Consider the following 56138-nt stretch of genomic DNA (forward strand, 5'->3'; position numbering starts at 1 on the left):
AGACGCGGTCGCGCCCGTAGACGGGCAGGGCGGCGAGTTCCACCAGCACCTTGTGCTCGGTGCCCTCGACCGGCCAAAAGATGCCGCGGCCCGAGAACGTGTCGCGCCGCTGCATGAGCCCGGCGATCTCGCCGTCCTCGTCGAAGCCGAAGGCCTCCGCCACCTCCGTGAAGGCCACGCCTATCACGTCGGCCGCAGCCGGCCCGACAACGGCGGCGAACTCGTGTGAGAGATGCGAGAAGCGTCCGTCCGCATCGATCCGCCAGACAAAGCGCGCAGGCTCGGCCAAAGGCGAAGCCGGAGCCTCGCGAACCTCTTCGGTTTCGGGCGCGGTGCGGGAACGATCTGGCTCGTCGAGCGCGACGGGGTGTTCCAGGGCCTTGGTCGCGTCAGGCTCGGGCGCCTCAGGCTCTGACTCTGGAGCCGAGGTGCCTGTTGCAGCCTCTCCTGACGCGGGTTCTCCTGCCGGGACGCTCGCCTGTTCGCCGCCGCGGCTGCGCCAGCGATCGAGAAGCGCGCCGATCGGGCTGGCTGCCGCGTCGGCATCCACCGGTCCCGCTCGAGAGGCCGCGGGCTCGTTCATCGCGCGTTCCGGCACGCGCACGAGCGCGAGCGTGCTCGCGACCGGCCAGATGTTCGCGCCCCCGCCGAACGCCGCATCTTCGGCGGGGAAGATGCTGCCCGGCAGCGCCGCCAACTGCCCGTCATCGTCCGCGAGATCGTCGGTGCGTGCGAGAATGCCCTCGGCAGAGACGATTGCCACGCGATCCGCGCACCCCGATTCGGCAAGGAGGCGGCCGGCGAGGGCCGCCTCGCTCTCGCGTGCCGCCCCCGGAAGCGGTGCCGCCATGAGCGCCAGCGTCGTGCCGTCCGCCGCGACGATGTTCATGAGGTGGGCCGTAACCCAGACCTGCAGGCCCTCCGCACCGCCCTTGACGCGCAGCATGGCCTCGCCGTCCTCCTCGAGGATCGGCCGAACGCCAGCGATCTGGCGAGTGACGAGCGCGGGGAGGTTGCGGTCCTCCGCCGCGTCGCTCCAGCCGAAGAGCGCGGCGGCGGCGGTGTTGGCGAAGAGAATATGGTCGAGATCGCGATCGAAGACGAGGACCGCGCGCCCTGCCTCGTTGGCGATGCGCACTTCCTCCAGAGCCATGATGTCGGGCGTCGTCGCGTTCACCGCCATATCCTGCCGTTGACGGCCGCGCCGCCGATTGGTTCACGTTTCGTTAATAAGGCGCGGGCGTGAACAAATCCAGAATTGCGAGCATTGTCACAATCTCAAAGGCAGGAAAGGGTTAATTTGCGTGAAGACTTTTGAACGAAACGAGCGCTCGACCGGCAACCGAGCCGGGCGGCTACCGTTTGACCTTCATGACTTCACACCGTCCAGGGAGATAGACCATGGCAGTCGACACAGGGAACACCGGTGACAAGAAGCCGGAAGACGCGATGAAGGACGCAGCGCAACGCAGCCAGGAGGCGTTCCGCGACGCGATGGACCCGGAGAAGATCGCACAGGCGCAGGCCTCGATGGGCTTCGATCCGCAGCGCATGCAGGAGACGCTTCGCACCATGACGGAGCGTTCGATGGCGCAGTCGCGCGAGGCCTACGGGCGGATGAAGTCGGCCACCGACGAGGCGGCGCGCACGCTCGAATCGACGATGGAGAATGTTCACAACGGCTCGCTGACCTTATCACGCAAGGCGATCGAGGCGATGCGCACCAATGCTGAGATGGGATTCTCGCATCTGGAGAAGCTGGCCTCGGCCGGCTCGGTCGCTGAGTTCGTCGAACTTCAGACCGGTTATCTGCGCCGCCAGATGGAGACGGTCGCCGATCAGGCGCGTGAGATGCAGGCGCTCTCGCGCGATGTAGCGCAGGACATGGCCCGCCCGACGCGCGAGGCGGCCGAGCGGATGAAGCCGGGCCGCGCCTGACCCTTGGCCGTTCGTGCCCGGACGCATGCGATGCCTTGCGTTCGGGCCGGAATTTCTCTATTGCCACCCTCGCGCTCTGCTGCGACGGAGTGCCATGTGCGGTTGTAGCTCAGCTGGTTAGAGCGTCGGATTGTGGCTCCGAAGGTCGGTGGTTCGAACCCACTCAACCGTACCACATTTTTTAACAGCCATTTCAGTGTCCTTTCGGAGTGACCGCTCACCAGCGGCTGGGTTTTCATGTCGCGCCGCTCCTCCGGGTTGGAGAGGACGTCGATCTGCGGCAGTGGATCCTTGCGGATCGTCTCGATCGCCTCGACGGGGTCATGGAAGGCGGACGCATCGTAGAGGAGGCGGCCCGGAATACTGCAACGTCGCTCCTAGAAGTTCGTCACCTTCTGGTGGGCGACTGAACCGGATACGAGGGCAAGATGAAGCGCGCTCTTTTGCGTTCGCAGCATCATCTCTCCTCCGAAATAGACGAGTGCAACAGGATTCTCAGGAGCGAGCCCGTGATGATAGTAGCGGATGCACTCGCCCTCGCAGCCGACCACCACCCAGAGGCGTCCCGTGCCGGGCCCGCAATACTCCGGTGATCCGACGGAGCCGTGCAGCGCCTCGTAGGCGTCGAAGGTTTCGGTCCTTTCAGTGGTCCTTAGTTCGCGCGGCTGCGGGTATTCGAAAGGTCCGAGGCGTGGGCTTTCGGCCGATGCCGTCTGAGAGGCCGGCGGGACCGTGAGCACTGCGGCGGACGAGCCGACAGGTTAGGCTGGGCTTGGAGGATCGGGCGATCGCCACTCTCCTTCAGGGACGCGAGGCCGCATTCTAGGCCGCGCGCTGCATCGAAGGAAGCGTGCTTATTCGACGCCATGAGAAGAGTCGGACTTCGTGTGGCGCCGCCCCTTGGGGCCGTCTTCTTCTAGCCCGCACAGATGACGCGTCGGTGACGCCTTCAAACGGTGGCCTGCACCCGATCCACTCGGCCTCTCTTTGGCCCATCCTGCGCCGAAGCTCACATGCCGGTGATCGGCAGGGCCTCGGTCGGGATGGGAGATCAGCCGTGAAGCGACTTCCCATCCCTGTGTTCCTTGCCTCGTCCGCGTTCCCGCCGCTTTGCGTGCAGGCATCGGCTCGCGACGTGGCCTGCGGCCGGGAGGGCGGCCAAAGGGCCGGAAACGATTTCGCCCAACGGTTGAAGTCGAAGAGCCCGTTTAAGGGATGAGCAGCTATTTTCTGCTTGGCTCTCGCAACGGAAGACGAGCGAAGCTGCAGCTCGGTCTCGCACGGGCGGCGATGGGAAGGTGAAAAGCATGAAACCGATTGCCATTCTCGGTGCCGGGCTCGCCGGCCTGACGGCCGCACGCGAACTGCGCGCCAAAGGGCTGCCCGTGGTCGTCCTGGAAGCGGGCGGTGTGATCGGCGGCCTCGCCGCTTCGTTCAAGGACCCGGAAGGCTTCTCCTACGATTTCGGCGCGCATTTCATCAGCAACCGTCTGGCCGGGGCGCTGGGCGCGGCAGCCGAGTGTCGCACGGTGCGCCATTACGGCGAGGCCGTGATGGTGGGCGGCCGTTTTCGCAACTATCCGCTGGGTCTCGCGCTGGAGCCGCGCTTCGCGATAAGCGCGATGAAGGGACTGTCCCTTCGCTCCGGCAAGGCTGCCTCGGCCGCCGAGCTCTTCCGCAACCGCTTCGGCGCAACGCTCGCCGACGAGGTGGCGATCCCGATCGCCGAAGCGTGGTCGGGGGCACCAGCTGCCGAACTCGCGCCCTCCGTCGGCGACAAGTTCGGCTCGGGCATCGCCAGATCGCTCTATCTCAACATCGCCTCGCGCGTCACGCATCGCGCGGTCTGCAACGGTTACTCCCACGAAATGGCGGAGAATGCAGGGGTCTATCACGTCTACCCCGAAGGCGGTCTTTCGAAGCTCCTTGAGCCGACCGTGGCGGCCGTCAGCTCCGCGATCCGCCTCTCCTCGCCGGTCGAGAAGATCATGGTGCGCAAAGGGCGCGTCGCTGCCGTGCGCGTGCGTGGCGAGGAAATGCCGGTCTCGGCCGTGGTGAGCACGGCGCCGGTCAACGTTCTGCCGCGCCTTGTTGAAGGCACGGACGCGCTTGCTCACATGGCGGCCTTCCGCTACCGCCCGATGACCTTCGTCAATCTGCGCTTCGCGGCGAGGAACATCCTGCCTGATACGCTGCTCTGGGTGCCGGATCGCTCGCAGCGCTTCTTCCGCATCGCCGAGGCACCGATCTCGATGCCGTGGCTGGCGCCCGAGGGGAAGACGCTCCTGACCTACGATCTCGGTTGCGAGATGGGTGACGAGATCTGGACGATGTCCGACGCCGATCTCGCCGAACTCTGCCTGGAAGGCACGTGCCGCATCTTCGGCAACGACCTGCGTCGCCATTTCATCGGCCACGGGGGCACCTTGCGCACGCCGAACGCCTATCCGGTCTATCTCTCGCGCTACGAAGAGGATCGCCAGCGCTTCGCACGCTCGACGGGCGTCGATGGCCTCTACAGCATCGGCCGGCACGGCGAGTTCGCCCATATCCTGATGGAGGACATCCATTGGCGCACGCTCAAGCGCATGCGCGAGGTGGAAGCCTATGTGCGCGGCGTGCCGGAAGACGAGAACGACGGCGTGAACATCGCGGGACTCGCCACGCAGGTGGCGGAGATGATGTCGCCGCGCTCGGCGGTCTCGCACTAGCTGCTGTCGCCAAAGAGATCCGTCTGGGAGGCCGGGGTCGCCACCCGCGCGCGGCGCGGGCGCGTCGGCTGAGCAGGCGGGGGCGCGGGTCTCGAGCCGTCTAGCACGGCCGTGGCGGCGCGCCTTTCGCGCCCGGCGAACTCGATCTCGTACAATGCGCCGGGCAGGAAGCCTTCTGCACGTGTGACGGGCGCGCCGGCTTCGTCGCGCACGATCGCATAGCCGCGCTCCAGCACACGCTCGGGATCGAGGCTTTCGGCCATGCGCCAGGCGGCGACGAGCCGTTCACGACGGGCGGTCGCCGCTCTCTCCGCCGCCAAGATCAATCGCGCTTCGAGATAGGCGAGGTGCCGGCGTGCTTCGCGGCTGCGGCCCGCGAGCCCTTGCGGCTGGAGGGCGGCGGACGCGCGAAGGAACGCCGAGCGGCGCCGCGCGACCATAGCGCCCAACGCATGGCCGGCCTTTAACGCGCCGCGCTCCAGCCGGGCGCGGCGGTCGGCGACGAGGGCGTCGAGCCTGGAGAGCTGTAATCCGGAGCCGGCCCGATCGAGCCGCGCGGCGCGTTCGCCCTGGATGGCGCGCAGGTTCCGGTCGAGCGCACTCGTCGCCTCGTCCAGGCGGCGCCGTGGGAGCGCAAGCAGAGTGTCGGGCGAGGGCAGGGCGCGCGCGAGGCCGTCGGCGGCCCGCCTTGCGTGATGGATGCCCCGGCTCATCGCGCCGCCATGGCGCGCATGGACGGCGGAGAGCGCGGCAAGAAGATCGGCGCGCACCGGCACCACCATCTCCGCCGCGCCGGTGGGCGTGGGCGCGCGGAGATCCGCCGCGTGATCGATCAGAGTCCAGTCCGTCTCATGGCCGACGGCCGATACGAGCGGGATCGCCGAGCCCGCAGCCGCACGGACCACGGCCTCGTCGTTAAAGCCCCAGAGATCCTCCAGACTGCCGCCGCCGCGCGCGACGATCAGGACGTCAGGGCGCGGGATCGGGCCGCCCGGCTCGATCGCGTTGAAGCCTTCGATCGCGGCGGCGACCTCCGCGCCGCTCGTCTCTCCCTGGACGCGCACGGGCCAGACGATGACGTGGACGGGAAAGCGGTCGGCGATGCGATGGCGGATGTCCCGGATGACGGCGCCGGTCGGCGAGGTGACGACGCCGACGACGCGGGGCAGATAGGGCAGACGACGCTTGCGGGCGGGGTCGAAGAGGCCTTCGGCCTCGAGCTTCAGCCGCCGCTCGTTGAGAAGCGCCATCAGCGCACCTGTGCCTGCCGGCTTCAGATCCTCGATGACGATCTGGTATTTCGAGGAGCCGGGATAGGTCGTCAGCTTGCCGGTGGCCACGACCTCCAGCCCCTCTTCGGGCTTAAAGGCGAGTTTGGAGAAGGACGTGCGCCAGATCACGGCTTCCAGTCGGGCCCGCTCGTCCTTCAGCGCGAAATAGGCGTGACCGGAGGAGTGCGGTCCGCGATAGCCGGAAATCTCGCCGCGCACGCGCACATGGCCGAAGGCGTCCTCGACCGTGCGCTTCAGCGCACCGGAGATTTCCGAGACGGAGTATTCGCCCGCGTTGCTGGCGGGTTCGGAGAGACTGTCGGGCGCTCGGCTCATGGCCTCATGTGGCGAAGCACGGGGTGCGCGGTCAAGGGCGCAGTCCGCTCATGCGGCTGAGGACGTGCGCAGACGCTGCGGGCGGATGATGCGGGTCTCGGGCACATCAGACTCTTCGAGCGGGCCTTCGTGCTGCACCAGATTCTGCAGGCTCTCCCGGATATGTTCGATCAGGGCCGTGACCACCGGCCGCTCGGCGTTGCGCGCGCGCATGAAGCCGATCTCCGCGTCGCGCAGCCTGGGAAAGCCATCGGCCTCGCCGAGGACGCGCATGCCGGGCCGCAGCGCGCATTCCGGAAGGACGCTGACGGCCAGACCCGACAGGACGGCGGAGGTCACGATGGTCGCCGACCAGCTCGAGAACAGGATGCGATAGTCGCGGCCCATGTCCTCCAGCGCCTCGACGCACTGGCGTCGCCAGACGCAGTCCTGCCGGCCGATGGCGAGCGGCAGGACGGCTTCCTCATGCACGCTGTGCGTCGCCGACGTGACGAAGTGCAGAGGCTCGGAGCGCACCACCTCCGAATGCGCGCTGGCCGTGTGGCAAACCAGTGCGACATCCAGATGGCCCTTGTCGATCTGCTCGACGAGGCTCGACGTCGTCTCGCAGGCGATCTGAAGTTCGACGCGTGGATTGGTTCGCACAAAGCGCGCCATGATCTCGGGGAGGAAGCGCTCGGCATAGTCGTCGGGCAGGCCGATGCGCACATGGCCCTCGATCGAATCCTCATCGAAGGCGGTCAGCGCCTCGCGCGAGAGGCTGAGCATCCGACGCGCGTAGGACAGAAGCCGTGTCCCATCCTCCGTCAGCCGCACGGCGCGCCCGCCGCGCACGAAGAGTTCGACACCGAGCCGCTCCTCGAGCCGGCGGACCTGCATGGAAACCGCCGATTGCGTCTTGAACACCTCGTCGGCTGCGCGGGTGAAGCTTCCCGTGTCCACCACGGCGACGAAGGTGCGGAGCTGGTCGAGATCGAGAGGGGCGGCCACCGCAATTATCCATTCTCAATGCTGATGGCAAAGATTACGAACATTCGTTTGATTGATCAAGAAGACGGACGTACTTCTGCTCGTGCAGCAGCGAGGACCCACCTTCGCCGACGCGCCCGCGGACCGCGGTGCGCGAACCCAGGCGGCTGCCCGAAGGATGGAGAGACGACGATGACACTGACATTACCGACCACGCCTAACATCTGCGAAGCGCCCGTTGGGCGGCTCAGCCGCTACGCCATGGCGATCGGCGCCTTCGTGCGTGCGATGCGCAACCGGCGCGCGGCCCTGCACATCGCCGACCTGCCGGACAGCCTGCTGGCCGATCTCGGCCTGAAGCGCGATGACGTGCACGAAGCGCTCGCGACTTCCTGGCGCGAAGATCCGACCTATCGCCTGGCCGACTGCGCGAGGCGCCGAGCCCCGCATGCGTGAGGCCAAGGCAGGACGACCAGGAAAAACCAGAACCGCCGCCGACCTGACGTCAGCGGCGGTTTTTTCATGCCCGCGTGATCGGCGTCGGGATCATATGGAGAAGCTCTCTTCCGTGCTTTCCTCGGTGCGACGCGTGGCGAGGATCTTGTCGACACGGCGCCCGTCGAGGTCGACCACCTCGAATTGCCAGTCGGCGTAGTCGATCGTTTCGCCGACCTCCGGTATGTGCCCGAAGCGCTCGAGGATGAAGCCGGCGAAGGTCTCGTAATCACGCTCCCTGGGGAAGGTGAGTCCGTCGAGCGCGCGGTCGACGTCGTCGATCGGCATGCCGGCATCCACCAGGAACGAGCCGTCCGCACGGCGAACGATCCCGTACTCCTCCTCCAGGCCCTCCGGCAGCGAGCCGGCGATTGCGGCCAGGATGTCCGTCGGCGTCACCAGCCCCTCGAAGGAGCCGTACTCGTCGAGGACGATGGCGATATGAGTACTGGCGCTCTGGAAGCGGTCGAGCAGTTTCAGCGCGGGCATCGATTCGTTGACGTAGATCGGCTCGCGAAGGGCTGCACGAACATCGATGCCGCCCGTCTTGCGAAATTGCTCGAGCAGATCCTTGGCCTGGACGACACCGACGATGTCGTCCGATTCCTCGCCGCTGACCGGAAAGCGCGAATGGCCGCTGGCCTGGACCTCGTCGAGGATGACCTGCGGATCGTCGTCGATCGAGATCCAGAAGACGTCCGGGCGCGGCACCATGATGGAACGCGCGCTGCGATCGGCGATTCGCAGAACGCCCTCGATCATCTCACGCTCCTTCTGCTCGAAGACGCCGCTTTGCGTGCCTTCGGCGATCATGGCCTTCACCTCCTCCTCCGTCACCGAACTCTCGCTGACCCCGCGATTGCCGAGGAGCCGAGAGACGGCCTCCGTAGAGACGCGCAGGAACCAGACGATCGGTGCGCCGACGGCTGCGATCGTCAGCATGACGGGCGCGACGAAGGAGGCGATGCGCTCGGAATAGGCGAGGGCGAAGCGCTTGGGGACGAGCTCGCCGAGAATCAGCGAAAGGTAGGTGATGACGATGACGACCAGCGCGAAAGCCGTGCCCTGCGCATAGGCACCGACGACCGGCAGCGGGTCCAGAAGTTCGGCGAGCGGGCCGGCGAAGGCCGAACCGCCATAGGCGCCGGCGATGATGCCGACGAGCGTGATGCCGATCTGCACCGTCGAGAGGAAGCTCGTGGGATCATCGACGAGGCGCAGCGCCTTCTGGGCGCCGCGGCTGCCTTCGTCGGCCATCTGCTGCAGGCGTGCGCGGCGCGAGGAGACGACCGCCAGTTCGGACATGGCGAAGAAGCCATTGAGAATGATGAGGAAAAGAACGATCAGCGCGTTGACGAAAAGCATCGGGGTTCCACCGGGCGTCAGGCCGCCCGCACTTCAGATACAACGGAACCATGGTTCTTGGCGACGAAGATTATGATCTCGGCATCACCTGGGCGTCCTTGTGCGATGCATGAGCCTTCACTTTGAAGCGGAACGGTTGCGATCGAACAGGGCCAGCATTTCCAGCGCGTAGCTTTCCTGCAGGTTCCGCCCGGCCTGCGCGAGCCCGAGGAAGGTGTCGAGCGGGTCGGCGGCGGGTTCCGGCTTTGCTTCCGGCTGTTTCGCCGGCTTGTCGCCCGATCGAGCGAACGCCTCCATCATCGGCTCGAAGGCAGAGAAGGGATTGGCCGACACGGCTGCGCCGCGTGACGGCGGGCGCATCCACGGAAACCCGCCGGTCAGGGCGTCCGCAAACAGCGAAGGCAGATCCGCGCCCGACGACGTCCCCGCCTTGGAGGACGGCCTGTGGAAAGCCTCGACCGCATTGGCCGAACGGCGCAATGTCTCGGCGAGCATCTGGCCGCCCGCGTCGCCCGCGAAGGGCATCGCGCCGGCCCACGAGCCGCCCGTCATCCGCGTCATGGCCTGTACGCTGAGGAGCGCGAGTTCGGGCATCATGCGGGCGATGGTGTCGGGTGCGACACCTGCCATCAGGGAAGCTTGCCGCGCCACCGCTTCCGGCATCACGCCGGCGCCGAAAAGTGCGCCGAGAAAGCCGTTCATCGGCGCTGCACCGTCGCCTTGCGCGTCCAGCGTCGCGGCTTGCCGGACCATGTCCGCGAAGGCGGCCGGCCGAGCGGCGAGCCGGGTGAAACCCAGAAGAAAGGCCGGAGCCAAGGCCTGTGTCGTGCGCCGCATCTCCTCCGTGCTCAGGCGGAACTGCTCGCGCAGCCGCTCGACCTCGTCGCCCGGCACGCTCGCCGTCAGCCAGTCGAAGAAATCCGTCATCCCGCTCCCCATCCACCGATGCCGCCGCCTGAAGGCGCATCAGATGAAGAATGGAGCAGCCGAGATGCCTGCCAAGTCACCCGGCGAGGGCGATTTCCGCGTCAGTAAGTCAGATCTTCGATCACGCGCCGCATGGAGCGCTGCCACGGCCCGTCATAAAGCCGCACCAGTTCCTCGGCCGCGGTCGTGCCGCGTGCGACCGCCTCCTCGAGGGGGGCAAGGAAGAAGCTCTCGTCGTTGCCGTCCTCGTTGAGGCGGGCTCGGGAGGCCAGGCCCGATCGCGCGATCGCCAGGCTCTCGCGTGCGAGGTCGAGAACGGTGCCCGAGCGGAACGGCGTTGCGAAGCCCGAGCGCGGCACCTCGGCGCGCAGGGCCGCGACTTCCTCGAAGCTCCAGTCGGCGGTCATCGCATCCACGGCCTCGAGTGCGGCCGTGTCGTAGAGGAGGCCCACCCAGTAGGCGGGAAGCGCGCAGATGCGCCGCCAGGGGCCGCCGTCCGCTCCGCGCATCTCGATGAAGCGCTTCAGGCGAACGTCCGGGAACAGCGTCGACAGATGGTTGATCCAGTCGCCCATCGTCGGTGCAGGCGAAGCGATGCGGCCCTTCATCGCGCCGTCGAGGAACTGGCGGAAGGTGACGTCCGTCGCCTCGACGTAGCGACCCTCGCGCATGACGAAATACATCGGTACGTCGAGCGCCCATTCGACATAGTCGCGATAGGAGAAGCCCGGCTCGAAGGCGAAACGCAGGAGGCCTGAGCGCGCGTTGTCGACATCCGACCACACGTCGGAGCGCCAGGAAACCAGCCCGTTCGGCCTGCCTTCCGTGAAAGGCGAATTGGCGAAGAGCGCCGATGCGACAGGCTGGAGGCGCATACCGATGCGCATCTTGCGGGCCATGTCGCTTTCCGACGAGAAGTCGAGATTGACCTGGATGGTCGCAGTGCGGAACATCATGTCGAGCCCGCGCGTGCCGACCTTCGGCATGTAACGCGCCATGATGTCGTAGCGCGACTTCGGCATGCGCGGCGTCTCGGCCATCGTCCAGACCGGGCTGGACCCGAGGCCGAAGAACTTGATGCCCAGCGCGCCGGCAACGCGCCGCACGTCGTCGAGATGGGCGTTCGATTCGCGGCAGGTTTCGTGGATGGTTTCGAGCGGTGCGCCGGAAAGCTCGAACTGGCCGCCCGGCTCCAGCGAGATCGCCCCGGCGCCGGAGGGACCCGCGAGGCCGATGATGCGCCCCTCATCGGTGATCGCCTCCCAACCGGAAAGCCCTCGAATGCCTTCTAAGAGCGCTGCGATACCGCGTTCGCCCTCGTAGGGCACGGGGGTGAGGTCATCGGCGTAGTAGCCGAACTTCTCGTGCTCCGTGCCGATGCGGAAGGCGCTTTCAGGCTTTTCGCCGGCCTTCATGTAGGCGACGAGCTCGTCGATGGAGGTGAGCGGGGTCAGGTCCGTCGTATCGCGCGCCATCAGATCATCCGGTCGTCTGTTCGGTTCACCCGTCGGCGGCGCGAGGGCGAGATGACCGCGTCTCTTGCCGCTTTCGGTCCGCTTCGCAAGCGATTTTCGGCGCGTCCACCGGCGACGAGGCGTTCACGAGGACGGTGTCGCCCAGTCTCCGGCGGCAGCCTGCACCACGGCAAGCGCCGCGACGGCGGCCGTGTCGGCGCGCAGGATCCGGGGGCCGAGCGAGATCGCGGTCACGAAGTCGTAGGCGAGGAGCATCTCGCTTTCCTGCCGCGAGAACCCGCCTTCCGGCCCGATCAGGACGGCCAACGGTTCGCCACGATACGCTGCGATGACAGGTAGCGGGTCGGCGCTCTCGGCGCGCTCGTCGCAGAAGAACAGCCGGCGCGCCGGATCCCACCCTTCGAGGACGGCGGCGAGCTTCTCCACCGGCGCGCAGCGCGGCACGGCGAGGATGCCGCATTGCTCGGCCGCCTCGACGGCGTTGGCCTGCGCACGCTCCAGATTGAATCGCGGGTTCTGCGTGTGTTGCGTCATGACGGGGCGCAGCACCCCGGCGCCCATCTCGCAGGCCTTCTGGATCATGTAGTCCAGCCGCGCGGCCTTCAGCGGCGCGAAGAGATAGTGCAGGTCGGGCGCGGGCTCCTGCGCCCGCACGCGCTCGGCGGGCGTCAGCGAAAGGCTCTTCTTCGAGGCCCTGGCGATCGTGCAACGCCATTCCCCGTCGCGGCCGTTGAAGGCGAGCACGGCGTCTCCGTCGGCGAGGCGCAGGACGTTGGCGAGGTAGTTGGAGTGGGCCACCGAAAGCGGGAAGCCGCCGCCTTCGGCCAGCGTGTCCTCGACGAAGATACGCGGGGCGTTGAAGTCGTGGTCCGGCATTCTGTCGCAGTCTCTCATGGCGCTCGGGGCGAAACCTAAAGCGAAACGCCCCGTTGTCACGCGGAAGATGCGCGCCGCCATCCGCGCAGGCGCGCCGATAGAGAGACGATCAATGGATCTGGGCATCAAGGGGCGCGTCGCGATCATCACGGGCGCCAGCAAGGGCATGGGCTGGGCGACCGCGCAGCTTCTGGCGCAGGAGGGCGTGAAGCTCGTCTTGTCCGACGTGAAGGTAGACGAGCTCGAAGCCGAATGCGGCGTGCTCGGCGCGGACGCGATCTGCGTGGAGGCCGACGTGACGAAGCAGGACGAGGTCGACGCGATCGTCGCAAAGGCCAGGGAGCGCTTCGGCAAGGTCGACATCGTCATCCACACGGCAGGGATCACAGGTGCCAAGGGCGATCCGCTCGAGATGAAGGATGAGGACTACGAGGAGGCGTGGCAGATCGACTTCATGTCAGCCGTCCGCATCGCGCGCGCGAGTTTCCCCCTCATGCGGGAGAACAAATGGGGCCGCTTCGTCTGCATCACATCGGAGAACGCCGTTCAGCCCTACTGGGAGGAGGCGACCTACAACACCGCCAAGGCGGCGCTCGCGGTCTTCGTGAAGAACCTTTCCTACAAGGAGGCCGAGTACGGCATCCTGTGCAACACCATATCGCCGGCCTTCATCGAGACACCCATGACGGACGGTATGATGGAGAAGCGCGCCAAGGAACTCGGCGTCTCGTTCGACGAGGCGGTCGAGAGCTTTCTGGAAGAAGAGCGGCCGGGCATCGTCCAGAAGCGGCGCGGCAGGGTGGAGGAGGTCGCCGCCGTCATCGCGCTCGTCGTCTCCGAGCGCGCCTCCTTCGTGAACGGCGCCAATCTGCGCGTCGACGGCGGCTCGGTGCAGGCCGTCCAGAACTGACGCAGGGCATGAAAAAAGCCGCCGGTCCCAGAGGGCCGGCGGCTTTTTGCGTCGTCGGTCTATCAGTTGTTGGGGCCGTCGATCTGCTTGGGCGGCACCGGGTCTGAGGCCGGGAACGTATCGTCGAGCGATTCGTCCCGATCCTCCTCGTCGTTCATCGGGCGCTCCTGCGCACCCGGCTGTTCGCGCTTCTCCGGCGCCACGATTCCTTCTTCTTCAATGGGAAGACGGCCTTGCGACACTTCTGACATCTGGATGCTCCTTGATCTGTCCCGTCGGAAACGCCGTGCAGGTCGACGCGTTCCGAGGACAGCATGTCGCAACTACCAGTTCGACAGGTCGCAGCCGCTGCCTTCCATAGGACGGAAGGCCTCGTCTCCGGGGATCGTGGAGACCAGTTCGTAATAGTCCCACGGCCCCTCGGACTGCTCCGGGGTCTTGACGCGGAAGAGGTACATGTCGTGCAGCTTGCGGCCGTCCTCGCGGATCATGCCGCTGGTGAAAAGCGGGTCTTCGCTCTGTGTCGCCTTCATCTGCGCGATCACGGCAGCTGCGTCATCCGGCGATCCGACCTCGGCGACGGCCTTCAGGTAATGCAGGAGGCCGGAATAGACGCCAGCCTGCGAGGAGGTCGGCATGCGACCGTCGAACCGCTCCGCGAAGCGCTGCGACCACTCGCGCGTGCCGTCGTTGAGGTCCCAGTAGAAGGCTTCCGTCAGGACGAGGCCCTGCGCCGTCTGAAGGCCGAGGCTATGGATGTCGCTGATGAACATCAGGAGGCCGGCCAGCGCCTGTCCGCTCTGGACGATGCCGAACTCGGCCGCCTGCTTGATGGCGTTGGTGGTGTCGGCGCCCGCATTGGCGAGGCCGATGACCTGTGCGCCCGACGCCTGTGCCTGAAGCAGGAAGGACGAGAAATCCTGCGTCGGGAACGGGTGGCGCACCGACCCCACCACCGTGCCGCCGGCTTCCTCCACCGATTGCGAGGTGTCGCGCTCCAGCGCGTGGCCGAAGGCATAGTCGGCCGTCAGGAAGAACCAGCTCGTCAGCCCCTCGCGCACGAGCGCGGAGCCGGTGCCGTGGGCGAGCGACCAGGTGTCGTAGGTCCAGTGGATGGTGTTCGGCGAGCAGTTCGTGCCCGTCAGGTCCGAGGTGCCGCCACCCGAGACGATCACCACCTTGTCCATCTGCCGCGTGACGTCCGCCACCGCGAGCGCGGTGGAGGAGGCCGGCAGGTCAAGGATCACGTCCACGCCTTCCGCTTCGTACCACGAGCGCGCCGTTGTCGCAGCGACGTCCGGTTTGTTCTGGTGGTCGGCCGAAACGAGCTCGACATCGACGTTCGCGCCGGCCTCGCTGGCTTTGAAGTCGTCTATGGCGAGTTGCGCGGCGACGACCGCGCCTTGGCCGGTGACATCGGCGTAGGTGCCGGACATGTCGTTGAGAACACCTGCCTTGACGCTGGCCGGCGCATCCTGCGCCATAGCCGGGCTCGAGCACAGGGCCGCCATCGAGACGGCAGCCATCATCGATCGGATTCGCATGCGTTTCCTCCCGTTATCGTTTTGTCGATCACTCGCCGCCGCCGCTCCCGCGTTTAAGCGCATTGGAGTGGACGGTCCTCCCGGCTTGCTCACATCGTCATTGGTATCGCAGGGCGCGCCGCGCGCAAGCGCTCAGTTGGCTTCCCTCAAAGCCTCATTCAGTCCACGCGCGTCATCCGGCGAGAACGCGCACAGCACGATGCGCCTGAAAGCTCCGGTGGCCGCCGCTTCGCGCGCCTCGCGTACGGCGATCCGAGCCGCGCGATCCTTCGGGAAACCGTACACGCCGGTCGAGATGCCGGGGAAGGCAATCGTGGAGAGACCGTTCCCGCGCGCGAGCGCGAAGGCGCTGCGATAGGCAGAGGCCAGGGCATCCTCCTCACCGCGCGCGCCGCCGTGCCAGACGGGGCCGACGGTGTGGATCACGCGGCGTGCCGGCAGTCCGTAGCCGAAGGTGATGCGAGCCTGCCCTGTCGGGCAGCCGCCGATCGTTCGGCATTCTTCCAGAAGCTGCGGCCCCGCCGCGCGATGGATCGCGCCGTCGACGCCGCCTCCGCCGAGCAGGCTTTCGTTTGCCGCGTTGACGATGGCATCGAGCTGGAGCGTGGTGATGTCGGCGACCACGATCTCGATGATGTTTCCCGGATCAGCACCCATCGGAACCTCCCGTTCTCCGCTAGACTTGGCGCGGCGGGCTCTTTAGTTCAATTCCAGACGAGACGTTCGGGAGGATCGTTCGATGTCGATACTCATGCCCAAGCCCAGCGAGGCCGTGATTGCGAAGCGCGAGGCGATCGTCGCCGCGCTGCGCGCAATCGTGCCGGGCGAAGGCGTGGTGGATGCTTCGCGCGAGATGGCGGTCTTCGAGACGGACGCGCTGACCGCCTATCGCCAACTGCCGCTCGTCGTCGTCCTGCCGGAGACAGTGAAGCAGGTTTCCGCCGTCCTCGCCTATTGCCACGCGAACGACATTCCTGTCGTGCCGCGCGGCTCCGGCACCTCGCTGTCGGGCGGATCGCTGCCGCTCGCCGACGGCGTCCTTCTCGTCCTGTCGAAGTTCAACCGCGTCCTCGACATCGACCTCGACAATCGCTGTGCGGTCGTGCAGCCGGGCGTCACCAATCTCGGCATCACGAAGGCGGTGGAGCACGCCGGCTTCTATTACGCGCCGGACCCGTCCTCGCAGATCGCCTGCTCGATCGGCGGCAATGTCGCGGAGAATTCCGGCGGCGTGCACTGCCTGAAATACGGGCTGACGGCCAACAACCTCCTCGGCGTCGAGTTCGTGACGATGGAGGGCGAGGTCATCCGCCTCGGCGGCAAGCATCTCGACTCGGAGGGCTACGACCTTCTCGGCCTCCTCACCGGTTCGGAGGGGCTTCTCGGCGTCGTTACGGAAGTGACCGTGCGCATCCTGCAGGCGCCCGAGACAGCGCGCGCCGTGCTCCTCGGCTTCCCGACCTCCGAGCAGGGGGGGCAGTGCGTGGCCGACATCATCGCCAAGGGCATTATTCCCGGCGGCATGGAGATGATGGATCGCTTCGCCATCCGGGCGGCAGAGGACTTCGTCCATGCTGGCTATCCGCTCGATGTCGAGGCGCTTCTGATCGTGGAACTCGACGGGCCGGTGGCCGAGGTCGACCACCTTCTCGCCGAGGTCGAGGCGATCGCGCGCGCCAACGGCGCGACGACGGCGCGCGTCTCGCAGTCCGACGCCGAGCGTGCCTCCTTCTGGGCCGGGCGCAAGGCGGCCTTCCCGGCCGTCGGCCGCATCTCTCCGGATTACCTCTGCATGGACGGTACGATCCCGCGCAAGGAACTGCCGCGCGTCCTCGCCGGCATGCGCGCGCTGTCGGAAAAATACGGTCTCGCGGTCGCCAACGTCTTCCATGCCGGCGACGGCAACCTCCATCCGCTGATCCTCTACGACGCCGGCAAGGACGACGAACTGCAGCGGGCCGAGGATTTCGGCGCCGACATCCTGCGCCTCTGCGTCCAGGTGGGCGGCGTTCTCACCGGCGAGCATGGCGTCGGAATCGAGAAACGCGACCTGATGCCGGAGATGTTCGGCGAGGACGATTTGAAGCATCAGATCCGCGTGAAGTGCGCCTTCGACGAGAAGCACCTCCTCAACCCCGGCAAGATGTTTCCCGTGCTCCATCGCTGCGCCGAACTCGGCCGCATGCATGTCCACAAGGGGCAGGTGCCGTTCCCCGAGCTTCCCCGGTTCTGATGCCCGACATTCCAGACAACGCCACACGCCTGTCCCCCACCGGCATCGAGGAGCTTCGCGAGATCGTCCAAGCGGCCGTCTCGGCCGGAGAACCTCTGAGCGTGGAAGGCACGGGCTCCAAGCGCGGCCTCGGGCGGCCGGTGCAGGCCGCGCGCACGCTCTCCACGGAGGCGATCGGCGGCATCCTCTTCTACGAGCCCGAGGAACTGGTGCTTTCGGCCAGGGCCGGCACACCGATGGCGGAGATCGAGGCGCTCTTGTCCGAGCGCGGCCAGCGGCTGGAGTTCGAGCCGATCGACTACGGGCCGTTGCATGGGCTGGAGCCCGGTCTCGGCACGCTCGGTGGCACCATCGCCTGCAATCTCTCCGGGCCGCGACGCATCAGCCGTGGCGCGGCGCGCGATCACATCCTCGGCCTTGGCGGCGTCTCGGGGCGCGGCGAGATCTTCAAGGCCGGCGGGCGCGTCGTGAAGAACGTCACGGGCTACGATCTCTCCAAAGGGATCACCGGCTCCTTCGGCACGCTCGCCGTCATGAGCGAGGCGACGATCAAGGTCATGCCGCAGACCGAGGCGGAGACGACGCTCGTCCTGCGCGGCCTCTCGGACGAGGAGGCGACGGGCGCGATGGCGGCCGCAATGGGCTCCTCCGCCGAAGTCTCGGGCGCGGCGCATCTGCCTTACGGCGTGGCGGCGCGCGTTCTCGACGGCGCCTTCGGGCGCGAGGCGGCGACGATTCTTCGACTTGAGGGCTTCGGGCCGTCTGTCGCGGCGCGACAGGATTATCTCGGCCGTGCTCTGGAACGGGTGGGTCGGCTGGAGCGGATCGAAGGCGACGCCTCTCGCGCGCTATGGCGCGACATTCGCGACGTGCGGCCGTTCTGGGGCGAGCCGCACCGCGCGGTCTGGCGCCTCTCGCTGACGCCGACGCGCGGGCACGAGCTCGTCATGGCTCTGCGCATGAGCTCGGCCGCCGAGGCGTTCTACGACTGGCAGGGCGGGCTTGTATGGCTGCGGATGGAGTACGGTGTCGATGCCGAGCGCATCCGTGCGCTCGTGCGCCAGTATGGCGGCGGCCATGCGACGCTGGTTCGTGCGTCCGAGAGCGAACGCGCATCGACGCCGGTCTTCCACCCGCAGCCGGCGCCGCTCGCAGCGCTGTCTCGTCGGCTGAAGGATCAGTTCGATCCGGCCGGCATCCTCAATCCCGGCCGGATGGGCTGACATGCAGACACATTTTTCGCCCGCCCAGCTCGAGCATCCCGAGGTCGCGCATTCGGAAGGCATCATCCGAAAATGCGTGCATTGCGGATTCTGCACGGCCACGTGCCCGACCTATGTGACGCTCGGCAACGAACTCGACAGCCCGCGCGGGCGCATCTACCTCATCAAGGAGATGCTGGAGAACGACCGGCCGGCGGACGAACAGGTCGTCACCCATATCGACCGCTGCCTCTCCTGCCTCGCCTGCATGACGACCTGCCCGTCGGGCGTGAACTACATGCACCTCGTCGACCACGCTCGCGTCCATATCCAGAAGACCTATCGCCGGCCCTTCGCGGACAGGATGATCCGCCGCATCCTCGCGATGACGCTGCCCTATCCGGCGCGCTTCCGGCTCTCGCTGCGCCTGGCAAAGCTCGCCGCCCCCTTCGCCGGCGTCTTCGAAGCCGGGCCGCTGAAGCCTATCGCCGCCATGCTGAGGCTCGCGCCAAAGAGCGTTCCCGCCGCCTCCACCATCAACGCGCCGGCGGTGCATCGTCCCGCGCAGATGGCGAACAAGCGCGTGGCGCTGCTGACGGGCTGCGCGCAGTCCGTGCTCGACCCGAAGATCAACGAGGCGACGGTACGGCTCCTCAACCGCCTCGGTGTCGAGGTGGTGGTGCCGAAGGGGGAGGGGTGCTGCGGCGCGCTCGTTCATCACATGGGCGAGGAGGACGCCGCGCTCGCCTTCGCGCGCGCCAATGTCGACGTGTGGACACGCGAGATCGAGGCGGGCGCGCTCGATGCGATCGTCATCACCGCGTCCGGCTGCGGTACGACGATCAAGGACTACGGCCACATGCTGCGGCTCGATCCGGCCTATGCCGCGAAGGCCGCGCGGGTTTCTGCCCTCGCCAAGGACGTCACAGAGTTCCTGGCGACGCTCGACCTGCCTTTGCCGGAATCCCCCGGCGGCATGGTCGTCGCCTATCACTCGGCCTGCTCGATGCAGCACGGCCAGAAGATCACGGCCGCGCCGAAGACGCTGCTGGCGCAGGCCGGCTTCACCGTGCGCGACGTGCCGGAGGGCCATCTGTGCTGCGGCTCTGCAGGCACCTACAACATCCTCCAGCCTGAGATTTCCGCGCGCCTTCGCGATCGCAAGGTCAGGAATATCGAGAGCGTTCAGCCCGAACTCATCGCCACCGGCAATATCGGCTGCATGACGCAGATCGGCTCGGCGACCGGCATTCCGGTGCTGCACACGGTGGAACTCCTCGACTGGGCCTTCGGAGGCGAGAGGCCAGCCGTTCTGGCTCGTGCCGCCCCGCAGAGGGAGTCGATCGCCGCCCTCTGAAACGACGAAAGGCCCGCCGGTGAGCGGGCCTTCCTGTCTTCCCGTGAAGCGCGCGTTACTGGACGCGCGAGCCGAAGAGCTGGGAGAAGAGACCGCCGCGCTGCCCCTCGCCGCCGGCCTGACGCATGACGCCCGTCTCGGCGTAGACATTGTCGCTGTTGGCGTTCGGGCCGATCACGACGACCTTGGCGCCGTTGTTCACACGCTCGTAGAGGTGCTCGACATCCTCGTTCATCATGCGGATGCAGCCCGACGACATGTTCTGGCCGATGGTCCAGGGCTGGTTGGTGCCGTGGATGCGGTAGAGCGTGTCGCGGCCGCCGCGATAAAGATAGAGCGCGCGGGCACCGAGCGGGTTGTCAGGACCGCCCGCCATGTAGGCCGGCAGGATGCGCCCCTTGGCCGCTTCGCGCTTGCGCATGGCGGCGGGCGGCGTCCAGCCCGGCCATTCGGCCTTGCGGCCGACCGTGGCAGCACCCGCCCAGGCAAAGCCCTCCTTGCCGACGCCCACGCCATAGCGCGTCGCCTGGCCGTTCCCCTCGACGTAGTAGAGGAACTTGCGGCCCGTATCGACGATGATGGTGCCGGGCTTCTCGTTGGTCGAGATCTGCACCTGATGGCGGGCGAAGCGCGCGTCGGGGCGCGGCATGGTCTGGGTGGAGCGGGCCTGCGCACGCTGCGTCTGCGTCACCTGTGCGCGCTCGGTCGGCGTGCCCTGCACCCAGCGCTGCGCGGAGAAGTCGTAGTAGCGGGTCTGCTGCGCGCTGGCAGGGCCGGCGATCGCGAAGGCGGTGAGCCCCGCGAAGACCGCTGCGGCCATCGTCCTGGAAATCGTCATGGCATCACCTTTTCGCTTCTTGTGCGGATGGCGACGCCATCCTCCAGCCTTCGGACATGCTTGTTATCGTTTCGACGAGAATGCACGTATTCGGCCAGCGGCTCCTGTTCCGCGCCGGCACCGACGGAGATTGCGGCAGCACTGTGGCGCCTAGAACACAACCACGCGGGCGCCCACCGGCACGCGGCCGTAGAGATCTATGACGTCCTCGTTGCGCATGCGGATGCAGCCGGACGAGACGGCCTGTCCGATCGTCCAGGGCTGGTTGGTGCCGTGGATGCGGTAGAGCGTGTCGCCAAGATAAAGGGCGCGGGCACCGAGCGGGTTATCCGGTTCGCCGGGCATGTGTGCGGGCAGCACGACGCCTCTGGCGCGCTCGCGCGCGATCATCTGGCGCGGCGGCGTCCAGCCCGGCCATTCGGCCTTGCGGGTGATCGTCTCCGAGCCCTTCCAGGAGAAGCCTTCCTTGCCGACACCCACGCCATAGCGCATCGCCCGGCCGTTCGGCTCGACGAGGTAGAGGTAGCGCGCCCGCGTGTCGATCACGACGGTGCCGGGGCGGTGCGGACCCTCGTAGACGACGGTCGTCGGCAGGAAGGCCGGGTCGATCGTGCGTGTCGCGTGCGGCTGCATGGTGCGCACCGGCGGCGTGACGACCGCCACCTCCTGTTTGGGCGCGACCACGACCGGATGCCCGCGCGGGGCGACGAATTGAGGCGAGGTCGGCACGATGCGCTTGCGGCGGGGGCGTTCGACCTGGCCGAGCGGCACGACTACGCCGCCGGGGCCGACGACGCCGACCGGGATGTTGCCCTGGAAGACGACCTGCCCGTCCGGGTGCGAATAGACGGTCGGCGGTGTCTTGTACTCGATCGCGACGCCTGCGGACGGCGAGAGCTGGAGCACGCGTTCGGCGGCGAGGCGCTGGTCGAGGCGCACATAGTCGTCGCGCGCGCTGGCGCCGGACGTGCCGGCCACGAGAAGCGCGGCGGCAAGGAAGATGGCAAAGTTTCGCATGCGATGCGGACCCTTCGGCCGGTTGTCACTTGATGCGAAACTGGGCCTGCAGGACCGAGGAAATGGTGAAGGAGCGCCCGGCTTCGGCGCTCTCGTGGACTATCTTCGCGCGCAGCGTTAACGCGCGCTTGGCAGCGCTGGTTAATGCGCGCTTAACGGCGGGCGAGGCGCCGCCGCGCATCGCGCAGGATGGCGGGCAGGAGGGGCGCTGCGTCCGCTTCGCGCATGCCTGGCGTGAGACGTTCGTCATAGAGCATGTTGAGGATCAGGCGGTCGTAGCGGGTGAACTCGGTGAGCTGCGACGTGTCGTTGAAGACGCTTTCGGGCGCATCGGCATTGTCGTTCAGCGGCCCCAGCCCCTGTAGGATCTCCTCGACCATGCAGCGGCGGAACAGCGGCTCGCCCTCGTCGGAGACGATGATGGCGTCCGAGCGCCGCAGCCCCTGTCGTGAATAGTTGGCGCGCACGATGCAATTGCCCGGCACGGTCATGAACGGGTTGCCGTAGACGCGGCGGCCGACCTCCTGATAGCGCGCCCGATCGACGATGTGGACGATAAAATCCGCGCGCTCACCCTCGTCGACGAAGGACGTCTCCAGCCCGTCGATGGCCGCATCCACCTGCGTCACGAAGCGACGGACGGCAGCGCGACGGTCGATCCGCGACGTCTGCTCGATGCGGAAGCGCACCGGCCGCATGAACTTCTTGAGATAGGTGCCGTCGCTCATCGGCCCGGTGATCTCGGACGAGAAGACCACCGAGTTGAAGCCCGCGATCATCGCCGCGTCACTCGCGCGCTGGGCATGAGCCGGGCCGAGTGAGGCGAAGAGGAGAAGGAACCCGAGGGCGGCTTTGGCAATAAAAGGCATCGGCCGTCCGGTCTGCGTCGCTGCCCTCGCATGTTATGGCGTCGCGCGTTCGCCACAAGGTGCGGCGCCCCGCCCGTGTCGCGTCATCGCTCGTGCGTGGCTCTTGCGCCACGCAGCGTTCGCGGGCAGACGAGGCGTATGGCGGAAGACGGCATCACTGTCGGCGCGGACGGCGCGGCACGTTGCGCCTGGGCGGGGGCGGACGCGCTCTATGGGCGCTATCACGACACTGAATGGGGCCGCCCGCAGGGGGACAGCCGCGCCCTCTACGAGAAGCTGTGCCTCGAAGGCTTTCAGGCCGGGCTTTCCTGGATCACCATCCTGCGCAAGCGCGAGGCCTTCCGGGAGCTTTTCGAAGGCTTCGAGGTGGACCGTGTCGCCCGCTTCGGCGAGCCGGACATCGAGCGCATCGTGCAGGATGCGCGCATCATCCGCCATCGCGGCAAGATCGCTTCGGCGATCCGCAATGCGCGGGCCGTTCGCGAGCTTGAGCAGAAAGAGGGCCGCTCGCTCGCCGCCTTCCTCTGGAGCTTCGAGCCCGGCGAGGACGAGCGTCCGCGGCGCGTGACGCGGGACTGGATCGTCGCCAACACCGTCACGCCGGCTTCGACGCGGCTTTCCAAGGCGCTGAAGAAACATGGCTTCGGCTTTGTCGGCCCTACCACCTGCCACGCCTTCATGGAGGCAATGGGCATGGTCAACGACCATATGGACGGCTGCGCCTGCCGCGCCCCTTGCGAAGCCGAGCGCCAGGCCTTTGTACGCCCGCGCTGAAACTTGAAGCGGCCCGCCCCATCCGTTAGGACGCGCGAAGAAACTAGAACATCGAAATTACTTATTTGGGCGCTGCGGTCTCAGCGGGCGCCGTGCTTGCGACGGGCAGCGAAGACATGGCCGAAAAGAACAAGAAGAAGCCCACCCGCGTGAAGGCGCGCGCGCCGCGCGGCTTCGTCGATCGCTCGGCCGCCGACCTGCGCGCGCAGGGACAGATGCTGGAGACGATCCGCCGCGTCTACGAGACCTGGGGCTTCGAGCCGGTCGAGACGCCCTTCCTCGAATACACCGACGCGCTCGGCAAGTTTCTGCCCGACTCGGACCGCCCGAACGAAGGCGTCTTCTCGCTGCAGGACGACGACGAGGAATGGCTGTCGCTGCGCTACGACCTGACCGCGCCGCTGGCGCGCTACGTGGCCGAGAATTTCGAGGACCTGCCGAAGCCCTATCGCTCGTATCGCGCGGGCTACGTCTTCCGCAACGAGAAGCCGGGGCCGGGCCGCTTCCGCCAGTTCATGCAGTTCGACGCCGACATCGTCGGCGCGCCGAACGTCTCGGCCGATGCCGAGATGGCGATGATGATGGCCGACACGATGGAGGCGCTCGGCATCGCGCGCGGCCAGTACGTGATCCGGGTGAACAACCGCAAGGTGCTGGACGGCGTCATGGAGGCTATTGGCCTCGGCGGCGACGAGAATGCCGGCCAGCGCCTCACCGTGCTGCGCGCGCTCGACAAGCACGACAAGTTCGGCGACGAGGGCGTGCGGCTCTTGCTCGGCGCCGGCCGAAAGGACGAGAGCGGAGACTTCACCAAGGGCGCTGGCCTCGACACTGCGGCGATCGACAAGGTTATGGGCCTGTTCTCGGAGGGCAGCGACGGAGCGCGGCTCGACGCGATCCGCGCGGCGTTCGCGGGCTCACCGAAGGTCGAGGAAGGCGCGCTCGAGCTGTCGCAGATCGAGGAGGCGAGCCGCGCCGCCGGATACGGCGCCGAGCGCATCTTCATCGACCCCTCGGTCGTGCGCGGGCTCGAATACTACACCGGCCCGGTCTTCGAAGCCGAACTGCTGTTCGACGTCGTCAACGAGAAGGGCGAAAAGGTCCGCTTCGGCTCCGTCGGCGGCGGCGGGCGCTATGACGGCCTCGTCTCGCGCTTCCTGTCGACGTCCGTGCCGGCCACCGGCTTCTCCATCGGTGTCTCGCGGCTGCAGGCCGCATTGAAGAATCTCGGCCGCCTGACCGACGATGCCGCGATCGGTCCGGTCGTCGTCACCGTCATGGATCGCGACCGCATGGCCGACTATCAGGCGATGGCGGCGAAGCTGCGCGCGGCCCTCAACGGTCCCGGCAAGCCGGTCGTCCCGGTGGAAGTGTTCCAAGGCAACCCGAAGCAGTTCGGCAAGCAGCTTCAATATGCCGACCGCCGGAACGCGCCGGTCGCGATCATCCAGGGCGGTGACGAGAAGCTTGCAGGCAAGGTGCAGGTCAAGGACCTCGCGCTCGGCAAGGAGCTCTCGGCCGGCATCGAGGACAATGCCGAATGGCGCGAGGCGCGCGCAGGGCAGGAACTCGTGGACGAGGCCGATCTGGTGACGGCCGTCGAGGCCATTCTCTCTCGGCGTCCGCGCGGATGAGCGCCCAGGATACCGGCGCGGTTGAGGCGGCGCTCGCGGCCTTCTTCGCGGCACGCGGTGCGAATGCGGTTGCGACGCCGATCCTCCAGCCCGCCGAGCCCTATCTCGACACGGCCGGCGAAGCGCTGCGTCGGCGCATCTTCCTAACGCGCGGCGAGGGCGGCCGCTCGCTCTGCCTGCGCCCGGACTTCACCATTCCCGTCGCGCTCGCGCACATCGAGCGCGGGCAGGCGCTGCCGCGTCGCTACTCCTACAGCGGCCTCGTCTTCCGGCAGGACCGCGGCGACGGACCGGCGGAGTTCCGGCAGGCCGGCATCGAAGACCTGGGCGATCCGCAGACGGGCGAGGCGGACGCCCGCGCCATCGCCGACGCACTGGCCGCGCTCGAAGCTTGCGGGATCGAGCGCGCTTCGCTCGAAACCGTTGTCGGCGATCAGGGGCTCTTCGAGGCGTTCCTTGCCTCGCTCGGTCTCCCGGCCGGCTGGCAGCGCCGCCTCGTGCGTACCTTCGGCAACGACGGGCTGCTCGTGCAGGCGCTCGAAAGCCTGTCGACCGGCTCGTCGCGAGACGTCTTCGCCAATCTTGCGCCCGACCTCGTGGATGCCGCGCGCGCGGGTGACGTCGATACGCTCGCCGACGAAATCTCCGAATGGATGGAGGAGGGCGGCCTGCCGCCGCATCGCAGCCGCACGGCGCGCGAGGTGGCAGAGCGCCTGGTGGAGAAGATCGCGGTTGCCGAAGCCCGGCTCGACGGCGCGCTTCTGGAGCGACTGCGGCGCTTTCTCGCCATCGACTGCCCGCTCGACCGGGCCGAGGCCGAACTGACGGCGGCCGGCGTTGCGCCGGGTGCCTCGCTGGCACTTCTCGAGGCGCGCAACAAGGCTTTGACGACGGCCGGCGTCGATCTTTCCACGATCCGCTACCGCGCCGCCTTCGGCCGACCGCTCGACTACTATACCGGCATGGTCTTCGAGATCTCCGCGCCCCCGCTCGCCGGGCCGCTCGCGGGTGGAGGAAGATACGACCGGCTCGTCTCGTTCCTCGGGGCGCGCGAGACGATCCCGGCGGTGGGCTTCTCGCTGTGGCTGGACCGGATCGAGACCGCCACCGCCACCGCCACTGGGGCCGCGAAATGACCGTCACGCTCGCCATTCCCTCGAAGGGTCGCCTGAAGGAGAACGCCGTCGGCGTTCTCGCGCGTGCCGGCATCCGCGTGGTGCCGAGCGAGGACGACCGTTCCTACCGCACGCGCGTGGAGGGACTGGACGGGCTGGAGGTGCTCCTCCTGTCCGCCTCGGAGATCGCCCGCGAGGTGCGCGACGGGGCGATCCATCTCGGCGTGACAGGTGAGGACCTGTTGCGCGAGACGGTGCCGGACCTTTCGCCCTCGATCGAGATCCTGGCGCGGCTCGGCTTCGGCCATGCCGACGTGGTCGTCGCGGTGCCCGACTCGTGGGTGGACGTGACGACGATGGAGGATCTGAACGATGTGGCGGGTTCGTTCCGCCAGCGGCACGGCCGGCGCCTGCGCATCGCGACCAAATACTGGCGGCTGACGCAGAGCTTCTTCACGCGCGCCCACGGCATCCAGACCTACCGGATCGTTGAAAGCCTCGGCGCGACCGAGGGAGCTCCGGCGGCGGGCTCGGCCGACATCATCGTCGACATCACCTCGTCCGGATCGACACTGACGGCCAACAGGCTGCGCATCCTGTCGGACGGGCTGATCCTCTCCTCGCAGGCATGCCTTGCGCGTTCGATGACGGCAACGCTGGAAGAGGGCGACGCCGAAACCCTAAGCGAGATCCAGCGTCGCTTCTCGTCGGCTCAGCTGTAACGCGAGACGCGCGCGCTGCGGTCGAGCGCGAAGGCGCCGGGCCCGTATGCGGCGAGGAAGACGTAGCCGCCCGCCAGCGCGAGGTTCTTCACGATGGCGGACATGTCGCCCATGTGGCCGATGAAAGCCGTGGCGACGCAGAAGACCGCGAGCGCCAGCGCAGCGTAGAAGGTCTTGAAGCCGACGAGGACGAGCAGGCCGCAGGCAAGCTCGAACAGGCCCACGACATAGGCCGTGGCGATGCCGCCCGGAACGCCGAGCGAGCCGAGATAGCCCGCGAAACCGGCGGCGCCGGCGAGCTTGCCGAAGCCGCCGACGATGAAGATGATCGCCATCAGGATGCGGGCGATGAGTAGGACGACAGGGTTCATTCCGGTGCTCCGGTCAGGATGATTGCGCTCCATCCTTACCGGTTTGCCCGTCCCGCCAGAATTCTCCGGATCGCGCACTCATCGTTCACCGAACGCGATACGGTCTGGCGTCGTCATTGACGGCGCCGGATGTTCGCTCGGCTTAGCCGGGCCGCGTCATGGCCGCAGGATCGACGATCCTGTCGTAGTCCTCGCCGGAGATGAAGCCGGAAGCGATCGCCTCCTCGCGAAGGGTCGTGCCCTTCTTGTGCGCGGTCTTGGCGATGGTCGCGGCGTTGTCGTAGCCGATCGTCGGCGCCAGCGCCGTCACCAGCATCAGCGACTGCTCCATGAGCGACCTGATGCGATCCTCGTTCGCCTTGATGCCCTCGACGCAATGCTCGCGGAACGAGTTCATGCCGTCGGCCAGAAGCCGGATCGAGGACAGGACGGCGTTGGCGATCACCGGCTTGAAGACGTTGAGCTCGAAATGACCCTGGCTGGCGGCGACGGTGACCGTCGTCTCGTGGCCGAACACCTCGCAGGCCACCATGGTCAGCGCCTCGGCCTGCGTCGGGTTCACCTTGCCCGGCATGATCGAGGAGCCCGGCTCGTTTTCGGGCAGCGAGAGTTCGCCGAGGCCCGAGCGCGGCCCCGAGCCGAGGAAACGGATGTCGTTGGCGATCTTGAAGAGGTCGGTCGCCAGTGCGTTGAGCGCGCCGTGGAAGAAGGCGAGCGCGCCATGCGAGGCCAGTGCCTCGAACTTGTTGCCGGCCGTGCGGAAGGGCTGGCCGGTGAGGTTCGCGATCTCCGCCGCGATCTTCTCGTCGAACCCGACCGGCGCGTTGAGGCCGGTGCCGACGGCTGTGCCGCCCTGCGCCAGCGCATAGACGTCATGGAGAGCCTTCTCGATGCGCACCTTGCCGAGTTCGAGCGCGGCGGCATAGCCGGAGAACTCCTGTCCGAGCGTGATGGGCGTGGCGTCCTGCGTATGGGTGCGGCCGATCTTGATGATCGGCGCGAATTCCTTCGCCTTGGCGTCGAGCGCGGCGTGCAGGGCGTCGATGGCAGGCATCACCCGCGCGACGGTCTCGAGCGCGACCGCGACGTGGATCGCCGTCGGGAACACGTCATTCGACGACTGGCCCATATTGACGTGGTCGTTCGGGTGGACCGGCTTCTTAGAGCCCATCTCGCCGCCCATCGCCTCGATGGCGCGGTTGGAGATGACCTCGTTGACGTTCATGTTCGTCTGTGTGCCCGAGCCGGTCTGATAGACGACGAGCGGGAAGTGGTCGTCCAGCTTGCCGGATATGACCTCGTCCGCAGCGGCCACGATCGCGGCCGCGATATCGTCGTCGAGTTTGCCGTAACCCTTGTTGACGAGGGCCGCTGCTTTCTTAACCGTGGCGAGAGCGTGGATGACAGCGATTGGCTGGCGGTCGGTGCCGATCTTGAAATTGTTGAGCGAACGCTCCGTCTGCGCGCCCCAATAACGATCGTCGGCCACCTCGATGGCGCCGATGGAATCGGTCTCGCGTCTCGTTCCGCTCATGTCCTGTCCTTCCCGTGCTCGACACACGCGTGGCCCGCAAAGGCCGGCGCGAGCGCGAATTAGCATGGAGAAGGGGAGGGCGGAACCCGCATTCCGCGCACGGAAAAGGCCGCCCCGAAGGGACGGCCTCTTGATGTCCGGATAGGCTGGCTTAGCGGTTGACCTGATCCTTCACAGCGTCCTTGACCTTGCCGTAGTTCTTCTGGGTCTTGCCCTCGGCCTGGTCAGCCATGCCTTCGGCCTGCATGCGCTCGTTGCCCACCGCCTTGCCGGCGGCCTCCTTGACCCTGCCGCCCACTTCCTTGGCGCCGCCCTTGATCTGGTTGCTGTCGACCATGGTCTTTCTCCGTAAATCCCGGCTCTGCCGCGTCGGCGTGCCGTCATGTCAGGAAAACGGGAAAGGAGGGGGCCGGTTCCCGCTGGAAGATTACGATCCCGACAGAATTCCCCAAACCTGCGTGATGCCGAGAATGCAGATGAGGCTGCCGACGAGGCGCAGAAGCGTGTCTGTCGACAGGATGCGCACGATGTAGCCGGCGAAGGGCGCGGCGATGACCCCGCCGGCGATCAGGCCGGCCACTGCCAGTGCGTGGGTGGACAGGTCGTCTGCTTCCTCCCAGTGGCCGGTGAGGAGCGAGAAGAGGAAGGCGAGGGAGACCGACAGCGTGACGAGGAACTCGGCTGTGTTCACGGTGCCGATGACGTAGCGCGGCTGCCCGCCTGCACCGAGAAGACCCGTCGTGACGATCGGGCCCCAGCCGCCACCGCCGGCCGCGTCCAGAAAGCCGCCGGCCGCAGCCAGCGGCGGCACGACGGCCGCACGCACGGGCTTCGAGGGCCGATGCGTGAAGGAGCGTATGATCAGATAGACGCCGATGCAGGTGAGGTAGGCGGCCACGAAGGGGCGCATCGCCGCGCCGTCGAAACTCGTCAGGACATAGGTGCCGAGGACGCCGCCGACGATGCCGAAGGGAACGAGACGCCAGAAGAGCTTCCAGTCGATGTTTCGGTTGTACACATGCGCCGTGCCGGAAGCAGCCGTCGTGAAGAGTTCGGCGGCGTGGACCGAGGCCGAGGCGGCCGCCGGCGAGACGCCGAAGGACAGCAGCACCGTGGAGGAGATCACGCCGTAGGCCATGCCGAGTGCGCCGTCTATGAGTTGGGCGAGGATGCCGACGGCGAAGAAGAGGAGAAAGTCCTGCATGCGGTCTCTGCGAGCTGGAAGAGGTCGGCCGATAGGAGGCTAAGAGGCGCCCGCGCGCCACCATTTTCGTGTATCCTCTGTCTCGATCGGAAAAAGGCTTTCTTGCCGGAACCGGAGGCACGCGGCTTGAGCATTGCCGAGCCAGAGCCGTATTTCGCATAGCGGATCGATTACGAGGACGATTTCCATGCCTAGTCGATCGAGCAGGCATCGCTCCTGCGCCTGCGACGCTTCAGCGGGCTGGACTGCCCCGGATTTCCTGCCGACTAAATTTCACAATAGAGAGCCGTCAAACGGAAGAAGCCCGGCGGAGCGATCCGCCGGGCTTCTTATCTCGCGGGAGGCTTACGGCCTTCCAGAACCCTTTCGGGTTCCTAGAAGTCCATGCCGCCACCCGAAACCGGGTTTTCCTGGTTTCGGCACCTTTAATGATGGGCGGCTTTACGGCCTTCCAGAACCCCTTCGGGTTCCTAGAAGTCCATGACGCCACCCGAAACCGGGTTTTCCCGGTTTCGGCACCTTTAATGATGGGCGGCTTTACGGCCTTCCAGAACCCTTTCGGGTTCCTAGAAGTCCATGCCGCCACCCGAAACCGGGTTTTCCCGGTTTCGGCACCTTTGGTGATGGGCGGCTTTACGGCCTTCCAGAACCCTTCGGGTTCTTAGAAGTCCATGCCGCCCATGCCGCCCATGCCGCCGCCCGGCATCGCCGGCATCGCGCCGCCGTCCTTCTTCGGGGCTTCCGAGATCATCGCCTCGGTGGTGACGAGCAGGCCGGCGACCGAAGCCGCATCCTGCAGGGCCGAGCGAACGACCTTGACCGGATCGACGATGCCGAACTGGATCATGTCGCCATACTCGCCCGTCTGGGCGTTGTAGCCGTAGCTGGCCGAGGCGTTCTCGAGCAGCTTTCCGACGACGATGGAACCTTCGTCGCCCGCGTTCGTCACGATCTGACGGATCGGAGCCTGGAGCGCCTTGCGGACGATCGCGATGCCGGCGTCCTGATCGGCGTTCTCGCCCTTCAGGTCGACCGCGTTGGAAGCGCGCAGGAGAGCGACGCCGCCGCCCGGGACGATGCCTTCCTCTACGGCCGCGCGGGTCGCGTTGAGGGCGTCGTCGACGCGATCCTTCTTCTCCTTGACCTCGACCTCGGTCGCCCCGCCGACGCGGATCACCGCGACGCCGCCGGCGAGCTTGGCCAGACGCTCCTGGAGCTTCTCGCGATCGTAGTCGGACGAGGTCTCCTCGATCTGGCCCTTGATCTGGCCGACGCGGGCCTTGATGCCCTCGGCATCACCGTTGCCATCGACGATGGTGGTGTTTTCCTTGGTGATCGAGATCTTCTTGGCGCGGCCGAGCATGTCGAGCGAGACGTTCTCGAGCTTGATGCCGAGATCCTCGGAGATGACCTGACCGCCCGTGAGGATCGCGATGTCCTCGAGCATCGCCTTGCGGCGATCGCCGAAGCCCGGCGCCTTGACTGCCGCGATCTTCAGGCCGCCACGCAGCTTGTTGACGACGAGCGTGGCCAGAGCCTCGCCCTCGACGTCCTCGGCGATGATGACGAGCGGCTTGCCCGACTGCACGACGGCCTCGAGGACCGGCAGCATCGCCTGGAGGTTGGAGAGCTTCTTCTCGTGCAGGAGGATGTACGGATCCTCGAGCTCGGCGACCATCTTCTCGGCGTTGGTCACGAAGTACGGCGACAGATAGCCGCGATCGAACTGCATGCCCTCGACGACCTCGAGCTCGGTCTCGGCGGTCTTGGCTTCCTCGACGGTGATGACACCCTCGTTGCCGACCTTCTGCATCGCCGAGGCGATCATCTGGCCGATTTCCTTCTCGCCATTGGCGGAGATGGTGCCGACCTGGGCGACCTCGTCGGAGGTGTCGATCGAGCGGGCCGAGGCCAGCAGCGACTCGACGACCTTGGCGACGGCCGAATCGATGCCGCGCTTGACGTCCATCGGGTTCATGCCGGCGGCAACCGCCTTTGCGCCTTCCTTGACGATCGCCTGAGCGAGGACCGTCGCGGTCGTGGTGCCGTCACCGGCCTTGTCGTTGGTCTTCGAGGCCACTTCGCGCACCATCTGGGCGCCCATGTTCTCGAACTTGTCCTCGAGCTCGATCTCCTTGGCAACGGAGACGCCGTCCTTGGTGATGCGCGGAGCGCCGAAGGACTTGTCGATCACGACGTTGCGGCCCTTGGGGCCGAGCGTGACCTTCACCGCGTCGGCGAGGATGTCGACGCCGCGCAGCATGCGCTCGCGCGCGTCACGGCCGAACTTGACTTCTTTGGCTGCCATTTTCGTTCTCTCCTCGGCGCGTCCTCGTAGGGGACGGCGCCGCTAGACGTTGAAAGGGGTTCTTTGAAACGGCCGAAGGATCAGCCGACGATCCCGAGGATGTCGGATTCCTTCATGATGAGGAGGTCCTCACCGCCGAGCTTGATCTCGGTGCCCGACCATTTGCCGAACAGGATGCGGTCGCCGGCCTTGACCTCGAGCGGGTTGACCTTGCCGGTCTCGTCGCGCGCGCCGGCGCCGACGGCGACGATCTCGCCTTCCTGCGGCTTTTCCTTGGCGGTGTCGGGAATGATGATTCCGCCGGCCGTCTTCGCCTCGGACTCGACACGGCGAACGACCACACGGTCGTGCAAGGGACGGAAGTTCACGTTGGCCATATTCAAACCTTCGCTCGTTGATGCCTCCGGGCACGACGCCCGAATACAAGGATTGGCACTCGATGGTTGCGAGTGCTAGCAACGGCGAGATAAGGTTCGGCGGGCGGAATTGTCAAGGCGGGCACCGGCCTGTTCGACGCTCAAATCGGGTCGACGCGCGGTTCGATCAAGAGCTCATCATACGAAGCCCCGGCGCGGCGTGTCGGGTTGACCGTGGGCGCGCGCCTATCTATCGCCTCGCCACGGGCGTCGCGCCCGCAAAGCCGCGCAAAGGTGAATTTTTCATGTCGCACGCCCCTAACGTCGAGGCCATCGGCGCGCTGAGCGAAGTCTCGCAGCGATACGATGCGCTGTTCTGCGACGTCTGGGGCGTCGTCCACGATGGCGTCCGGAAGTCGCCTGAGGCGGAAGCCGCCCTCGTCGCCGCACGCGAGGCGGGCACGAAGGTCATCCTCATCACCAATTCGCCGCGTCTCTCACGCGGGGTGGTCGCGCAGCTCGACGCCCTCGACGTCACCCGCGAAGCCTATGACGACATCGTCACGTCGGGCGATGCGACGCGCAGCTTGATCGAGCGCGCGGAGCCGCGCATCTTCCATATCGGCCCGTCCCGCGATCGCGACATCTTCGAAGGTCTCGCCGTCGAATTCGTCGCCGAGGAGGACGCGTCGGCCATCGTGGCGACGGGCCTCTTCGACGATGAGGTCGAGACGCCGGCCGACTACGCGGATGTTCTCGGGCGCGCGGCCGGGCGGGGCATCGAGATGATCTGCGCCAATCCCGACATCGTGGTGCATCGCGGCGAAAAGCTGATCTACTGCGCCGGTGCGCTCGGCCAGGTCTATGCCGAGCTCGGCGGCACCGTGCGCCTGGCCGGCAAGCCGCACCGCCCGATCTACGAGGTCGCGATGGAGAAGCTCGGCATCGCCTCGCCGCGCATCCTGTGCATTGGCGACGGCATGTTCACGGACGTGAAGGGCGGAGCGACGATCGGCGCCGACGTCCTCTTCGTCCAGGAGGGCATCCACCGCGACGAACTCGCCCATGCCCGCGACGACATGCAGGCGCTGCACGGAGCGCTCGCCGAGCGCGAACTGACCGCGCGTTACGTGATGCCGGCCCTGCGATGAGCGTGAAGGCCGATTTCGTGCGCGTCGAGGGGGAGGCGGCATTTCCGCGCGCTCTTCTCGGAGGCGTCGTGGCGATCGGCAATTTCGACGGCGTCCATCGCGGCCACCAGTCGGTGCTCGAGACGGCAGCAGCCAGCGCGCGCGAGTGCGGCGCGCCGCTTGTGGCGCTGACCTTCGAGCCCCATCCGCGCACGGTCTTCGCCCCCGCCCACCCGGTGCCGCGCCTCACCCCGGCCGCCGTGAAGGCGCGGCTCTTTTCGGCACTCGGTTTCGATGCCGTGGTCGAGCAGCCTTTCGACCGGGACTATGCCGGGCTTTCGGCGGAAGACTTCATCGCCGGCACGATCGTCCAGCGGCTCGGCGCGCGCGATGTCGTCGTCGGCTTTGACTTCCAGTTTGGCGCGCGGCGCTCGGGCGATGCCGCCTACCTTGCCGAGGCGGGCCGTCGCCACGGTTTCGGGGTCGAGGTGGTTGAGGCGTATGACGAGGGCGGCGCGGCGGTTTCCTCCAGCCGTATCCGCACGCTTCTGAGCGAGGGCGAGGCGGATGCGGCAGCGCACCTCCTCGGCTATCGCTGGACGATCGAAGGCGCCGTCGGCCACGGCCGCAAGGTCGGCCGCACGCTTGGCTATCCGACCGCCAACATGGTTCTGGATGCGCCGGAGCTTCTCGCGAACGGCATCTATGCCGTGCGCGTTCGACGCGCCGACGGAAGCCTTCACGATGGCGTCGCGAGCTACGGCCGCCGCCCGACCTTCGACGACGGCGCGCCGCTGTTCGAGACCTATCTCTTCGATTTTGCCGGCGACCTCTATGGCGAGGCGCTGTCGATCTCCATCTTCGCGAGGTTGCGCGGCGAGGAGCGTTTCGACGATGTCCCCGCTCTCGTCGCGCAGATGGACCGCGACGCGGCCCTCGCCCGCGAGCTTCTAGCTGGTGCGGCTCCCTTGTCGGCGCTCGACGAGGCGATCGCCTTTTCGAAAATGCTTTATCGGCCGCCCGCCGATTGATAGAGAGACGCGATGCGTCACGACCCGGAATGTCCCGCCGCCCGCCGGCCGCGAATTAGCCGCCCGGTCTCGCCCTCGCTCTGAAGCGCAGCGGGACCGGGGCACCGATCCGTCCCGGCTTCATCCGGGCCCTTCTGTTTGACCCGCTCCATGGCGCCTTCCCGTCGCGCCGGCGGCGATGCGAAAAAGACGCCATGACCAAGAACGACACCGCGCCCGACTATTCCAAGACGCTCTTCCTGCCGCAGACGGAGTTTCCGATGCGCGCGGGCCTGCCGCAGGCCGAACCGAGATGGATCGAGCGCTGGGACGGGATGGATCTCTACAAGAAGCTGCGCGAGGCGGGGAAGGGGCGGCCGAAATACGTGCTGCACGACGGCCCGCCCTATGCCAACGGCAATCTCCACATCGGCCACGCGCTCAACAAGGTCCTGAAGGACGTCATCACGCGCTCCTTCCAGATGCGCGGCTACGATGCCAATTACGTGCCCGGCTGGGACTGCCATGGCCTGCCGATCGAATGGAAGATCGAGGAGCAGTACCGCGCCAAGGGTCGCGACAAGGACGAGGTGCCGGTCAACGAGTTCCGCCAGGAATGCCGCGACTTCGCCGCGCACTGGGTGGGCGAGCAGAGCCGCGAGTTCCGCCGGCTCGGTGTCGAGGGCGACTTCAAGGATCCGTATCTGACGATGGCCTTCGAGGCCGAGAGCGTCATCGCGGGCGAACTCCTGAAGTTCGCGATGAGCGGACAGCTCTATCGCGGCTCCAAGCCGATCATGTGGTCTGTGGTGGAGAAGACCGCGCTCGCCGAGGCCGAGGTCGAGTATCACGACCACGAGTCCGACACGGTCTGGGTGAAGTTTCATCTGAAGGCGGTGCCGCAGGGTTATCCTGCCGCCTTCCACGGTGACGCGGAGGGTGGGGCGAGCGTCAGCGTTTCGCAGGCCGCTCCGCTCGATGGTGCCTTCGTGGTGATCTGGACGACGACGCCCTGGACGCTTCCGGGCAACCGCGCCATAGCCTTTTCGGACCGCGTCTCCTACGGCCTCTACGAGGTGAGCGCGCCGGAGGATGCCGACCACCCGCGTTGGGCAAAGCAGGGGGAGCGCTACGTCCTTGCGGACGCTCTGGCCTCGGATGTCTTCGCGAAGGCGCGCGTGCCGGAAGACGGCTTCCGCCGCCTCGCCGATATTGCGCCCGGCGATCTCGCCGGCCTCGTCTGCGAGCATCCGCTGGCCGGCCTCGCCGGAGGCTACGGCTTCTCGGTCCCTCTTCTCGAGGGCGAACACGTCACCGACGAGGCGGGTACGGGCTTCGTCCACACCGCGCCGAGCCACGGCCGCGAGGATTTCGACGTATGGATGGCGAGCCGGCGTGGGCTGGAAGCGCGCGGCATCGACGCCGCGATCCCCTTCACGGTCGACGATGACGGCTTCTACACCAAGGACGCGCCGGGCTTCGGCCCCGATGCGGAAGGCGGGCCGGCGCGCGTCATCGACGACAAGGGCAAGAAGGGTGATGCGAACAAGCGCGTGATCGATGCGCTGGTGGCGCGGGGGATGCTGCTCGCCCGCGGCCGTCTGAAACACTCCTACCCGCATTCCTGGCGCTCGAAGAAGCCGGTGATCTTCCGCAACACGCCGCAATGGTTCGTCCATATGGATAAGGACCTCGGCGGGTATGGGCTGGATGCCGCGGCGCAGGCCGACGACACGCTGCGCGCCCGTGCCCTGCGCGCCATAGACGAGACGCGCTTCGTGCCGGCCTCCGGCCAGAACCGCCTGCGCGGCATGATCGCCGACCGGCCGGACTGGGTGCTCTCGCGCCAGCGCGCCTGGGGCGTGCCGATCTGCGTCTTCGTCGACGAGGACGGCGAGGTCCTGAAGGACGAGGCGGTGAACGCCCGCATCACTGAAGCCTTTGCCAAGGAAGGCGCTGACGCCTGGTTCGCGGACGGAGCCAAGGAGCGTTTCCTCGGCAACGAGCATGACGGCACGAAGTGGGCCATGGTCCGCGACATCCTCGACGTCTGGTTCGATTCCGGCTCCACCCACGCCTTCTGCCTGGAGAAGCGGCCCGACCTGAAATGGCCCGCCGACCTCTATCTCGAAGGTTCGGACCAGCATCGCGGCTGGTTCCACTCCTCGCTCCTGGAGGCCTGCGGAACGCGCGGCCGCGCGCCCTACGACGCGGTTCTGACGCATGGCTTCGTCATGGACGAGGACGGGCGCAAGATGTCGAAGTCGCTTGGCAACGTCGTGACGCCGCAGGAGGTGATCCAGCAGTCGGGCGCCGACATCCTGCGGCTCTGGGTCGTCTCTTCCGACTATTCGGAGGACCTTCGGCTCGGCAAGACGATCCTCCAGACCAATGTCGACGCCTATCGCAAGCTGCGCAACACGATCCGCTGGATGCTCGGCACGCTCGCCCACGATACGGGCGAGGACGTGCCGCTCGCCGAGATGCCCGAACTCGAGCGCCTGATGCTGCATCGTCTCGCCGAGATCGGCGAGGTGGTCGAGAAGGGCTACGACAACTTCGACTTCAAGCGCATCGCGCGAACGCTGATCGACTTCATGGTCGTCGAGCTCTCGGCCTTCTATTTCGACGTGCGCAAGGACGCGCTCTATTGCGATGCGCCGTCCTCCACACGCCGCAAGGCGGCGCTGCAGGTGGTGCGGCTGATCTTCGACCGTCTGGTGAAATGGCTGGCACCGCTCCTGCCCTTCACCACGGAGGAAGCGTGGCTCTCGCTGAACCCGGACGCCGTCTCGGTGCATCTCGAACAGTTCCCGAAAACGCCGCAGGGTTGGCGCGAACCCGAGCTCGCCGCTCGCTGGCAGAAAATCCGCCGCGTGCGCCGCGTCGTCATGGGTGCGCTCGAAGAGAAGCGCCGGGCCAAGGAGATCGGCTCCTCGCTCGAATCGGCACCGGTGGTCTACATTGACGACGCGGCCCTGCGCGCGCTCGTCGAGAGCGTCGACTTCGCAGAGATCGCGATCACCAGCGGCTTCACCCTTGGGCAGGGCGAGGCGCCCGGCGAGGCGTTCCGCCTGCCCGATGCACCCGGCATCGCCGTTGTCCACCAGCCGGCACTGGGCCGCAAATGCGCCCGTTCCTGGAAGGTCACCGAGGATGTCGGCGCCGATCCGGACTATCCGGACGTGACGCTGCGCGACGCTGGCGCGCTGCGCGAGCTGGGTTACGCGCCGGCCTGAGGCCGTCAGGATTGCAGGGGCGGGGCGGGCGCTTTATAGCTTGCCTGCAATTCGCCGGATTGTGGTGCGAGGGCGCGGGATGCATGAATTTGCGCGCCCTCCGGCCTGCCGGCCAATGCGATGGGGAAAACGATCGATGAGCATCAACAGGCATTCCACGCTGCGCATCGCCGCCGTCGCGACCTGCGGCTTGTCCCTCGCCGCCTGCATGGGGCCGACCTACGGCACCGGCACGACGTCCGGCGCGCAGCTTCTGAACGACGTTGATGGCATGTTCTCCTTCGGCTCGCCGTCGCGTGAGCGCATCAACTACGAGGAGCGCCCCGAACTGGTGCGCCCCGACCAGATCGGCCAGCTTCCGCCGCCGCAGACGCCGCGTGCCGTCGTGGAGGAAGAGCAGCAGGCAGCGGCGGCCGCTGCTGCCGTCGAGCCGGTCGAAATCGGCTCGCGCGGCAACCGCGCCCCGCTCTCCTCGATCTCGCGTTCGGCACAGGACGGCAGCTGGATCGATCCGCGCGAGCTGAACGAGGTCGGCCAGCGCGTCACCGCCGCCCGCGAGGCCGCACGGCAGGGGAACACGAACCAGCGTCGCTACCTCACCGAGCCGCCGGTCGAATATCGTCAGGCCTCGGCTTCGGCGCCCGTCGGTGAACTGGGCGTCGATGAGGAGATCAAGGAGCGGCGCTCGCGCGGCACCCAGCCGATCGGCCAGCGAATCCGCAACGCGCTGCCGTTCTGATCGCTCGCTGCCGGATCAATCGCTGCGCCTCGCGGCGAAGAAGTCCCTGAGAAGCGCTGCGCTCGGCGCCTCCGCAATGGCCGAATAGACGTCCGGCGAATGATGGCACGTGGCCTGCGAGAAGAAGCGCGAGCCGTGCTCCACCGCGCCGCCCTTCTCGTCGGCAACGCCGTAATACAGCCGGCGGATGCGCGCGAAGGATATGGCGCCCGCGCACATGGCGCAGGGCTCCAGCGTGACGTAGAGGTCGCAACCCGTCAGCCGTTCCTGGCCGAGCGCCTCGCAGGCCATGCGGATCGCCACGATCTCGGCGTGGGCGGTCGGATCGTTGCGCGCGCGCGTCTCGTTGCCTGCGCTCGCCACGACGTCGTCGCCGCGCACGATCACTGCGCCGACCGGCACCTCGCCGCGCTCGCCCGCGCGCGCAGCTTCCGCGAGCGCCTGTTCCATGAAGCCGTTGCGTGGCACGACGCGTCGTTTTCCCCTCGTTCACACGATTCCGACCTGATACAGACCGCCGCAAAAGAGGCAAGACGACCATGGACGACAAGAGCGGCAACGACGACGGCAAGCGCGGCGGAGACGGCGAGCGACGCGGCGCTCGTGGCCGCGGGCCCGGCGGCGCATCGAAAGGCGATTTCAAGCCGGGCGGGCCGAAGCGATCCGGGAAGCCGGGAGAAAGCCGGGCCGGTGGCCGCCCGTCCGGCGACAAGCCGGTCCGCGAGCGACGCGAAGGCGCGCGCGCCGATGGCGGCGAACGGGCCGAGCGCAAGCCCTTTCGCCCGCGCGAAGACCGCCCCGGGGGCGAGGAGCGCGGCGAGCGCAAGGGATTCGTGCCGAAGAGCCGGGGCATGTTTTCGCATGGCGGACGCGAGGTGGACGGCTCGCAGAAGCGCCCGAAGAGCTATGGCCGTATCGCCCCGGAGGGCAGCGGCGAGGGAGGCGAGCGCAAGCCGCGCAACTTCTCCGATCGTCCGCGCCGTGAGGATCGCCCCGCGAGGGAAGACCGCCCGATGCGCGACGAGCGTCCGCGTCGCGATGACCGCGCTCCGTCCGGGGAGACTGCCGGTGACGGTTCGATGCGCATCGCCAAGCGGCTGGCGCGCGCGGGCATCGCCTCGCGCCGCGATGCAGAGGGCATGATCGCGGACGGGCGCGTGAGGCTGAACGGCAAGCTTCTCGACAGCCCGGCTGTCGACGTGAAACCGTCCGACCGCATCGAGGTGGACGGTGCGCCGTTGCCGGCGATCGAGCGCACGCGCCTCTGGCTCTTCCACAAGCCGGGCGGGCTCGTCACAACCAACCGCGACCCGGAGGGGCGGCCGACCGTCTTCGACCGCCTGCCGGAAGACCTGCCGCGCGTTCTCTCCGTCGGGCGGCTCGACATCAACACCGAAGGCCTCCTCCTCCTGACCAACGACGGCGGGCTGGCGCGCGTCCTCGAACTGCCGGCGACGGGCTGGCTGCGACGCTACCGCGTGCGCGCGCACGGCCGGGTGGAGCAGGCCAAGCTCGACGAACTGCGCCAGGGCATTGCCATCGACGGCGTCTTCTACGGCGCGGTGGAGGCGACGCTCGACAAAGAGCAGGGCTCCAACATCTGGCTGACGCTCGGCCTTCGCGAGGGCAAGAACCGTGAGGTCAAGCGCATCCTCGGCCATCTCGGGCTGGAGGTGAACCGGCTCATCCGCGTCTCCTTCGGGCCGTTCCAGCTCGGCGAACTCGCCGAGGGCGCCGTCATGGAGATCAAGGGACGCACGCTGCGTGACCAGCTCGGCGAGCGGCTGATCGAGGAGGCGGGCGCCGATTTCGACGCCCCGATCGTCAACACCTTCTCCAACAAGCCGGTGAAGGCCGAGCGGTCCGAGAAGGCCGAGCCGGGCGAGCGCAAGGGTTCTGCGAGGAGCGAGTGGATCTCGGCCTCCGATGGCGGCAGGCCGAACCGCAAGAAGTTCGGCGCGGCCAAGCGCGAGGATGCCCTCGGCCGCCTCGACACGCGCCAGCCACGCGGCGCCGACCGGGGCGAGCGAGGGGACCGTGCCCCGCGCGGCGAGCGCCCGGATCGTGGTCCACGCCCGGAGCGCGGCGATCGCCCTTTCGGCGAGCGCAAGCCCAAGAGCTTCGGCCCGCGCGGCGATAAGTCCTTCGGAGACAAGTCCGCTGGCGATGACGCGCGTCCCGCGCGCCGTCCTGCCGATGCGCCGAAGCGTACGGCCAATGTCTGGATGGCACCCGGTGCGCGGGCCGTGGGCGAGAAGAAGAAGGCCGAGCGCGAGGAGCGCGACCGCCTGCGGGGCGAGGGCGGCGTCTCGCGCGGGCCGCGGCCTGCCGCGGGCGGCGCCCCACGCAAGCCGCGCCCGGCCGAGGCTCGGCCTCCGCGCGGCGACAAGCCGCGTCGTCCCGAGCGCTGAGGCGGTTCCGCCTTGCTGCGCATCGTTGCCGGGAGCCTGAAGGGCCGCGCACTTGCGGGGCCGAAGACGGATGCCATCCGCCCGACTTCGGAGCGTCATCGCGGCGCCCTGTTCGACATCATCGCCCACGGGCTGCACTTCGATCTCGAAGGTGTGCGGGTGCTGGACCTCTTCTCCGGCACCGGCGCTCTCGGCATCGAGGCGCTGTCGCGCGGGGGGCGGTTCTGCGTCTTCGTGGAAGAGGGTGTGGAAGGACGCGGGCTCCTGCGCGAGAACACTCACGCGCTCGGGCTGCAGGGCCGAACCAAGATATTCCGGCGCGATGCGAGTGCGCTCGGGCCCGTGGGCACGCTCGAGCCGTTCGATCTCGTCCTTGCCGATCCGCCCTATGGAAAGCGGCTGGGCGAGAAGGCATTGGCCTGTGCGCTGGCGGGCGGCTGGCTGAAGGACGGCGCACTGGCGGTGCTGGAAGAGGCGAAGGACGCGACCTTCGAGCTTCCCGTCGGCTTCAGGCTTCTCGACGAGCGCGTGATGGGCGAGAGCGCGATCCGCTTCCTGTCGCCGCAGAAAGCCGGCGAATGAGGGCAGGAGCCCTTACAAAAACGTAATTGGTGCCTTTCTTCCCGCTCGGCCATATCTGCCGCGCCCGCCGAGCGGGTCAGGTTCGACGACGACGAGGATGAAGACGACGCCATGAACCGTATCAACGCCCGCGCCGGCATCAGCCTTCTCGCGCTCCTCATCGCCGCCGGACCGCTTTCGGCGCAGGAGACGCCCGCACAGGCACCAACCGAAGCACCCGCTCAGGCCCCCGCTCAGGCAGACGGCGAACTCGTCTCCTCCGACGCCAGCGAGGCGGCGCAGCGTGCGGAAGACCTGCGGCCACAGATCGAGAGCTTCACGCTCGACAACGATCTTCAGGTCGTCGTCATCCCCGACCACCGCGCGCCGATCGTCACGCAGATGGTCTGGTACAAGGTGGGCTCGGCCGACGAGATGCCCGGCAAGTCCGGCATCGCGCACTTCCTCGAACACCTGATGTTCAAGGGCACGACCACCTACTCGGAAGGCGAGTTCTCCGCCGCCATCGCCGATATCGGCGGCGAGGAGAACGCCTTCACCTCCTACGACTACACCGCCTATTTCCAGCAGGTGCCCGTCGACGCGCTCGAGGAGATGATGCGCTTCGAGGCCGACCGGATGAGCAATCTCGTGCTCGACGACGCGGCCGTGGACCCGGAGCGCGACGTCATCCTGGAAGAGCGCGGCATGCGCATCGGCAACAATCCCGCCGCCCAGCTCCAAGAGGCCATGCAGGCGACGCTGTTCACCAACAGCCCCTACGGGACACCGATCATCGGCTGGCAGAGCGAGATGGAAGGGCTGACGCGCGAGGACGCGATCGCCTTCTACGACCGCTACTACACGCCCGCCAACGCCGTCCTGATTGTCGCGGGCGACGTGAGCACCGATCAGGTCCGCGCGATGGCCGAGCGCACCTATGGCCAGGTGGAGCAGCGCGCCGAGCCCGGCCCACGCGTGCGCCCCGTCGAGCCGATCGCGCTGACCCGCCGCACGGTGACGCTGAACGACCCGCGCGTGACGCAGCCGACCGTCCAGACCGCCTATGTGGCGCCGTCCGAGAACACCGGCGAGCCTGGCGAGAGCGAGGCGCTGGACATCCTCGCCGACATTCTCGGCGGCGGCACGACGAGCCGGCTCTACCGCGCGCTCGTCGTCGAACAGGGGATCGCGGCCGGCGTCGGCGCCTACTATTCAGGCGATGCGCTGATGGAAGGCCAGTTCGCGACCTACGGGACGCCACGCGGCACGGCCGATCTCGACGCCGTCGAGGCCGCGATCGAGGCCGAGGTCGAGCGTATCCTCGCGGACGGCATCACCGAGGACGAACTCGCCGCCGCCAAGAACCGCGTGCGCAACGCCCTGATCTATCAGCGCGACAGCCAGACCTCGCTTGCTCGCCGCTACGGCGCGGCGCTGACCACCGGCCGCACCATCGAGGACGTCGAGGAGTGGCCGGCGCGCATCGAGGCCGTGACCGTTGACCAGGTGAACGCGGCCGCGCGTGAGTATCTGCGCTACGACCGCTCGGTTACCGGCTATCTCCTGCCCGAGCCCGGCGCCGCAACGCCCGTTGCGCCGGCCGAGGCGGCAGCCCCGGCAGGGGCTCCGGCCGGCGCACCCGCAAGGGGCGAAACGGGCGCGCCTTCGACGGACGAGATGTGATGCGCGCCCTGATCGCTCGCCCTTTTGCGCCTGAAGCTGTGCGCCCCCACGACACGAGATCGCCGCTCATGACTGTTCGCATGCCCTTCGTCCGCTTCTCGGCCGCGCTCGTCGTCACGCTCGGGGCCACGGCGCTCGCGGCAGGCCCCGCCGCCGCAATCGAGATCCAGGAGGTGACGAGCCCCGGCGGCATCACCGCCTATCTCGTCGAGGACTACACCAACCCGCTCGTTGCCATGCGCTTCGCCTTCAAGGGCGGCGGCTCGACGGAAGACCAGCCCGGCAAGGAAGGGACGGCGAACCTTCTCTCCGGTCTTCTCGACGAAGGCGCGGGAGACATCGGAAGCGAGGAGTTCCAGGCAAGGCTCGACGAACTCGGCGTCAGCCTTTCCTATTCGGCCTCCTACGATGCCTTCGCCGGCAATTTCCGCACGATCGTCGAAAACGAGGATGCGGCCTTCGATCTCCTGCGCCTCTCCCTCAACGAGCCGCGCTTCGACGAGGAGCCCGTCGCGCGCATCCGTGGCCAGATCGAGACCGGGATCATCGCCGACGAGAACGACCCCGGCACGGTCGCCGGCAAGGCCTTTCGCGAGACGGTGTTCCCGGATCATCCCTATTCTCGGCCCGTGGAAGGCACGGTCGACACGCTGAACGCGGTGACCGCGGAGGATCTGGAAGCCTATCGTTCGAGCGCTTTCGGGCGCGACAATCTCTTCATCGGCGTCGTCGGCGCGATCGATGCCGAGCGGCTCGGCGAGAAGCTCGACGAGGTGTTCGGCCCCCTGCGTGAGACGGCCGACATCGCGCCCGTCGATGATGTCGTTCCGGTGACCGGAGCGCGCACGGACATGACGCTCCCCGTGCCGCAGGCCAACATTCAGCTCGCCGTCCCCGGCCTCCAGCGCGACGACGAGGACTTCTTCGCCGCCTATCTGATGAACCACGTGCTCGGCGGCGGCACCTTCACCTCGCGGCTCTTCCAGGAAATCCGCGAGAAGCGGGGCCTGGCCTACGGCGTCGGCTCGTATCTGGCGACCTACGACCACGCCGCGCTTCTCGGCGCTTCCACCGCGACGCGTGCCGACCGCGCGGCCGAGAGCCTGGAGATCATCGAGGCCGAGATGCGCCGCATGGCCGAGGAGGGACCGAGCGAGGAGGAACTGGAAAAGGCCAAGGCGTACGTGAAGGGCGCCTACGCCATCCAGAACCTGTCGTCCTCACTCTCCATCGCCTCTACGCTCGTCGGCATCCAGCTCGACGGTCTCGGCATCGACTATATCGACACGCGCGAGGCCGAAATCGACGCGGTGACGCTCGACGACGTCAGGCGCGTGGCGGGTGAACTCCTGACGGTGGAGCCGAGCGTTGTCGTGGTCGGCCCGTCCGCCGAATGACGGCGAAAGACGGGTTGGCGAGGCAGGCGTCGCGGCCTAACTAAGGCCCCAGAACGACGACCTGAGAGCCGAGGACCCATGAGCATCGCCGAGCGCTTTGCCACGAGCCTGGACAGCGGTTCGGAGCCGCGCATTGGCCTCGCGCTGGGCGGCGGTGGGGCGCGTGGCATCACACACATCCACGTTCTTGCCGCCTTCGACGATCTGGGCATCCGTCCTGCGGCGATCGCCGGCTCCTCCATCGGTGCGATGCTCGGCGCGGCCTACGCCGCCGGCATGAGCGCACGGGAGATCGAGGATTACGCACTCGATCATCTCGGCAACTCGCGCTCGGTGCTAAGCCATCTGTGGCGCACGCGAGCGGCCTCCTTCGCCGAATTCATCGCGGAGGGCGGTTTTCGCATCGGGCAGATGAACGCCGAGCGTGTCATCGGCGAGTTCATGCCGATCGGCATGCCCCATACTTTCGAGGAACTCGACATCCCGCTGACGGTGACGGCGACCTGCTTCTACGAAGCCTGCGGCTGTAACATCGACGAGGGCGACCTCGTATCGGCGTTGGCCGCCTCGATCGCGCTCCCGGCCGTTTTCCGGCCGGTCGTGCGGGACGGCAGCATCCTGATCGATGGCGGCATCTGCAACCCGCTGCCCTACGACCTTCTGGCCGACTATTGCACGACGACCGTCGCGGTGGACGTCACCGGGCCACCGGACGGATCGGAAGGGCGGCGCAGCGTCGTGCCGACGCAGATCGATACGATGATGGGCGCCTCGCAGCTCATGATGCACGCCGTGATCGAGATGAAGCGGCGCTACGATCCGCCGGGCCTTCTGATCCGGCCGCCGGTTTCGCGTTACCGCGTGCTCGATTTCATGCGCGTCGCCTCGATCCTCAAGGACACGGCGTTCGTGCGCGAGGAGGCCAAGCGCGACATCGCCGCGCTTGTGGAGACGGCTGCGCGCGCCGGCTGACGTCGTGCGTCAGTGCGCGGCCGTTTCTTCAAGGAAGCGCATCAACCCGCTCTCGACCTTTGTCAGGCCTTCACGGGCACGTCCGGTCAGGAGATTCCTGTCCAGCCGCTCCTCCTCGAACGCCGTTACGATCTCCGGGTGGACGTAAGAGGAGCGCGCCACCGCCGGCGTGTTGCGCAGAAGTTCGGCGACCGAGCGCATGGCTGACGCCACCGCGCGCTTGCGCTTGGAGGCCGTGTCGGTCTTTCCGTTCGTGTCCTCAATCAGGAAGCGCAGCGCCTCGGCCGAGCCATGGAATGTGCGGAAGTCCTTCGCCGAAATTTTCGGGTTGCCTGCCTGGTGCAGATAGTCGTTCAGAAGGTTGGCTGTCAGGATGCGCCCCTTCTTGCCGCCGCCGTCGAAGCGGAACAGGCGCTTGCCAGCTCCCTGGCGCACCTTCTGAAGCGACCTGATCAGCCGTTTGTCCCGCACCTCGATGCGGTGGGCCTTGTTCGACTTGCCGACGAAAGAGAGTGTGGCGACCTTGTTGGTAATGCGAAGGTTCTTTTTCTGCAGTGAGGCGACGCCGCGGCCGCCATCCGCTGCGTATTTTTCGTGACCCGGCCGCAGCGCCTCCACGTCGATCAGGCGTGCGGCCGTTGCGGCCGTCATCGTACGGTCCGCACGATCTCGCCGAAGATCCCTGTCGATCCGCTTGCGCAGCTTGGGAAGCGTGCGGCCGAAGCGCAGGAGGCGCTCGGTCTTCACCGCGTTGCGCACGTTCACCCAGAGATCGTGGTAGCGGTATTGCAGGCGGCCCTTCTCGTCGCGGCCTGTCGCCTGGATGTGGCCGTTCTCCTCGACGCAGATGCGAACCTCGCTCCAGGCCGGCGGCAGGACGAGCGCCTTGATGCGCGCCTTCAGGACTTTGTCGGTGATCTTTTCGCCATTGGCGAAGCAGACGCGGTGGCCCTTGCCGGAACGGTGGCGCTCGATCTCGAACGTGCTCGGATCCACCATCACGAGCCCCAGCCGCTCGGCATGCGCTTCCAGTTTACCGCTCATTCCACTGCCTCATCGATGGATGAGCGCAACGGCGATGGAGGGAGGCGGTTCCGCGACTGGCTGCGGCGTTTTGAGGCTCGCGCTCCGGGAACCAGCTCCATCGACGCCGTCTTGTGACCGTCTGTAAGGAAAGGAGAATACGGTGAGCATTCGCAAGGGATCGAAGGTCGAGTGGAAGTGGGGATCGAGCAAGGCTTCGGGAAAGGTGATCGAGACCTTTCACGAGGATGTCGATCGCAAGATCGACGGGAAGTCCATCAAGCGGAAGGCCTCGAAGGACAAGCCCGCTTACCTCATCGAGCAGGAAGACGGACAGAAGGTGCTGAAGAGCGCCTCGGAAGTCAGCGCGGCTTCGTAGCAGCACCGTTCACGGCTAATCGCGCGACGCCGGTTTATCGACGGACGGTTTCGCCCTAAATGGGTATGCTCGAACGAACGGCTGGCAGCATGATCGAAGACGGGACCGCGCGTCTCCTGGATGTCGCGGATAGACTGATGACGACCGCGAAGCGCTTTGGCGCGGATGCGGCTGACGCGGCGGTGATACGCTCGCACTCGCGCTCCGTGCAGGTGCGACTAGGGACCGTGGAAGCGACGGAATCGTCCGAAAGCGAAGACCTGACCTTGCGCGTTTTCGTTGACGGACGTGTCGCAAGCGTGGCCGCCGACGGAGGAGCCGACGTCGAGCGCCTCGTCGAGCGGGCGATCGCGATGGCGCGCGTTTCGCCGGTGGATCCCTTCGCCAGCCTTGCCGATGCGGGGCTTCTGGCCACGGACGATCTCGATCTTGACCTCTTCGACGATACCGACGTCGCGGCGGACAGACTGCGCGAGGATGCTCTCGCCGCCGAGGACGCCGCGCGCGCCGTCGATGGTGTCACCAATTCCGGCGGAGCTTCCGCGAGCGCAGGCTTCGCCGGCCTTGTCCTTGTCACATCCGGTGGCTTTTCTGGCGCACGCAGGCGCTCGGGCTTCTCGCGCTCGGTCTCGGTCCTTGCCGGCGAGGGCACCGGTATGCAGCGCGACTACGATTTCGATTCGCGCATCCATTTCTCCGATCTCGAAGAGCCCGAGGCTATCGGCCGGCAGGCCGGCGAGCGCGCGGTGCGGCGCCTGAACCCGCGCTCGCTGCCGACCGGCAGGCGGACCATCGTCTTCGATCCACGCGTGGCGCGGGGCTTCGTCGGCCACCTTGTCTCGGCGCTCAACGGAGCATCGATCGCGCGCGGCACGAGTTTTCTGAAGGACAGGATGGGCAGGGCGGTCCTGCCGGCCGGCATCGACGTGCGGGACGAGCCGCTGCTCGCGCGCCGCGCCGCATCGCGCCCCTTCGACGGGGAGGGCGTGCGCGGGGCATCGCTCTCTCTCGTCGAGGACGGGGTTCTTGCCTCCTGGCTTCTCGATACAGCCACGGCGCGCGAACTCGGCCTCCAGACCAACGGGCGCGCCATGCGCTCGGGCGGCGGGGTGTCGCCCGGCGCAACCAACGTGGTAATGACGCAAGGCGCCGAGAGCCCCGATGATCTTCTGGCGGCGGCCGAGGGCGGCATCTACGTGACCGAATTGATCGGCAGCGGCGCCAATCTCGTGACCGGCGACTATTCACGCGGCGCCTCAGGCTTTCTGATCGAAGGCGGCCAACTCGGCGGCCCGGTTTCGGAACTGACGATCGCCGGGCATCTGTCGGAGATGTTCATGGCGCTTCGGCCTGCCAACGATGCCGACGAGCGCTACCAGATCGTCGCGCCGACGCTGCATCTGGGTGAAATGACGGTGGCGGGGCGGTAGGATGGCGCGCGAGGAGGACGACCTCGAACTTCTCATCCGTGCTGCGCGTGAGGCCGGCACGATCGCCATGAGCTTCTTCCGACGCGACCCGCAGGTGTTCTGGAAGGAGGGCAACTCACCCGTCAGCCAGGCCGATCTCGCGGTCGACGGCTACCTGCGCGACTTCCTCCTCTCGGCGCGGCCGAAATACGGCTGGGTGTCCGAGGAAACAGCGTCGGAGCCGCCGCAGGGCGGCGAGACACGCTTCTTCGTGGTCGATCCGATCGATGGTACCCGCTCTTTCCTGCGCGGCGAGGCGACGTGGTGCGTCTCGCTGGCGATCATCGAAGCGGGGCGGCCGATCGTCGGCGTGATCGATGCGCCGGTGGCTGCCGAAGTGTTCAGCGCGACCGCGCGCGGGCTGCCGCTTCTCAACGGCAAGTCACTTTCGCTGGAGTGGCGCGAGGCCGGCCTGCCGGGTGAAGGGGAGGCTGTCGAGGACGGAAGGCTCGTCGTCTCCGTGCCCGACGCGGTGCGTCTTCGCATGCGCGAGGAGGACCGCGATGCGCTCGAATTCCACAAGGCGATCCCATCGCTCGCCTATCGCCTGGCGATGGTCGCCTCCGGGCGGCTGGCGGGTACGATCGTCCATCCGCGCGCCAATGACTGGGATATTGCCGCCGCCGACCTGTTGATCGAGCGGGCGGGTGGAGCGCTTCTGAACGAGCGCGGCGAGCGGCACCTTTACAAGCTCAATCCGAGAAGGCATGGCCTCCTCGTGGCCGGCGCGGGCCCGGCGCTGGAGCGCATGCGGCGGTTCGCCGATCACCTGACGGCAGACGGCCTGGCCGGCGCGAGGCCGGCGCAATCGAAGGAGTAACGATCATGGTGGCCTCCACCGAGCCGAAGCAGCTTCTCCACCTCGTCTTCGGCGGCGAGCTGAAGAGTCTCGAGCGCGTCGAGTTCGAGGATTTGTCCTCGCTCGACATCGTGGGCATCTTTCCGGATTATGCCTCGGCGCTGGCGGCCTGGCGCGGCAAGGCGCAGTCGACCGTCGACAATGCGGCGATGCGCTACTTCATCGTCCACATGCATCGCCTGCTCGAGCCTGGAAAGGCGCCGACGACGCAGGCATGACGGCAGGGCGGTATTCATGGATCGCACTGTGGCGGATGGGGGCGTGATGCGCGCCCCTGACGAGCCGGTTCGCCCGGCAAGGAAGTCGTTGCGACGCAGGTTGCGCCGGCGTCTGAAGCTCGTCGGCCGATCGAACGCCGCGACGCGCGTCCTTGGATCGTCGCTCTACACGGTCCTGCGCCTGACCTACCGCTCGCAGACGCTCGTTCGCGGATCGAGTCCGTTCCGCGAAATCCTCACCCAGGAACACCCGGCAATCGTGGGCCTGTGGCATGGGCAGCATCTCCTCGCGCCCTTCTTTCGCCCGGCGGAACTGCCTTATGTTGCGCTTCTTTCGCGCAGTCGTGATGCCGAGTTGAACGCCAGCGTCGTGGAGCGCTTCGGCATCGACACGGTGCGCGGCTCTGGCGGGCGCGTGCGCGAAGCCACGTCGAAGAAGGGCGGCGTCACGGCGCTTCTCGCGCTCCTTCGCTCGCTGCGCGAAGGCAAGGGCGTGTGCATGATCGCGGACGTTCCGAACGGCGTCGCGCGTCAGTCCGGCCTCGGCATCGTGACGCTCGCGCGCCTGTCGGGCCGCCCCATCATCCCCTCGGCCGCCGTCACCTCGCGGCGCCGCGTGATCGAGAACACCTGGGACCGTATCACCCTGCCGCTGCCCTTCGGGCGCGTGGCCGTGGTGATGGGCGATCCGATCTTCGTGCCGCGCGATCTCGACGAGGCGGGCCTTGAGGCGAAGCGGCGCGAGGTGACGGAGGCCATCGAGGCCGCTAACCGCCGTGCCCTCGCGCTGGTCGACGGTTCGGCGATCGAAGGTCCGCGCTCGTGAGCGAAGGTTGGGCAAGGGCCGCGCTTGCGGCCTACCGCGCAGCGGGAACGCTCGCCTATCCGGTCGTCGGTTCCTATGTCGGCTGGCGCGCGACGCGTGGAAAGGAAGAACGCGAACGCGCGCGCCGACGGGAGCGTTACGGCTTCGCCAGCCGGCCGCGCCCCGAAAGCGGGCCCTTGATCTGGGTTCACGCCGCCTCGATCGGCGAGACCGCCGCCGTGACGCCGCTGGTGCGCGAGATCGCAGCCGAACGCATCCCGATCGTGATGACGACGCAGACCGTCACTTCCGCGGCGATCGTCAACGAGCGCCTGTCGAACTGCGTCGTCCATCAATACGTGCCGCTGGACCTCAAGCCGTCGGTTGCGCGCTTTCTGGAGCACTGGCAGCCCGATCTCGCCATCGTCGCCGAGAGCGAGATCTGGCCGATGACGATGATGGAACTGCAGCGCCGCCGCATTCCCCAGGTGCTGGTGAATGCGCGCCTGTCGGATCGCTCCTTCCGCCGCTGGCGCGCGGTGCCCTCGCTGGCCGAGGCGCTGATGGAGAATTTCGCGCAGATCACCGCCCAGTCCGAAGTGGACGGCGAACGCTTCCACATGCTCGGCGCGCGCGCCGTCAACGTTGTCGGCAACCTGAAGGCCGACACCCAGCCGCCGCCGCTGGACCGCGCCGAATACGACGCTCTCGCGGCTTCGATCGGCCACGCGCGCCCGACCTGGGCGGCGATCTCCACCCATGCGGGTGAGGAGGCGATCGCCGCCGACGTTCACCAGAAGCTCCTCGAAAAGCGGCCGCGGCTCCTGACCATCATCGTGCCGCGCCATGTGGAGCGCGGCGACGAGATCGAGAAGATGCTGACCGGCAAAGGCCTTTCGGTCGCAAGGCGCTCGCGCGGGGAACTTCCGGACCCGACGACGGATGTCCTTCTGGGCGATACGGTCGGCGAGATGGGCCTTTACCTGCGCCTGACCGAGATCGCCTTCGTCGGCCGCTCGCTGGCTTCGCAGGGCGGGCAGAATCCGCTCGAGGCGGCGATGCTGAAGACGGCGATCCTGTCCGGCCGCTACGTTCAGAACTTCCGCGACATCTACCAGCGGTTGATCAAGGATGGCGGCGCTCGCATCGTGCAGGACACCGAGCAGCTTGCCGCGCAGGTCGACCTCCTGCTCTTCCAGACGGTGACACGCCACCAGATGGCCGACGCGGCCTTTGCCTCGGTGGAGGAGATGCGCGGGGCGCTTTCGCGGACCATGCAGGCGCTCGACCCTTTCCTGCAGCCTCTTCGGCTGGCCGGCGGCATCGACCGGCGGCGCGACGCCAACCCGAAATGACCGTGGGCCGCGCGCCGGATTTCTGGTGGCGGCCGCCCGGCTGGCGTTCCCGCGCCCTGGCTCCCGCCGCCGCTCTCTATTCTGCCGTCGCCGGCCGACGCCTTAAGAACGGCCAGCGCTGGCGCGCGCCGGCGCCTGTGATCTGCGTCGGCAATCCCGTCGCGGGGGGCGGCGGCAAGACGCCGACGGCGCTGGCGCTGGCAAAGGCTGCGCGTGCGCGAGGGCTGAGGCCGGGCTTCCTCTCGCGTGGGCACGGCGGCAATGCCGCGCAGCCGCTTCTCGTCGATCCGCAGCGTCACGATGCGAGCATCGTCGGCGACGAGCCGTTGCTGCTCGCGGCCTTTGCCCCGACTGCCGTCTCGCGCGACCGCGCGGCCGGCGCGGCGCTCCTCGTCGATCGTGGGGCCTGCGATCTCATCATCATGGATGACGGCTTCCAGAGCGCCCAGCTCGCCTTCGACCTTGCGCTCCTCGTCGTCGATTCATCACGCGGGACGGGCAACGGCGCGGTGATACCGGCAGGCCCGCTGCGCGCGCCGCTCGGCCTCCAGACGCACCATGCCGATGCACTGGTCATCGTCGGGGCGGGAGAGGGCGCCGCCAAAGCCGAAGCGGCGGCGCATGCCGCCGGCAAGCCGGTCCATCGTGCCCGCACGGCGCCGACCAATGCGGAAGGCTTTGCCGGCCGGCGTGTGCTCGCTTTTTCGGGCATTGCCGATCCGGCGAAATTCCATGCGAGCTTGCGCGAGAGCGGCGCCGAGATCACGCAGACGCGCGACTTCCCCGACCACCACCCTTTCACCGAAGGCGAACTAGGCGCGCTTCTGGCCGATGCGGGCAGGCGAGGCCTCACGCTCGCGACGACGCGCAAGGACGCCGTGCGGCTTCAAGCTTGCGGCGCACTAGGGCTGGAGGTCTTGGAGCAAAGCCTCGTTCTCGAGATCGAGATGCACTTCGAGCCGCCCGAGACGGCCGCCGCGCTGGTGCGGCAGGCGGTCGAAGTTTTCGCGAAGCACGCGGGTTAGCGACGGCCCTTGCCGGCGCGCAGCTCGGCTTCGAGCGAGGCCGCGGCGTCGCGATAGGCTTCCTGGCGATCGACGCTCCAGTATTTCAGGATGTCGAGGGGGATCTGGTCGCCGGTGATCGCGCAGCGGACATAGCCGCCCGGCCGGATCACGGTGAATTCGGGCGTGTCGTAGCGCAGAAGGGCCTCGCCGCCGCCGTCCATCCGGTTCATCATCGCGTCTTCGCTTTCGCAGATCGTTGAGGCGCCTTGAAACACCCACCGGCGCGTTCCGTCAACGCCGCCCGAACAGCTTCTCGATGTCGCGGATCTTTAATTCGATGAAGGTCGGGCGACCGTGGTTGCATTGCCCGGAGCCCGGCGTCGTCTCCATCTGCCGCAGGAGAGCGTTCATCTCCTCGACTTTGAGGACGCGCCCCGAGCGCACGGAGCCATGGCAGGCCATGGTGGCCGCGACATGATCGACACGCTCCTGGAGGCCGGCGCCCGAGCCCGTGTCGGCGAGATCGTCGGCGAGATCGCGCACGAGCGCGGCCGCGTCGGTCTGGCCGAGCATCGCCGGTACGGCCCGCACGGCGATGGCGCCCGGACCGAAGCGCTCCAGCGTCAGGCCGAAGCGCGCGAAGGTCTCTGCTTCAGCATCGAGCCGGTCGACGTCGCCCTCGGGCAGGTCGACGATCTCCGGAATGAGAAGCATCTGCGCGGGCAGGGGGCGCGCGTGCAGTGCTTCCTTCAGGGCCTCGTAGACGAGGCGCTCGTGCGCGGCGTGTTGGTCGACGATGACGAGGCTATCGCCCGTTTCCGCCACCACGAAGGCGCGGTCGATCTGCGCGCGCGCCGCGCCCAGTGGATAGTCGCCGGAGGGCGCTGCAGGCTGTGATGCGGCCGCTGGCGGCTCGCGCTCGGCGCGCGCTTGCGGAGCGAAGCCCTCGAAGCGCATGGCCGCGTCCGCTGGTTCGGCAAGGCCGCCTCGCGAAGATCCCGAGGGCTCGTCGAGCGGGCGGAAGGGCGCGGTGGCGAAATCGTAGTTCGCCTGCGCGGGCGCGGAATAGCTGCGAAAGCGCGCCATCAGGCCTGAGGCGCCGGCCGTGTCCGGCCGCACCGTGACGCCCGCCAGCGCTTGTCGCAGCGCGCCGACGATGAGGCCGCGCACGAGGCCGGCATCGCGAAAGCGCACGTCGGCCTTGGCCGGATGGACGTTGACGTCGACGAGCGCGGGGTCGATCGAGACGAACAGGACGGCGACCGGGTGCCGGTCGCGCGCCATCACGTCGGCATAGGCCGCGCGCAGGGCGGACAGCATCATGCGGTCGCGCACCGGCCGTCCGTTGACATAGACGAACTGGTGCAGCGCGTTGCCGCGATGGAAGGTCGGCAAGCCGATATGACCGGTGAGGCGCACGCCCTCCCGCTCGGCATCGACAAGAACGGCGTTCTCGGCGAATTCCGATCCGAGGATCGCGCCGATGCGCGGCAGCGGATCGTCCTCCGCACCGGCTTCGAGAACCAGCCGCGTGCGATCCGGCCCGGAGAGCTCGAAGCGCACGGCCGGGAAGGCGAGCGCGATGCGACGCACGGTGTCGGTGATCGCCGAGGTTTCGGCGCGCTCGGATTTCAGGAACTTCAGCCGCGCCGGAACGGCGTGAAAGAGATCGCGCACCTCGACGACGGTGCCTGTCGAGAGCGCCGCCGGGCGCGGTCCCGAGAGCCGGCCGCCCTGCACCTCAATCTCGTGCGCTTCGTCCGCGCCGCGCTCGCGAGAGCGAAGGGTGAGCCGCGCGACCGAGCCGATTGAGGGAAGCGCCTCGCCCCGGAACCCCAGCGTGCGGATGTCGAAGAGGTCTTCGGAAAGCTTGGAGGTGCAATGGCGGCGCACGGCGAGAGGAAGCTCGCAGACGGGGATGCCGCAGCCGTCGTCGGTGACGCGCATCAGGGTCTTGCCGCCGCCGGCCGTCGCGATCGAGACAGAGCGCGCACCGGCGTCCAGCGCGTTCTCGACCAACTCCTTGATGACGCTCGCGGGGCGCTCCACCACCTCGCCGGCGGCGATCCGGTCGATCACGGTCTCGGAAAGCTGGCGGATCGGCATGCGACGTGATTCCCGGCGGTTCAGGCCGCGAAGATAAGAGCCGTAGCGGCGCCGATCAAACGGAGGCGATCAGGCGCTCGCGCTTTCGACGAGCACGAAGACCGAGCGCGCCGTGACGACGAGCCCGGCGCCCGGATCGAGCGCGCGGGGCGGCAGGTCGGGCCGGTCGCTCTGGAGTTCGAGCACGAGGTCGCGACCGCCGTCCGGGGTGGGCAGCAGGACCGGCACGTCAGCTTGCGCGGCGTTGAAATAGGCGATCAGCCGCTCCGCCCCGTCCTCGACGAAGAAACCGAGAAAGCGGCGGGACGGGTCGTCCCACTCGCCGTTCTCCATCGCCCGGCCGTGCTCGGAGAGCCAGGAGGCCGAGCCGCCCGGCGCGAATTCTTCGCCTCCGAGTGCCGGAAAGCGGCGGCGAAGGGCGGCCAGGCGGGCGACCATCGCAGCTATCTCCATGTCCGCGCGAGCCCAATCGAGCCAGGTGGTCGCGTTGTCCTGGGCATAGGCGTTGTTGTTGCCGTGCTGCGTGCGGCCGAACTCGTCACCCGCGACCAGAAGAAGGTTTCCGCGCGAGAGGAAGAGTGTGGCGAGAAGCGCGCGCATGTCGCGCCCCCTGCGCGCGATGATCGCCGGGTCGTCGGTCGGCCCCTCATGGCCGTTGTTCCAGGAGTGGTTGTCGGCGTGGCCGTCGCGATTGCCCTCGCCGTTAGCCTCGTTGTGGCGCCGCTCGTACATGGTGATGTCGGCGAGGGTGAAGCCGTCATGGGCCGCGATCATGTTGACGCCGCGGGAGGGTGCCTCGAAGAGATCGTGCGAGCCGGCAAGGCGCATGGCGAGCGCCGGCACCATCGAACGGTCGCCACGCCAGAAGCGGCGCACATCGTCGCGGAACCTGTCCTGCCATTCGATGAAGGGGGGCGGGAATTCGCCGACGCGATAGCCGCCCGGTCCGATGTCCCAGGCCTCGGCGACGTGGATGCGGTTCTTCAGGACCGGGTCCTTCGCCAGCGCCCGGAAGAAGGGCGCATCGGGGGAGAAGCCCTTCGCGTCTCGGCCAAGGACGGGCGCGAGGTCGTAGCGGAAGCCATCGATGCCCGTCGCCTCGGCCCAGGTGCGCAGGGTGTCGAGGAAGAGCTGCACGACCGGGGCGCGCTCGGCGGCGAAGGTGTTGCCGGTGCCCGTGTCGTTGACGTAGAGCGCGGCGTCGTCCTGGCGCAGGCGATAATAGGCGGCGTTGTCGAGCCCCCTGTAAGAGAGCGTCGGGCCGAGCTCGTCGCTTTCGCCCGAATGATTGAGGACGACGTCGAGAAGGACGCGGATGCCGCGACCATGCAGGGCCGAGACAGCGCGGGCGATATCCGGCAGGCCGCCCGGCGCAAGGCGCGGGTCAGGCGCCATGTGGGCGATCGGGTTGTAGCCCCAAG

At 67.5% G+C, this 56138-nt stretch carries 52 protein-coding genes and 1 tRNA gene (2 of these 53 cut by a window edge); 28 read left to right on the top strand and 25 right to left on the bottom strand.

Annotated elements, in window-relative coordinates; translation table 11 throughout:
• Nucleotides 1-1177, bottom strand: partial view of a PAS domain-containing sensor histidine kinase gene (locus H1343_RS05185; protein WP_185984860.1) — the start only. The gene continues 1928 nt to the left of window position 1, outside the view; the window shows 1177 of its 3105 coding nt (coding positions 1-1177); it begins with the start codon at nt 1175-1177; the stop codon falls past the left edge of the window.
• Nucleotides 1178-1401: 224 nt separating this feature from the next.
• Between H1343_RS05185 and H1343_RS05190 the strand changes: the two genes are divergently transcribed.
• Complete coding sequence (locus H1343_RS05190; protein WP_246333354.1) at nt 1402-1938, top strand: phasin family protein; 537 nt, start codon at nt 1402-1404, stop codon at nt 1936-1938.
• 98 nt (nt 1939-2036) lie between these two features.
• Nucleotides 2037-2113: transfer RNA gene (locus tag H1343_RS05195), tRNA-His, on the top strand.
• Between the two features lie 202 nt (nt 2114-2315).
• Here H1343_RS05195 and H1343_RS05200 read toward each other — a convergent pair.
• Nucleotides 2316-2678 (bottom strand): hypothetical protein, encoded by a 363-nt coding sequence (locus H1343_RS05200; RefSeq protein ID WP_185984861.1) that lies wholly within the window; start codon nt 2676-2678, stop codon nt 2316-2318.
• Nucleotides 2679-3245: 567 nt separating this feature from the next.
• On the opposite strand from H1343_RS05200, the gene H1343_RS05205 reads away from it, so the two are divergent.
• Nucleotides 3246-4649 carry a protoporphyrinogen/coproporphyrinogen oxidase gene (locus tag H1343_RS05205; protein WP_185984862.1) on the top strand — a complete coding sequence of 468 codons (1404 nt, stop codon included), beginning with the start codon at nt 3246-3248 and terminating at the stop codon, nt 4647-4649.
• On the opposite strand, the gene xseA is transcribed toward H1343_RS05205, so the two are convergent.
• Both xseA and H1343_RS05215 read right to left on the bottom strand, forming a co-directional pair.
• Nucleotides 4646-6256 (bottom strand): exodeoxyribonuclease VII large subunit, encoded by a 1611-nt coding sequence (gene xseA / locus H1343_RS05210; RefSeq protein WP_185984863.1) that lies wholly within the window; start codon nt 6254-6256, stop codon nt 4646-4648. The two genes, H1343_RS05205 and xseA, sit on opposite strands and share 4 nt — an antisense overlap.
• Nucleotides 6257-6304: 48 nt before the next feature.
• On the bottom strand, nt 6305-7246 hold the full coding sequence (locus H1343_RS05215) for a LysR substrate-binding domain-containing protein (RefSeq protein WP_185984864.1): 942 nt from the start codon (nt 7244-7246) through the stop codon (nt 6305-6307).
• A 240-nt stretch (nt 7247-7486) separates the two neighbouring features.
• On the opposite strand from H1343_RS05215, the gene H1343_RS05220 reads away from it, so the two are divergent.
• Nucleotides 7487-7681: a YjiS-like domain-containing protein gene (locus tag H1343_RS05220; protein ID WP_246333356.1), complete on the top strand. Its 195-nt coding sequence runs from the start codon at nt 7487-7489 to the stop codon at nt 7679-7681.
• A 90-nt stretch (nt 7682-7771) separates the two neighbouring features.
• Here H1343_RS05220 and H1343_RS05225 read toward each other — a convergent pair whose 3' ends face one another.
• From H1343_RS05225 to H1343_RS05240, 4 genes are all read right to left on the bottom strand, one after another.
• Nucleotides 7772-9085, bottom strand: a complete 1314-nt coding sequence (locus H1343_RS05225) for a hemolysin family protein (RefSeq protein WP_185984866.1) — start codon at nt 9083-9085, stop codon at nt 7772-7774.
• Between the two features lie 117 nt (nt 9086-9202).
• Entirely contained in the window at nt 9203-10012 is an 810-nt protein-coding gene (locus tag H1343_RS05230; RefSeq protein ID WP_185984867.1) for a hypothetical protein, read from the bottom strand.
• Between the two features lie 101 nt (nt 10013-10113).
• Nucleotides 10114-11487 (bottom strand): glutamate--cysteine ligase, encoded by a 1374-nt coding sequence (locus H1343_RS05235; protein WP_185984868.1) that lies wholly within the window; start codon nt 11485-11487, stop codon nt 10114-10116.
• 123 nt (nt 11488-11610) lie between these two features.
• On the bottom strand, nt 11611-12363 hold the full coding sequence (locus tag H1343_RS05240) for a 16S rRNA (uracil(1498)-N(3))-methyltransferase (protein WP_185984869.1): 753 nt from the start codon (nt 12361-12363) through the stop codon (nt 11611-11613).
• Nucleotides 12364-12475: 112 nt separating this feature from the next.
• Between H1343_RS05240 and H1343_RS05245 the strand changes: the two genes are divergently transcribed.
• Nucleotides 12476-13273, top strand: coding sequence for an SDR family NAD(P)-dependent oxidoreductase (locus H1343_RS05245; protein ID WP_185984870.1), 798 nt, complete (start codon nt 12476-12478; stop codon nt 13271-13273).
• 62 nt (nt 13274-13335) lie between these two features.
• On the opposite strand, the gene H1343_RS05250 is transcribed toward H1343_RS05245, so the two are convergent.
• The 3 genes from H1343_RS05250 to H1343_RS05260 all read right to left on the bottom strand — a co-directional run bounded on the left by H1343_RS05250 (nt 13336) and on the right by H1343_RS05260 (nt 15474).
• A complete protein-coding gene (locus H1343_RS05250) occupies nt 13336-13476 on the bottom strand; it encodes a hypothetical protein (RefSeq protein ID WP_210270084.1) in 141 nt (46 codons plus the stop codon).
• A gap of 120 nt (nt 13477-13596) precedes the next feature.
• A complete protein-coding gene (locus H1343_RS05255) occupies nt 13597-14817 on the bottom strand; it encodes an ABC transporter substrate-binding protein (protein ID WP_185984872.1) in 1221 nt (406 codons plus the stop codon).
• 132 nt (nt 14818-14949) lie between these two features.
• Nucleotides 14950-15474: an O-acetyl-ADP-ribose deacetylase gene (locus H1343_RS05260; protein WP_185984873.1), complete on the bottom strand. Its 525-nt coding sequence runs from the start codon at nt 15472-15474 to the stop codon at nt 14950-14952.
• An 82-nt stretch (nt 15475-15556) separates the two neighbouring features.
• Between H1343_RS05260 and H1343_RS05265 the strand changes: the two genes are divergently transcribed.
• The 3 genes from H1343_RS05265 to glcF are packed head-to-tail and all read left to right on the top strand — an operon-like array spanning nt 15557 to nt 19609.
• The gene (locus H1343_RS05265) at nt 15557-17050 is read left to right on the top strand and encodes an FAD-linked oxidase C-terminal domain-containing protein (protein ID WP_185984874.1); all 1494 of its coding nucleotides are present in this window, start codon (nt 15557-15559) and stop codon (nt 17048-17050) included.
• Complete coding sequence (glcE, locus tag H1343_RS05270) at nt 17050-18273, top strand: glycolate oxidase subunit GlcE (RefSeq protein WP_185984875.1); 1224 nt, start codon at nt 17050-17052, stop codon at nt 18271-18273. The genes H1343_RS05265 and glcE overlap by 1 nt, the downstream gene beginning before the upstream one ends.
• Before the next feature lies 1 nt (nt 18274).
• Complete coding sequence (gene glcF, locus H1343_RS05275) at nt 18275-19609, top strand: glycolate oxidase subunit GlcF (protein ID WP_185984876.1); 1335 nt, start codon at nt 18275-18277, stop codon at nt 19607-19609.
• A gap of 55 nt (nt 19610-19664) precedes the next feature.
• Here glcF and H1343_RS05280 read toward each other — a convergent pair whose 3' ends face one another.
• From H1343_RS05280 to H1343_RS05290, 3 genes are all read right to left on the bottom strand, one after another.
• Complete coding sequence (locus H1343_RS05280) at nt 19665-20447, bottom strand: L,D-transpeptidase (protein ID WP_185984877.1); 783 nt, start codon at nt 20445-20447, stop codon at nt 19665-19667.
• A gap of 150 nt (nt 20448-20597) precedes the next feature.
• Entirely contained in the window at nt 20598-21464 is an 867-nt protein-coding gene (locus H1343_RS05285) for a L,D-transpeptidase (RefSeq protein WP_185984878.1), read from the bottom strand.
• Between the two features lie 152 nt (nt 21465-21616).
• Entirely contained in the window at nt 21617-22333 is a 717-nt protein-coding gene (locus H1343_RS05290) for a DUF2927 domain-containing protein (protein WP_185984879.1), read from the bottom strand.
• 138 nt (nt 22334-22471) lie between these two features.
• Here H1343_RS05290 and H1343_RS05295 point away from each other — a divergent pair, with 138 nt between their 5' ends.
• The 4 genes from H1343_RS05295 (at nt 22472) to hisG (ending at nt 26578) form a co-directional block, all read left to right on the top strand.
• On the top strand, nt 22472-23107 hold the full coding sequence (locus H1343_RS05295; protein WP_185984880.1) for a DNA-3-methyladenine glycosylase I: 636 nt from the start codon (nt 22472-22474) through the stop codon (nt 23105-23107).
• 116 nt (nt 23108-23223) lie between these two features.
• Nucleotides 23224-24741: a histidine--tRNA ligase gene (hisS, locus tag H1343_RS05300; RefSeq protein WP_185984881.1), complete on the top strand. Its 1518-nt coding sequence runs from the start codon at nt 23224-23226 to the stop codon at nt 24739-24741.
• The gene (locus H1343_RS05305) at nt 24738-25877 is read left to right on the top strand and encodes an ATP phosphoribosyltransferase regulatory subunit (RefSeq protein WP_185984882.1); all 1140 of its coding nucleotides are present in this window, start codon (nt 24738-24740) and stop codon (nt 25875-25877) included. The genes hisS and H1343_RS05305 overlap by 4 nt, the downstream gene beginning before the upstream one ends.
• Nucleotides 25874-26578: an ATP phosphoribosyltransferase gene (hisG, locus tag H1343_RS05310; protein WP_185984883.1), complete on the top strand. Its 705-nt coding sequence runs from the start codon at nt 25874-25876 to the stop codon at nt 26576-26578. Before H1343_RS05305 ends, hisG begins: the two co-directional genes overlap by 4 nt.
• Here hisG and H1343_RS05315 read toward each other — a convergent pair.
• From H1343_RS05315 to groES, 6 genes are all read right to left on the bottom strand, one after another.
• Nucleotides 26569-26949, bottom strand: coding sequence for a DoxX family protein (locus H1343_RS05315; protein ID WP_185984884.1), 381 nt, complete (start codon nt 26947-26949; stop codon nt 26569-26571). The two genes, hisG and H1343_RS05315, sit on opposite strands and share 10 nt — an antisense overlap.
• 142 nt (nt 26950-27091) lie before the next feature.
• Nucleotides 27092-28483, bottom strand: coding sequence for a class II fumarate hydratase (fumC, locus tag H1343_RS05320; RefSeq protein ID WP_185984885.1), 1392 nt, complete (start codon nt 28481-28483; stop codon nt 27092-27094).
• Nucleotides 28484-28634: 151 nt separating this feature from the next.
• Nucleotides 28635-28820 (bottom strand): CsbD family protein, encoded by a 186-nt coding sequence (locus tag H1343_RS05325; protein WP_185984886.1) that lies wholly within the window; start codon nt 28818-28820, stop codon nt 28635-28637.
• A gap of 90 nt (nt 28821-28910) precedes the next feature.
• Nucleotides 28911-29687 (bottom strand): sulfite exporter TauE/SafE family protein, encoded by a 777-nt coding sequence (locus tag H1343_RS05330; RefSeq protein WP_185984887.1) that lies wholly within the window; start codon nt 29685-29687, stop codon nt 28911-28913.
• 661 nt (nt 29688-30348) lie between these two features.
• Nucleotides 30349-31995 (bottom strand): chaperonin GroEL, encoded by a 1647-nt coding sequence (groL, locus tag H1343_RS05335; protein ID WP_185984888.1) that lies wholly within the window; start codon nt 31993-31995, stop codon nt 30349-30351.
• A gap of 80 nt (nt 31996-32075) precedes the next feature.
• A complete protein-coding gene (gene groES, locus H1343_RS05340) occupies nt 32076-32372 on the bottom strand; it encodes a co-chaperone GroES (protein WP_055890588.1) in 297 nt (98 codons plus the stop codon).
• 284 nt (nt 32373-32656) lie between these two features.
• On the opposite strand from groES, the gene H1343_RS05345 reads away from it, so the two are divergent.
• The 4 genes from H1343_RS05345 (at nt 32657) to H1343_RS05360 (ending at nt 38469) form a co-directional block, all read left to right on the top strand.
• The gene (locus H1343_RS05345; RefSeq protein ID WP_185984889.1) at nt 32657-33502 is read left to right on the top strand and encodes a TIGR01459 family HAD-type hydrolase; all 846 of its coding nucleotides are present in this window, start codon (nt 32657-32659) and stop codon (nt 33500-33502) included.
• Nucleotides 33499-34512, top strand: coding sequence for a bifunctional riboflavin kinase/FAD synthetase (locus tag H1343_RS05350; RefSeq protein WP_185984890.1), 1014 nt, complete (start codon nt 33499-33501; stop codon nt 34510-34512). Before H1343_RS05345 ends, H1343_RS05350 begins: the two co-directional genes overlap by 4 nt.
• Before the next feature lie 194 nt (nt 34513-34706).
• On the top strand, nt 34707-37730 hold the full coding sequence (gene ileS, locus H1343_RS05355) for an isoleucine--tRNA ligase (protein WP_185984891.1): 3024 nt from the start codon (nt 34707-34709) through the stop codon (nt 37728-37730).
• 136 nt (nt 37731-37866) lie between these two features.
• Complete coding sequence (locus tag H1343_RS05360; RefSeq protein ID WP_185984892.1) at nt 37867-38469, top strand: hypothetical protein; 603 nt, start codon at nt 37867-37869, stop codon at nt 38467-38469.
• Nucleotides 38470-38484: 15 nt separating this feature from the next.
• Here H1343_RS05360 and H1343_RS05365 read toward each other — a convergent pair whose 3' ends face one another.
• Nucleotides 38485-38919: a nucleoside deaminase gene (locus H1343_RS05365; RefSeq protein ID WP_185985496.1), complete on the bottom strand. Its 435-nt coding sequence runs from the start codon at nt 38917-38919 to the stop codon at nt 38485-38487.
• Nucleotides 38920-39008: 89 nt separating this feature from the next.
• Here H1343_RS05365 and H1343_RS05370 point away from each other — a divergent pair, with 89 nt between their 5' ends.
• From H1343_RS05370 to H1343_RS05390, 5 genes are all read left to right on the top strand, one after another.
• Nucleotides 39009-40880 (top strand): pseudouridine synthase, encoded by a 1872-nt coding sequence (locus H1343_RS05370; protein ID WP_246333358.1) that lies wholly within the window; start codon nt 39009-39011, stop codon nt 40878-40880.
• Nucleotides 40881-40895: 15 nt separating this feature from the next.
• The gene (gene rsmD / locus H1343_RS05375) at nt 40896-41462 is read left to right on the top strand and encodes a 16S rRNA (guanine(966)-N(2))-methyltransferase RsmD (RefSeq protein WP_185985498.1); all 567 of its coding nucleotides are present in this window, start codon (nt 40896-40898) and stop codon (nt 41460-41462) included.
• 111 nt (nt 41463-41573) lie between these two features.
• Nucleotides 41574-43127, top strand: coding sequence for a M16 family metallopeptidase (locus tag H1343_RS05380; RefSeq protein WP_185984893.1), 1554 nt, complete (start codon nt 41574-41576; stop codon nt 43125-43127).
• A 68-nt stretch (nt 43128-43195) separates the two neighbouring features.
• A complete protein-coding gene (locus H1343_RS05385) occupies nt 43196-44524 on the top strand; it encodes a M16 family metallopeptidase (protein ID WP_246333360.1) in 1329 nt (442 codons plus the stop codon).
• Nucleotides 44525-44602: 78 nt separating this feature from the next.
• The gene (locus tag H1343_RS05390; protein ID WP_185984894.1) at nt 44603-45496 is read left to right on the top strand and encodes a patatin-like phospholipase family protein; all 894 of its coding nucleotides are present in this window, start codon (nt 44603-44605) and stop codon (nt 45494-45496) included.
• A 9-nt stretch (nt 45497-45505) separates the two neighbouring features.
• On the opposite strand, the gene H1343_RS05395 is transcribed toward H1343_RS05390, so the two are convergent.
• A complete protein-coding gene (locus H1343_RS05395; RefSeq protein ID WP_185984895.1) occupies nt 45506-46540 on the bottom strand; it encodes a DNA topoisomerase IB in 1035 nt (344 codons plus the stop codon).
• 142 nt (nt 46541-46682) lie between these two features.
• Here H1343_RS05395 and H1343_RS05400 point away from each other — a divergent pair, with 142 nt between their 5' ends.
• From H1343_RS05400 to lpxK, 7 genes are all read left to right on the top strand, one after another.
• Nucleotides 46683-46898 (top strand): hypervirulence associated TUDOR domain-containing protein, encoded by a 216-nt coding sequence (locus tag H1343_RS05400; protein WP_343048895.1) that lies wholly within the window; start codon nt 46683-46685, stop codon nt 46896-46898.
• A gap of 89 nt (nt 46899-46987) precedes the next feature.
• Nucleotides 46988-48328 carry a TldD/PmbA family protein gene (locus H1343_RS05405; RefSeq protein ID WP_185984896.1) on the top strand — a complete coding sequence of 447 codons (1341 nt, stop codon included), beginning with the start codon at nt 46988-46990 and terminating at the stop codon, nt 48326-48328.
• A 1-nt stretch (nt 48329) separates the two neighbouring features.
• On the top strand, nt 48330-49187 hold the full coding sequence (locus tag H1343_RS05410; protein WP_185984897.1) for a 3'(2'),5'-bisphosphate nucleotidase CysQ: 858 nt from the start codon (nt 48330-48332) through the stop codon (nt 49185-49187).
• Nucleotides 49188-49192: 5 nt separating this feature from the next.
• A complete protein-coding gene (locus H1343_RS05415) occupies nt 49193-49444 on the top strand; it encodes a DUF4170 domain-containing protein (protein ID WP_185984898.1) in 252 nt (83 codons plus the stop codon).
• A gap of 16 nt (nt 49445-49460) precedes the next feature.
• The gene (locus tag H1343_RS05420; protein ID WP_185984899.1) at nt 49461-50270 is read left to right on the top strand and encodes a lysophospholipid acyltransferase family protein; all 810 of its coding nucleotides are present in this window, start codon (nt 49461-49463) and stop codon (nt 50268-50270) included.
• Nucleotides 50267-51604 carry a lipid IV(A) 3-deoxy-D-manno-octulosonic acid transferase gene (gene waaA, locus H1343_RS05425; protein WP_185984900.1) on the top strand — a complete coding sequence of 446 codons (1338 nt, stop codon included), beginning with the start codon at nt 50267-50269 and terminating at the stop codon, nt 51602-51604. Before H1343_RS05420 ends, waaA begins: the two co-directional genes overlap by 4 nt.
• On the top strand, nt 51601-52629 hold the full coding sequence (gene lpxK, locus H1343_RS05430; protein WP_185984901.1) for a tetraacyldisaccharide 4'-kinase: 1029 nt from the start codon (nt 51601-51603) through the stop codon (nt 52627-52629). The genes waaA and lpxK overlap by 4 nt, the downstream gene beginning before the upstream one ends.
• Here the strand turns inward: lpxK and H1343_RS05435 are convergent.
• The 3 genes from H1343_RS05435 to glgX all read right to left on the bottom strand — a co-directional run.
• Entirely contained in the window at nt 52626-52841 is a 216-nt protein-coding gene (locus H1343_RS05435; RefSeq protein ID WP_185985501.1) for a DUF2093 domain-containing protein, read from the bottom strand. The two genes, lpxK and H1343_RS05435, sit on opposite strands and share 4 nt — an antisense overlap.
• Before the next feature lie 61 nt (nt 52842-52902).
• Nucleotides 52903-54717: a DNA mismatch repair endonuclease MutL gene (gene mutL, locus H1343_RS05440; RefSeq protein ID WP_185984902.1), complete on the bottom strand. Its 1815-nt coding sequence runs from the start codon at nt 54715-54717 to the stop codon at nt 52903-52905.
• A gap of 69 nt (nt 54718-54786) precedes the next feature.
• Nucleotides 54787-56138: the 3' portion of a glycogen debranching protein GlgX gene (gene glgX / locus H1343_RS05445; RefSeq protein WP_185984903.1), read on the bottom strand. Its footprint extends 640 nt past the window's final position; only the last 1352 of its 1992 coding nucleotides appear in the window; its start codon lies beyond the right edge, outside the window; its stop codon occupies nt 54787-54789.

It is taken from the genome of Aureimonas mangrovi (assembly GCF_014058705.1).
Classification (GTDB): Bacteria; Pseudomonadota; Alphaproteobacteria; order Rhizobiales; family Rhizobiaceae; genus Aureimonas; species Aureimonas mangrovi.

Bases quoted from the DNA above. Each gene is read 5' to 3' on its own strand.
- H1343_RS05190 (WP_246333354.1), top strand. From the start codon at position 1,402: ATGGCAGTCGACACAGGGAACACCGGTGACAAGAAGCCGGAAGACGCG.
- H1343_RS05205 (WP_185984862.1), top strand. From the start codon at position 3,246: ATGAAACCGATTGCCATTCTCGGTGCCGGGCTCGCCGGCCTGACGGCC.
- xseA (WP_185984863.1), bottom strand. From the start codon at position 6,256: ATGAGCCGAGCGCCCGACAGTCTCTCCGAACCCGCCAGCAACGCGGGC.
- H1343_RS05220 (WP_246333356.1), top strand. From the start codon at position 7,487: ATGGCGATCGGCGCCTTCGTGCGTGCGATGCGCAACCGGCGCGCGGCC.
- H1343_RS05225 (WP_185984866.1), bottom strand. From the start codon at position 9,085: ATGCTTTTCGTCAACGCGCTGATCGTTCTTTTCCTCATCATTCTCAAT.
- H1343_RS05230 (WP_185984867.1), bottom strand. From the start codon at position 10,012: ATGACGGATTTCTTCGACTGGCTGACGGCGAGCGTGCCGGGCGACGAG.
- H1343_RS05235 (WP_185984868.1), bottom strand. From the start codon at position 11,487: ATGGCGCGCGATACGACGGACCTGACCCCGCTCACCTCCATCGACGAG.
- H1343_RS05240 (WP_185984869.1), bottom strand. From the start codon at position 12,363: ATGCCGGACCACGACTTCAACGCCCCGCGTATCTTCGTCGAGGACACG.
- H1343_RS05245 (WP_185984870.1), top strand. From the start codon at position 12,476: ATGGATCTGGGCATCAAGGGGCGCGTCGCGATCATCACGGGCGCCAGC.
- H1343_RS05255 (WP_185984872.1), bottom strand. From the start codon at position 14,817: ATGCGAATCCGATCGATGATGGCTGCCGTCTCGATGGCGGCCCTGTGC.
- H1343_RS05260 (WP_185984873.1), bottom strand. From the start codon at position 15,474: ATGGGTGCTGATCCGGGAAACATCATCGAGATCGTGGTCGCCGACATC.
- H1343_RS05265 (WP_185984874.1), top strand. From the start codon at position 15,557: ATGTCGATACTCATGCCCAAGCCCAGCGAGGCCGTGATTGCGAAGCGC.
- glcE (WP_185984875.1), top strand. From the start codon at position 17,050: ATGCCCGACATTCCAGACAACGCCACACGCCTGTCCCCCACCGGCATC.
- glcF (WP_185984876.1), top strand. From the start codon at position 18,275: ATGCAGACACATTTTTCGCCCGCCCAGCTCGAGCATCCCGAGGTCGCG.
- H1343_RS05280 (WP_185984877.1), bottom strand. From the start codon at position 20,447: ATGACGATTTCCAGGACGATGGCCGCAGCGGTCTTCGCGGGGCTCACC.
- H1343_RS05285 (WP_185984878.1), bottom strand. From the start codon at position 21,464: ATGCGAAACTTTGCCATCTTCCTTGCCGCCGCGCTTCTCGTGGCCGGC.
- H1343_RS05290 (WP_185984879.1), bottom strand. From the start codon at position 22,333: ATGCCTTTTATTGCCAAAGCCGCCCTCGGGTTCCTTCTCCTCTTCGCC.
- H1343_RS05295 (WP_185984880.1), top strand. From the start codon at position 22,472: ATGGCGGAAGACGGCATCACTGTCGGCGCGGACGGCGCGGCACGTTGC.
- hisS (WP_185984881.1), top strand. From the start codon at position 23,224: ATGGCCGAAAAGAACAAGAAGAAGCCCACCCGCGTGAAGGCGCGCGCG.
- H1343_RS05305 (WP_185984882.1), top strand. From the start codon at position 24,738: ATGAGCGCCCAGGATACCGGCGCGGTTGAGGCGGCGCTCGCGGCCTTC.
- hisG (WP_185984883.1), top strand. From the start codon at position 25,874: ATGACCGTCACGCTCGCCATTCCCTCGAAGGGTCGCCTGAAGGAGAAC.
- H1343_RS05315 (WP_185984884.1), bottom strand. From the start codon at position 26,949: ATGAACCCTGTCGTCCTACTCATCGCCCGCATCCTGATGGCGATCATC.
- fumC (WP_185984885.1), bottom strand. From the start codon at position 28,483: ATGAGCGGAACGAGACGCGAGACCGATTCCATCGGCGCCATCGAGGTG.
- H1343_RS05325 (WP_185984886.1), bottom strand. From the start codon at position 28,820: ATGGTCGACAGCAACCAGATCAAGGGCGGCGCCAAGGAAGTGGGCGGC.
- H1343_RS05330 (WP_185984887.1), bottom strand. From the start codon at position 29,687: ATGCAGGACTTTCTCCTCTTCTTCGCCGTCGGCATCCTCGCCCAACTC.
- groL (WP_185984888.1), bottom strand. From the start codon at position 31,995: ATGGCAGCCAAAGAAGTCAAGTTCGGCCGTGACGCGCGCGAGCGCATG.
- groES (WP_055890588.1), bottom strand. From the start codon at position 32,372: ATGGCCAACGTGAACTTCCGTCCCTTGCACGACCGTGTGGTCGTTCGC.
- H1343_RS05345 (WP_185984889.1), top strand. From the start codon at position 32,657: ATGTCGCACGCCCCTAACGTCGAGGCCATCGGCGCGCTGAGCGAAGTC.
- H1343_RS05350 (WP_185984890.1), top strand. From the start codon at position 33,499: ATGAGCGTGAAGGCCGATTTCGTGCGCGTCGAGGGGGAGGCGGCATTT.
- ileS (WP_185984891.1), top strand. From the start codon at position 34,707: ATGACCAAGAACGACACCGCGCCCGACTATTCCAAGACGCTCTTCCTG.
- H1343_RS05360 (WP_185984892.1), top strand. From the start codon at position 37,867: ATGAGCATCAACAGGCATTCCACGCTGCGCATCGCCGCCGTCGCGACC.
- H1343_RS05365 (WP_185985496.1), bottom strand. From the start codon at position 38,919: ATGGAACAGGCGCTCGCGGAAGCTGCGCGCGCGGGCGAGCGCGGCGAG.
- H1343_RS05370 (WP_246333358.1), top strand. From the start codon at position 39,009: ATGGACGACAAGAGCGGCAACGACGACGGCAAGCGCGGCGGAGACGGC.
- H1343_RS05380 (WP_185984893.1), top strand. From the start codon at position 41,574: ATGAACCGTATCAACGCCCGCGCCGGCATCAGCCTTCTCGCGCTCCTC.
- H1343_RS05385 (WP_246333360.1), top strand. From the start codon at position 43,196: ATGACTGTTCGCATGCCCTTCGTCCGCTTCTCGGCCGCGCTCGTCGTC.
- H1343_RS05390 (WP_185984894.1), top strand. From the start codon at position 44,603: ATGAGCATCGCCGAGCGCTTTGCCACGAGCCTGGACAGCGGTTCGGAG.
- H1343_RS05395 (WP_185984895.1), bottom strand. From the start codon at position 46,540: ATGAGCGGTAAACTGGAAGCGCATGCCGAGCGGCTGGGGCTCGTGATG.
- H1343_RS05405 (WP_185984896.1), top strand. From the start codon at position 46,988: ATGATCGAAGACGGGACCGCGCGTCTCCTGGATGTCGCGGATAGACTG.
- H1343_RS05410 (WP_185984897.1), top strand. From the start codon at position 48,330: ATGGCGCGCGAGGAGGACGACCTCGAACTTCTCATCCGTGCTGCGCGT.
- H1343_RS05415 (WP_185984898.1), top strand. From the start codon at position 49,193: ATGGTGGCCTCCACCGAGCCGAAGCAGCTTCTCCACCTCGTCTTCGGC.
- H1343_RS05420 (WP_185984899.1), top strand. From the start codon at position 49,461: ATGGATCGCACTGTGGCGGATGGGGGCGTGATGCGCGCCCCTGACGAG.
- lpxK (WP_185984901.1), top strand. From the start codon at position 51,601: ATGACCGTGGGCCGCGCGCCGGATTTCTGGTGGCGGCCGCCCGGCTGG.
- H1343_RS05435 (WP_185985501.1), bottom strand. From the start codon at position 52,841: ATGAACCGGATGGACGGCGGCGGCGAGGCCCTTCTGCGCTACGACACG.
- mutL (WP_185984902.1), bottom strand. From the start codon at position 54,717: ATGCCGATCCGCCAGCTTTCCGAGACCGTGATCGACCGGATCGCCGCC.